Source organism: Pantoea sp. B65 (genome assembly GCF_047308185.1).
Classification (GTDB): Bacteria; Pseudomonadota; Gammaproteobacteria; order Enterobacterales; family Enterobacteriaceae; genus Erwinia.
Genome location: NZ_JAHXPU010000045.1, coordinates 126054 through 183724 on the forward strand (window position 1 = coordinate 126054; position 57671 = coordinate 183724).

Sequence of the window (57671 nt, forward strand, 5' to 3'; positions counted from 1 at the left end):
AAAAAAACCCGCCGTAGCGGGTTTTTTATCATCTTACTCTGCGTTTACTTTTTTACTTTCTTTTCAACTTTTTCTACTTTTTCGATTTTCACTGGCTGGGCTTTAACTGCCTCAGCAATGTTAGCGAAAGGTTCGACATAATCGCGACCGTAGAAGCTATCCAGCATAATCTGTTTCAGTTCAGCAATCAGCGGATAACGTGGGTTAGCACCAGTACACTGGTCGTCGAACGCATCGTCAGCCAGTTTGTCCACTTTGGCGAGGAAGTCTGCTTCCTGAACGCCCGCTTCACGGATAGATTTTGGAATGCCCAGTTCAGCCTTCATCTCTTCCAGCCATGCCAGCAGTCTTTCAATCTTCTGCGCGGTACGGTCGCCTTCAAGGCTTAAGCCTAAGTGGTCAGCAACCTCAGCATAACGACGACGTGCCTGCGGACGGTCATACTGACTGAAAGCGGTCTGTTTGGTTGGGTTGTCATTGGCGTTATAACGAATAACGTTACAAATCATCAGTGAGTTAGCCAGACCATGAGGGATGTGGAACTCAGAACCCAGTTTATGGGCCATTGAGTGACACACACCGAGGAAGGCGTTAGCAAACGCAATACCGGCGATGGTCGCGGCATTGTGCACACGTTCACGGGCAACCGGGTTCTTGGCGCCTTCGTTGTAGCTGGCCGGCAGGTTGTGTTGCAGCAATTTCAGTGCCTGCAGCGCCTGGCCATCAGAATATTCATTCGCCAGTACAGAAACGTAAGCTTCCAGGGCGTGAGTTACCGCATCCAGACCACCAAAGGCGCAGAGTGATTTCGGCATATTCATCACCAGGTTGGCGTCGACAATCGCCATATCAGGTGTTAACGCATAATCTGCCAGCGGATATTTCTGACCGGTAGCATCATCAGTCACGACCGCAAACGGCGTCACTTCAGAACCGGTACCGGAAGTGGTGGTGATGGCGATCATCTTCGCTTTCACGCCCATTTTCGGGAATTTATAGATACGTTTACGGATATCCATAAAGCGCAGCGCCAGCTCTTCAAAATGGGTTTCCGGATGTTCGTACATTACCCACATGATTTTTGCTGCATCCATTGGTGAACCACCACCCAGTGCGATAATCACGTCTGGTTTAAAGGAGTTCATCTGTTCAGCACCCTTACGCACAATACTCAGCGTTGGGTCAGCTTCAACTTCAAAGAATACTTCAGTTTCAACGCCGTTCGCTTTCATCACATTAATGATCTGGTCAGCATAACCATTGTTGAACAGATAACGGTCGGTCACGATAAAGGCGCGTTTTGCACCGTCAGTCGCCACTTCTTGCAGGGCGATAGGTAGTGAACCACGACGGAAGTAAATAGACTTCGGAAGTTTGTGCCACAACATATTCTCTGCTCGCTTAGCCACGGTTTTCTTGTTGATCAGATGTTTAGGTCCGACGTTTTCAGAAATGGAGTTACCACCCCAGGAACCGCAACCGAGCGTCAAAGATGGCGCCAGTTTAAAGTTGTACAGGTCGCCGATACCACCCTGCGAAGCCGGGGTATTGATCAGAATACGGGCGGTTTTCATCTTGTCGCCAAAATAGTTGACGCGTTCGCGCTCGTTATCCTGGTCGGTATACAGACAAGAGGTATGACCGATACCCCCCATGGCAACCAGTTTCTCTGCCTTGCTGACGGCATCTTCAAAATCTTTGGCGCGGTACATAGCAAGAGTAGGAGACAGTTTTTCGTGAGCAAAAGGTTCTGACTCATCAACCAGTTTAACTTCGCCAATCAGAATCTTGGTGTTGGCAGGTACGGTAATGCCGGCGATTTCAGCAATTTTCACTGCCGCCTGACCCACAATGGCGGCGTTCAGCGCGCCGTTTTTCAGCAGAATATCCTGCACTGCTTTCAGCTCTTTGCCCTGCAGCATATAAGCGCCGTGGCTGGCGAAACGTTCGCGTACGGCTTCATAGGCTGAATCCACCACGATAACCGACTGCTCAGAAGCACAGATCACGCCATTATCGAAGGTTTTTGACATCAGAATGGAAGCAACAGCACGTTTAATATCAGCGGTTTCATCAATGACGACCGGAGTATTACCCGCACCAACACCAATTGCCGGTTTACCGGAGCTGTAAGCGGCTTTCACCATGCCCGGACCACCGGTTGCGAGGATCAGGTTGATATCAGGGTGATGCATCAGTTGGTTAGACAGTTCAACCGACGGGACGTCAATCCAGCCGATGATATCTTTTGGCGCACCGGCAGCAATAGCGGCCTGCAGCACAATGTCTGCGGCTTTATTGGTGGCGTCTTTGGCACGTGGGTGTGGAGAGAAGATAATACCGTTACGGGTTTTCAGGCTGATTAATGCTTTAAAGATGGCCGTTGAGGTTGGGTTAGTGGTTGGCACGATACCGCAGATAATACCGGTAGGTTCAGCGATGGTGATGGTGCCGTAAGTTTCATCTGTTTCCAGAATACCACAGGTTTTTTCATCTTTATAAGCGTTGTAGATATACTCAGAAGCAAAGTGGTTTTTGATCACTTTATCTTCGACAATACCCATGCCTGATTCAGCAACAGCCATTTTGGCCAGCGGAATACGGGCATCTGCAGCAGCCAGAGCGGCAGCGCGGAAGATTTTGTCTACTTGTTCTTGAGTGAAGTTGGCGTATTCGCGCTGGGCTTTTTTAACACGTTCAACAAGTGCGTTAAGTTCAGCGATATTCGTAACGGCCATAATACATCTCCTGATAGAAGTTAAACTTTTTTAGTAAACAAACCTGAACTACGGAGTATAGTCAGGGGGCAGCCGCCTGTCGCTGAGAATGCTCACAGCCTGAATAAAATGCCCTTGAAAATCATGTTCGTTTACTAAAAGAGTTTTACGTGATTTGGCGTCTGATGTTACGCTTTACCCGCTTAATTACTTTACTTTCTTAATGTCACTGAGCTTACCCCTACACAGGGGTAAATTTTATGATCTGCATCAAGAATTGTGCAAGCTGACTCCATTCAGCAATGCTGTTTTTTTGATCCAGCGCAAAGAATTAAATATTTCCTCTGCAGGGGTAGATGCGGCAACGCATTGAACTGCTCATGCGCTTGATGTCTGGTGAGTTATGCTGGATTTGCCTTTAAATCAAGACGAGTATGCTAATGTAACCGCTGGCAACCGCCACACTTTTCCATTAAATTAAGCGACTGAAATTGGCTCAGGTGTGGAGCGCTGAGTGAACCCCGCAATTCTTGATTTATCCGGCTATATTAAATTTTTTGTTGGGCTATTTGCACTGGTCAATCCTGTCGGGATTATTCCGGTGTTTATCAGCATGACCAGCTATCAGCCGGTCGCTGAACGCAATAAAACCAACCTCACCGCCAATCTGGCGGTGGCGATTATTTTATGGACCTCGCTGTTTCTTGGCGACGCCATTCTGCATGTATTTGGCATTTCCATCGATTCCTTCCGCATTGCCGGTGGCATCCTGGTCGTGACCATTGCGATGTCGATGATCAGCGGCAAACTGGGTGAGGACAAGCAGAACAAGCAGGAGAAATCTGAGACTGCCATTCGTGAAAGTATTGGCGTGGTCCCGCTGGCATTGCCGTTAATGGCCGGCCCGGGGGCGATCAGTTCGACCATCGTCTGGAGTACCCGTTACCATAACTGGCAGAATCTGCTCGGTTTCAGCCTGGCGATTGCACTGTTTGCCGGTTGCTGCTGGTTGCTGTTTCGTGCGGCGCCATTAATGGTGCGTGTGTTAGGACAAACCGGAATTAACGTTATTACCCGTATCATGGGCCTGCTATTAATGGCGCTGGGAATTGAATTTGTCGTTACCGGGATCAAAGCGCTGTTTCCCGGGCTGGTTAACTAACCCTTTCTCCCGATCTTCCCGCCAATATAAGCGCACATTGTGCGCTTATTTTTTACTCTTAAATGCATTAATGCCCCGCTTTGGTGCGATGTGTCAATATTTCGCACTTTTAAGGTGCAATTATTCATTTCTCTTAACAGGGGGTGGCTGATATTAGAATAATTTCTTTTCCGCCAGCTTCTCCCGCCTCGCCGCCAGCCATCTGTTATTTTTTTCACATAATTGTCTGGCGTCTAAATGATGTTTAACGGTTTTGTTGCCAGTAATTATGCATTTAATGCAGAGCTTTATGCTAAAAAGTGGATATTTCAGAAATATTTGTGCATTTTGTGCGTTCGGAGATTTTTTTGTCAACATTTAGCACATGGTTTTTTAATCTAAGGTGTTGATTTAAGGCATATATATAGTTAATTCAGGTCAATAAATAACACTTTTATGCCGTCCGGGAACATGATAAAAGAGAATTAGTTAACATTTTCGCTATTTTGCTTTGGCACAGATTGCCACCTTCTGTTAGTTTCCGACGCATCGTTAAAAAAAATTGGATCTGTTGGCCAACTGAGAACGAATTTTGCTTATACCTTTCGTAGCTAAAGTATTAGCACGGTTAAGTCACCTGAATTACTGACTTCCGTCAGCTTCCAGGCATCAGTTCTCATGTAGCCTTGCGGTAGTGCCGTTGAGCAGTTGATAGCCGCAAGCCGATCCACTAATAAGGATAAATAAACGTTTCATGAAATTGATCAATGCGTCGCGAAAAGGCTTTGCGCCTCTGGTTATCCTGTCATGGAACCTGATGGGTTCTGCCACTGCCGCAACCGTTCCTGCGGGAACGCAACTGGCGCCACAGCAAGCTATTGTTATTAATAATGGTACCGAAGTGGCCTCGCTGGATCCTCATAAAACGGAAGGCGTGCCGGAAAGTAATATCATCCTCAACTTACTGGAGGGTCTGGTATCCAGCGACAATAATGGTCAGCTGGTACCAGGCGTTGCCGAACACTGGGAAAATAGCGCGGGTAAAGTGTGGACTTTCTGGCTGCGTGCCGATGCTAAATGGAGTAACGGGGAACCGGTCACGGCGCAGGATTTTGTCTATAGCTGGCAGCGGCTGGTTGACCCGAAAACCGCTTCACCTTATGCCAGCTATGTGCAGTATGCCCATATTGAAAACGTCGATGAGATTATCAATGGTAAAAAACCGCCCGGCGCGCTGGGCGTCAAGGCACTGGACGATCACCGCTTACAGGTAACGCTCAGCCAGCCCGTGCCTTATTTGCTGGCGATGCTGGCGCACACCGCAATGAAGCCGGTTAACCGCCACGCCGTTGAAAGCTTTGGCGAACAATGGACCCGGCCGGAACACTATGTCGGCAATGGCGCCTACAGCCTCGATAGCTGGGTGGTAAATGAGAAGATTGTCCTGAAGCGTAATCCGCATTACTGGGATAACAGTAACACGGTGATTGAGCAGGGGACATTTCTTCCGATTGCCTCGGAGAGCAGTGACGTCAACCGTTTCCGCAGCGGTGAGATTGATATCACCAACAGTGCCATTCCGCCGGATCTCTATCCGATGCTGAAAAAAGAACTGGGGCAGCAGATGCATGTCAGCCCTTACCTCTGCACCTTCTATTATGAAATTAATAACCAGCGCGCACCTTTTACCGATGTACGTGTACGCACCGCGCTGAAGTTAACCCTCGACCGCGAGATTATCGCAGACAAAATTATGGGGCAGGGGCAGATCCCGGCTTATGGTCTGACACCGCCTTTTACCGCCGGCGCCCGGCTTACGCCGCCCGAGTGGTTTACCGTGAGTCAGTCAGAGCGCAATGCGCGGGCGAAAGCGCTGCTGGCGGAAGCCGGGTACAGCGACAGTAAACCGCTGAAATTTACCCTGCTGTATAACACTTCCGATCAGAATAAAAAGCAGGCGATTGCCGCCGCCTCAATGTGGAAAAAGAATCTGGCTGCGGATGTTACTCTGCAAAATCAGGAGTGGAAAACGCTGCTGACCACCCGCCACAGCGCGCAATATGATGTGGTGCGCGCCACCTGGTGTTCGGACTATAACGAGCCGTCCACCTTCCTCAATATGTTGTTGAGTGATTCATCGACCAATACCGCTTTTTATAAGAGCAAAGCCTTTGATCAATTAATGATGCAGTCGCTAAACGCGCCTGACGATAACGCGCGGGCGTCGCTATACCAACAGGCCGAAAGCCAGCTGGATCGTGATTCGGCAATTATTCCGGTCTATTACCGGGTTAGCGTGCGTCTGGTGAAGCCATGGGTTGGCGGTTATACCGGTCGCGATCCGCAGGACCAGACCGACTTACATTATTACTACATCACTAAACATTAATTTGCCGCGCACCGGGCGATACAGTCCGGGCGCAGCGAACGATGGTTGATCCCGCAAGGGGTCACAAGAACGCTACTGAGGAGTTTTATTCGTTCCGATCTCCTCAGTGGTTTACCCGGGCAACGGGGGATCGCTGAAAGCTCACTGCATCAGCAATGATAATAACTGGAGTATTTAGAGTATGACCAACATCACGAAGAAAAGCCTAATCGCCCTTGGGGTGATGACTGCGCTGGGCGCCATGGCCGGTAACACCGCGCTGGCGGCAAAAGTACCGGCAGGCGTTGAATTGGCCGCCAAACAAGAGCTGGTAAAAGGCAACGGCGCAGAACTGCAGTCACTTGACCCGCACAAAATTGAAGGCGTGCCGGAATCCAACGTTAGCCGTGATCTGCTGGAAGGCCTGATTATCAGTGATGAGCAAGGACATCCAATCCCTGGCGTGGCTGAAAGCTGGGACAATAAAGACAGCAAGGTGTGGACTTTCCACCTGCGTAAAGATGCCAAATGGTCAAACGGCGAGCCGGTGACGGCGCAGGACTTCGTTTACAGCTGGCAGCGACTGGCCGATCCAGCCACCGCATCCCCTTATGCCAGCTACCTGCAGTATGGTCATCTGGCAAATATCGATGACATTATCGCCGGTAAGAAAAAACCTACCGAACTGGGTGTGAAGGCGATCGATGCCAATACCCTGGAAGTGACCCTGTCCGAACCGGTTCCTTATTTCTATAAACTGCTGATTCACCCATCGATGTCGCCAGTGTATAAACCGGCGATCGATAAATCAGGCGAGAAGTGGACGCAGCCAGAAAACTGGGTGGGTAACGGCGCCTTTAAACTGAAAGAATGGGTAGTTAACGAGCGTATCGTGCTGGAGCGTAACCCTGATTACTGGGATAACGCCCATACTAAGCTGGACAGCGTCACCTTCCTGCCAATTTCTTCGGAAGTCACCGATGTAAACCGCTATCGTAGCGGCGGCAGCGATATGACCTATAACAATATGCCTATCGAGCTATTCCAGAAGCTAAAACAAGAGATCCCGAAAGAGGTGCATGTCGATCCTTACCTCTGCACCTATTACTACGAAATTAACAACCAGAAAGCACCGTTTACCGACCCACGGGTGCGTGCGGCGCTTAAACTGGGTATCGACCGCGATATTATCGTCAACAAAGTGAAAAACCAGGGCGACCTGCCTGCTTACAGCTACACCCCACCGTATACGGATGGCATCAAGCTGACGCCACCGGAGTGGTTTAAGTGGTCACAGGAAAAACGTAACGCCGAAGCGAAGAAACTGCTGGCTGCAGCTGGCTATACCGCCGATAAACCACTGAGCTTTGATCTGCTGTATAACACGTCCGATCTGCATAAAAAACTGGCTATCGCCGTTGCGTCTATCTGGAAGAAAAACCTCGGTGTGGATGTTAAGTTGCAGAACCAGGAGTGGAAAACCTTCCTCGATACCCGTCATCAGGGGAACTTCGATGTGGCGCGTGCTGGCTGGTGTGCGGACTACAACGAACCGACCACCTTCCTGAACACGATGCTGTCTGACAGCAGCAACAACACTTCCCACTATAAGAGCGCGGATTACGACAAAGCCATCGCCGCCGCGTTGCAGGCGCCAAACGAAGCGAAACGTGGGGAACTCTATGCTGAAGCTGAGAAGATCCTCGATAAAGACTCTGTCATCGTACCGGTCTACTATTATGTGAATGCGCGTCTGGTGAAACAGTATGTAGGCGGCTATACCGGCAAAGATCCGCAAGATAACGTTTACGACAAAAATCTGTACATCATTAAACATTAATTGACGGTGGCAGCAATGCCGCCCCGATTTCCTGAGCGATCAGGGTAAGAGCTAATAGTGGCCGGATAACACCGGCCACTGGATTGATACTGTAGTAAGAGCCAGGTAGGTACGGGCAATGTTAAAGTTCATATTACGTCGTTGTCTGGAAGCGATTCCGACGTTGTTTATTCTTATCACTATTTCCTTCTTTATGATGCGTTTAGCGCCGGGCAGTCCTTTTACCGGTGAACGCACTCTTGCGCCGGAAGTGATGGCGAATATTGAAGCTAAATATCATTTAAACGATCCGATCATGACGCAATACTTCAGCTATCTGAAGCAGCTGGCACATGGCGACTTCGGCCCGTCGTTTAAATATAAAGACTATTCAGTAAACGATTTGGTCGCCGGTTCATTCCCGGTATCGGCCAAACTCGGCGCTGCGGCGTTTATTTTTGCCCTGGTTCTTGGCGTCAGCGCCGGGGTGATTGCCGCACTGAAACAAAATACCAAATGGGATTACATGGTAATGGGGGTCGCCATGACCGGGGTGGTGATCCCCAGTTTTGTGGTGGCGCCGCTGCTGGTGATGGTATTCGCCATTATGCTGAAGTGGTTACCGGGCGGCGGCTGGAACGGCGGGGCGTTGAAATTTATGATCCTGCCGATGGTGGCCCTGTCGCTGGCCTATATTGCCAGTATCGCGCGTATTACCCGCGGATCGATGATCGAAGTGCTGCACTCTAACTTTATCCGCACCGCGCGCGCCAAAGGCCTGCCGATGCACCGTATCGTGTTGCGCCATGCACTGAAGCCTGCGCTGCTGCCGGTTCTCTCTTATCTTGGCCCGGCATTTGTCGGTATCATCACCGGTTCTATGGTGATTGAGACCATTTACGGTCTGCCGGGAATTGGCCAGCTGTTTGTTAACGGCGCACTTAACCGTGACTATTCACTGGTATTAAGTCTGACCATTCTGGTCGGTGCGTTAACTATTCTGTTTAATGCGATCGTTGATGTGCTGTATGCCGTTATCGATCCAAAAATTCGTTATTGATCCTGGAGCTCGCCATGTTTTTAAGTAAGAAAAATAGCGTAGCTCTCGATGCATTCAGTGAACAGCTGGAAGTGGAAGGGCGCAGCTTGTGGCAGGATGCGCGTCGTCGTTTTATTCATAACCGTGCCGCCCTGACCAGCCTGTTTGTGCTGTTACTGATTGCACTGTTTGTTATTCTGGCGCCGATGTTGTCACCTTTTACCTATGATGATACCGACTGGGCAATGATGTCGGCGACGCCGGATCTGGCTTCAGGTCACTACTTTGGCACTGACTCATCGGGCCGCGATCTGCTGGTGCGCGTCGCTATTGGCGGACGTATTTCGCTGATGGTTGGTATCGCCGCCGCTCTGGTCGCGGTGCTGGTCGGGACGCTGTATGGCTCGCTGGCCGGTTATCTTGGCGGTAAAACTGACTCGGTAATGATGCGTTTGCTGGAGATCCTCAACTCCTTCCCATTTATGTTCTTCGTCATTCTGCTGGTGACCTTTTTTGGTCAGAATATCCTGCTGATTTTTGTGGCGATCGGGATGGTTTCCTGGCTGGATATGGCGCGTATTGTGCGCGGGCAGACGCTGAGCCTGAAGCGCAAAGAGTTTATCGAAGCGGCACAGGTGGGCGGCGTCTCGACATTTAATATCGTGGTGCGTCATATCGTGCCAAACGTACTGGGCGTGGTGGTGGTTTATGCCTCGCTGCTGGTTCCCAGCATGATTCTGTTTGAATCCTTCCTGAGTTTCCTTGGCCTGGGTACGCAAGAGCCGCTGAGTAGCTGGGGGGCGTTGCTCAGCGACGGCGCCAATTCGATGGAAGTGTCACCCTGGCTGCTGCTCTGGCCGGCGGGTTTTCTGGTTGTCACGCTATTCTGTTTTAACTTTATTGGCGATGGCCTGCGTGATGCCCTCGACCCGAAAGATCGTTAAGGAGTTTCCCGATGAGTATTGTTGAAACACAGCCAGTCATGGCGACGACTGCGGGAAGCGCAGCACTGCTGGATGTTAAGGATCTGCGCGTCACTTTTGCGACGCCGGATGGTGATGTTACAGCGGTAAATGATCTCAACTTTAGCCTTAGCGCCGGTGAAACGCTGGGGATTGTGGGTGAATCAGGCTCCGGCAAGTCGCAGACCGCCTTCGCCCTGATGGGACTGCTGGCCAGTAATGGTCGCATCGGCGGTTCGGCGCTGTTTAATGGCAAAGAGATCCTCAATCTGCCGGAAAATCAGCTGAATAAACTGCGTGCCGAGCAGATTGCGATGATTTTCCAGGACCCGATGACCTCGCTGAATCCCTATATGAAAGTCGGCGAACAGCTGATGGAAGTGTTGCAGCTCCATAAAGGTATGAGTAATAGCCAGGCGTTTGAAGAGTCGGTGCGGATGCTTGACGCAGTAAAAATGCCGGAAGCACGTAAGCGGATGAAGATGTATCCCCATGAGTTTTCCGGCGGTATGCGTCAGCGCGTGATGATTGCCATGGCGTTGTTATGCCGTCCGAAGCTGCTGATTGCTGATGAGCCGACCACCGCGCTGGATGTGACGGTGCAGGCGCAGATTATGACGTTACTGAATGAGCTGAAACGCGAATTTAATACCGCCATTATTATGATCACTCACGATCTGGGCGTAGTCGCCGGTATCTGTAATAAAGTGCTGGTGATGTATGCCGGACGTACCATGGAATATGGCCAGGCGCGCGATGTGTTCTACCAGCCGGCGCATCCGTACTCCATCGGTTTGCTGAATGCCGTCCCACGTCTCGATAGAATTGAAAATGCAACGCTGACCACCATTCCGGGTAATCCGCCGAACCTGCTGCGTTTGCCAGCCGGCTGTCCGTTCCAGCCGCGTTGTCCGCACGCGATGGATATCTGCGCCAGCGCACCGCCGCTGGAAGCCTTTGGTCAGGGGCGCCTGCGCGCCTGCTTTAAGCCGGTGGAGGAGTTGCTATGAATGTGGTAGCTGAGAAAAAAGTACTGTTGGAAATCGCCGATCTTAAAGTGCATTTCGATATTAAAGATGGCAAACAGTGGTTCTGGCAGCCAGCGAAAACCCTGAAAGCGGTCGATGGCGTTAGCCTGCGCTTGTATGAGGGGGAAACCCTTGGGGTGGTGGGTGAGTCTGGCTGTGGCAAATCGACGCTGGCGCGCGCGATTATTGGCCTGGTCAAAGCCACCGAAGGGCGGGTTGCCTGGTTAGGCCGCGACCTGCTGGGACAGAGTGCGGAAGAGTGGCGTAAAGCGCGCAGTGATATTCAGATGATTTTCCAGGATCCGCTGGCTTCGCTGAACCCGCGTATGACCATCGGTGAGATTATTGCTGAGCCGCTGCGCACCTATCATCCGAAAATGCCGCGTCAGGAAGTCAAAGACAAAGTTAAAACCATGATGATGAAGGTGGGCCTGTTGCCTAACCTGATTAACCGCTATCCTCACGAGTTTTCCGGCGGTCAGTGCCAGCGTATCGGTATTGCCCGCGCGCTCATTCTCGAACCCAAACTGATTATCTGTGATGAACCTGTCTCGGCGCTGGATGTCTCGATTCAGGCGCAGGTGGTGAATCTGCTACAGCAGTTGCAGCGTGAGATGGGGCTGTCGCTGATCTTTATCGCCCACGATCTGGCGGTAGTGAAGCATATCTCGGATCGGGTACTGGTTATGTATCTCGGTCATGCCGTTGAGTTGGGCACCTATGACAATGTCTACAGCAACCCACAGCACCCGTACACCAAAGCGCTGATGTCGGCGGTGCCGATCCCCGATCCCGATCTGGAGAAGCATAAGGTCATTCAGCTGCTGGAGGGGGAGTTGCCTTCGCCGATTAATCCGCCGTCAGGCTGCGTGTTCCGTACCCGCTGCCCGATTGCCGGGCCGGAGTGCGCGCAAACGCGTCCACTGCTGGAAGGCAGCTTCCGCCATGCGGTTTCCTGCCTGAAGGTTGATCCGCTGTAATTAATCTAACCGGGGGGCCATAGATGGCCCCCCACCGCGTTGCCGGCGGCTTATTCACGCCACAGAATATGACATAGCTTATGGTCTTTTTCACGGCACAGCAGTACCCGTGCAAACACATCGGTGATCGGCTCGCCATCAGCTTCCCCCAGACCAATGATCACTTCCGAGAAGAAGTCAGGGTTCAGATCGAAATCGACATGCTCAGACCAGTCTTCACCCGGATCATGTAGCTCGGCGCCGCCGCGTTCTTCAAACTGCAGATTGAAGATAAGAATATCGGCTGGATCGAGATTATCGCCTGCCAGCTCCAGAAAAATATCGTAAGCCTGTTCCAGGGTTTCATCTTCGGTAAGACGGTTATTTAAGTCCATGATTGATCCCATTTGCCCTGCGGGCAGATTGCAATTTCGCTCGTTTTACAGCAACGGACTGAAGAAGTAAAACAGTCGTTCAACGATACGTTGCCACCAGGCGCGACGTGACCAGCGTTTGGCATCGACCAGGCGCGAGCGTGCGATATAATCATCCTGCACACAGGCTAAATCGCTGCCGAAACCGTCGTCATCGATCACCAGAGTAATTTCAAAATTAAGCCACAGGCTGCGCATATCCAGATTAACCGTGCCGACCAGACTAAGCTGACCGTCAACCAGTACGCTCTTGGTATGCAGCAGGCCGCCCTCAAACTGATAAATCTTCACCCCGGCTTCCAGCAGCTCGGCGAAGAAAGCACGACTTGCCCAGCCCACCAGCACGGAATCATTGCGGTGCGGAACAATCAGGCTGACATCCACCCCCCGGTGCGCGGCAGTACAGATCGCATGCAGCAAATCATCACTCGGCACAAAGTAAGGCGTGGTCATAATCAGCTGGCTACGCGCCGAGTAGACCGCGGTTAACAGCGCCTGGTGGATCATATCTTCCGGGAAGCCCGGTCCGGAGGCGATTGCCTGGATAGTATGGCCGCTCTCCTGTTCGAAAGGCATGACATTATCATCCGGCGGCGGCGGCAAAATCCGCTTACCGGTCTCAATCTCCCAGTCGCAGGAGTAAATAATGCCCAGCGTGGTGGCCACCGGACCTTCCATTCGCGCCATCAGATCCACCCACTGGCCCACCCCGGCTTCTTGCTTAAAGAAGCGGGGATCCACCAGGTTCATACTGCCGGTATAGGCAATATAGTTATCGATCAGCACCACTTTACGGTGCTGACGCAGATCCATGCGGCGCAGAAACACACGCAGCAGACTGACTTTTAACGCTTCGATGACATCAATGCCGGCATTGCGCATCATTGCCACCCACGGGCTGCGGAAGAAATCAACACTGCCAGCGGAATCCAGCATCAGGCGGCAATGCACCCCGCGCCGCGAGGCGGCCATCAGCGATTCCGCCACTTCGTCAGCCAGGCCGCCGGGCTGCCAGATATAAAACACCATCTCAATATTATGGCGCGCCAGCTGGATATCGCGGATCAGCGCTTTCATGGTGTCTTCAGCGCTGGTTAACAGCTGGAGCTGATTACCTTTAACGCCGGCGATGCCCTGGCGATTCTCACACAGCTGAAACAGTGAGCGCGCGACATCGCTGTTTTCCGTGGCAAAAATATGTTTGCAGACTTTCAGATCGTTCAGCCAGCGTGCCGTTGACGGCCACATGGTGCGCGCGCGCTCCGCACGGCGCTTACCAAGATGCAGTTCGCCAAACGACAGGTAGGCAATAATACCGACCAGCGGCAGAATATAGATAATCAGCAGCCATGCCATTGCCGAAGGCACAGCCCGACGTTTCATCAGAATACGTAGCGTCACACCGGCAATCAGTAACCAATAGCCAAACAACAGTAGCCAACTGATTAAGGTGTAAAAAGTTGTCATTAAGTGGAAGTCCTGTTCACGCTCATGGTTCTGGGAGTGTACGTGCAGATGGCATCCGGCGAAACCCTGTAGCCGATTTTTCAGTGTTTAACACATCGGACCTTGATCGGCAGTACAAAGGACTATAATGCCGCGCGTGTTTTTATTAGCTTGTGAGGGTGAGATGAGACGAAGCAGAAATGAAGTGGCTCGTTGGCGGATGCTGCGCCAGACACAGCGTCGCAGAGCGCGCTGGCTGGAAGGGCAATCACGTCGCTATGGTCGCATGCACTCCATTCGTCATCAGCTGAGCCAGCAGCAACGCCGTTCGCTGCTGTTTATTTCTCAGTATATATAACAGTGGGGGCCAGAAGCTGGCCCCGGCAGAAAGCTGCAGCAGGTTTTTCCCGCCGCTAAGCCGGAAATTATCAGCACGGGAGCCATATATGGCCCCAGGGCTGGTTCAGATAGCCCTGGACCCTTAATGATATTAGCCTGCTGTTTTTAGATGGTTTTAATAACAATTAAAACACCCGTTTGAAGAGTTCAATAAGCCGTAGCGTTCAATTTCCATCCGCATACTTCTGTAACCTTTTATCTTTTCTTATTCAGCCGCTTGCTAATCCTCGCGCCTAAATCCGATCCCTATTGTTACCCTTCGTGTATTCACGACTTAAGGCGAACATTCGCAACGATGATGTCGGAGTTGGGCTGTCCGCCTTATGTCGTAGAAAAGATGCCCGGTCATCAGATGATAGGCGTGATGGCGCACTATAACCTGCACGCTTACATGGATGACCAGAAGCATTGGGTGCAGCTGTGGGAAAACAAACTGTCGGAAGTGATGGGGGAGGCGTTCGGTTAATGGATGGCTATCGCTGGTGCGAAACTGGCGAGCTATTACCACGGGCAGTACGAATCCGAAGGTAAGCGCGCTGATGCAGCTGAAACGGTTGCAAAGCAGCTACAGGAAACTATCACAGACTCGCCAACGCGAGGTCGCTGCGCTTGATGCCAAAAGCCGTAAGGATGAAGGTTTGTCTTTTGGCATATCCCACACACTCAGTTGATAAGCTGATTAGGCTCTGTCATGACTCTTAAGCACACCATTGCCATCGAAGATGAATAATATGTTTTTACCCAGGGCATTCTGGCATATCACCCCGTCAGTATTTATCCTGTCAGTTATACCCTGGCAAGCCATATTGCTAACGTAAGGCCTTATCTGACATTTGAGCGTTTTACCATCCACAATCTTGAGATAACCATTATGGACTTCGCTTGCTGCGGGAGTCGGGCATGTTCCATCGCCCCAGTTAACACCATGATGTTTATCAAAAGCTGAACATCCCTGCAGCAATATTGCGCTGGCTATTAGCGTTACCAAGTGAATCTTCATTTTATTTAACTTCCTGTTATGAAATGTCAGATTATCAATTGTACTTTTGACGATTATTTTAGCTATGCGTTTATCCTCATCATTTAAGACAAATCTGATTTGGCCGGGTGTATAGACTGGAAGGTGTTGTAAACCATATTGCCTGGCGTTAGGGGCAGGTCATGGTGCGAATACCGTGGCGGCAGGGGATGACGCAAGGCTCAGTACACTTAACGGCAAAACGGGCGGGACGAATTATCAGCGATCTGTTGGTGACATCAGGCTTTGGGATGGCTAAGAGAACCTCTACCGAGGATAACTCAGCATACCTAACTAACAACTCAGCATCGGTATAAACTACACGCATTACAGCCGGTATGCTGGCTACGTGCGAACCGGCGTTCGCAGAGGTGGCGGATCTGATGTAGACACTGTACGACATATCGGCCTCATTGCGCAGGATGTTGGCGCTATGTGATGATAATGGCAAAGTTGTTGATACTGCCGCCCATGGAAGGTGTGATCAAGGTGGGATGTGCGTGGTGGCCAGCGCTGATGTTCAAGGCAACGATAGCTATACATTAGCTGCGGCAGGTAGGCATTAAATAGAGTGAACGATGAGAGCAAAAAAATTATGTGTACCTTACTGTGTACTTAAATGATTTTCATGCTCTCTATCGTTAATTCAACCAACTGATATATCTGATAAATTAATTATATCAGAACACTCGTTTGAAAGGTTTCACCGCTACCTGCTTATAGACGCCGGCGGCAATATACGGGTCATCTTCGGCCCATGACTGCGCCGCTTCCAGCGACGGAAATTCGGCAATCACTGTCGACCCGCTGAAACCTGCGACGCCAGGATCATTGCTGTCTACTGCTGGCATAGGACCGGCAACAATCAGGCGACCTTCATCACGAAGCAGTTGCAGACGTGCCAGGTGAGCAGGGCGCACGGCGGTACGTTTTTCCAGAGAGTCAGCATTATCTTCAGCGTAAATTACATAGAGCACGTTCAGAACTCCTGTCGGGTCATTGAGATTCGGCGTTTACGTTAAGTCATCGCCAGCCAGAGTGCAATTGAAAGATAAGCCGGGCAACACTAAACGTTGTCCGGCGGCTCAGGAGGTTGCAGACCCAGCTCTTGCCACGGAAAACGTTCTGTATCTTCATGATACATCGCCAGCAGTTCCGACAGAGCCAGTTGATCCGCCAGCGCCGGCGAGGGCGGTCTTAACCGCATCGCCGGTGATTGCTCCGGCTCGCGGCGTATAAGTTGCGTATGCATAAAGAACGCCTTCATTACCGCATCCCATCCCGGCGCATTATCACCTTCCAGTTCTGCCACTGCTGCATACAGGGTAGCAGCATTCAGCTCATCCGGTCGGTCCCGGCGCCGCAGCAGTTGCAGGATGCGCACCTCTGCGCCGTAATTGCCATTCGCCGGCGCCAGATTTGCGCCGACCCATGCTTTCAGGCCTGCCGTGAGCCTGCCCATCGCCTGGAAAACCGCAAAAGCCACGCTGAGGGTGGATAACTTCGGGGCTTTTCTCACCGGCAACTGCTCCAGCGCCGCATGTAATATGGCCGGGCTGAGGGCGGGTCGTGCTGGTTTACGCAGTAGTTGCAGAGTGTTGGCCACCATTGAGATTTTTCTGTCCCATGGCGCTGAATTATCCCGCACCCAGGCCAGTAGCGCCGGACTGATGGCTTCCGGGGCAGAGAATAGCCGGAAGGCGCTGGTGACGGTCGTTAACCCCGGGGCATGGGGGTGCAGCTTCTGACTCAGGGCCGCCTGCAACAGTGTGGCATTCAGTTTGCGTGGTTTTCCTTCGGTCTTTTTCAGTAGTTCGACCACGTTCTCCACCAGCGACAGGTTCGGATACTGCTGCCAGTTATCACTGACCCATCGATAAACCTGCGGATCGCCACTCAGTTTGGCGCGGCTAAATGCGGCTCTGATGCAGGCCTTACCGTAGCGGCCGCCGCCAGGCTGTTGTTGCAGTGCCAGCTGCAGCGTGGTTTGATTTAGCGCCGCCGGCCGGTCCGGCTTTAGCAGGAGTTCTGTTAGCTGGTCTTCAGGCGTTATGGCCCGGAGTTGCGGCAGATGCCGTGCAAGCCACAGCTGCAACTGCCGGTTGCCGCGCTTGCCCGCCGGCTTCAGTGCGTTACATACCGTAGACAGGGTTGGCGCGCTGTCAGGCCACAATTGCTCCAGCACCGCCTGCAATCGTCTGGCATTTAGCCACTCCGGCCGTTGCGGGTGCTGCCACAGCGTCTGGATTATCGCTTTTTTCGCCAGACTTTTGTCCTGCGGCATATTTTGTTGCACCCATAACACCTGCTCCGGGGTAACACGGGTATTGGCGCGGCGGAGAGCGTTACCGATGGTGGTCTTGCCGGGGACTTTGATGCCAGGGATCTGCCGCAGCGCGGCACTTACGGCCGCCGCATTCAACCCGGCCGGCCTGCCCGGTATTTTCACTAACGCAGCGATTTTATCCTCTATGCTGAGCGCACTGACTTGCGATAAATTTTGCCTAATCCACTCACGTCCGCCATCACTGCTGCCCTGCGGCGGCGACAGCGTGGCCGATGCGCGTGGCGGAAAACAGCGCGCAGTCGAAGAAGCCGGCGTGGCGCGACTGTGGGTAACGCTGAGTAGCTGGCCTGATAACAGCGATGAGGTGGACGGGCCAGGGGGACGCGCTGGCCTTTCTCCACTGGCGCTGCTAATAGCTGGCAACTTTGCCATAAAACTCTCCTTGTTATTTATCCGCTTCCCGCTGAGGCCTGAAGCCAGCGCTTTACTGCCCGGGCCAGATCTCCGGGCTTGCCGGCGGCGGCGTGACTGACCGCGAGCGTTGGCGTTTGCGCTGACGATCGCCACTTGCCGTTCTGACGGTGTCATACACCGGCAAATCTTTGCCATACAGTGCTGCAATTGCCGCATGCATGGTTTTGGGATCGAGCAGCGGGGCAGGTATGTCTGGCTGTTCCATCACTGTGCGGATGGCGATCGCATTAAGCTGCTCTCGCGGGTGAGCGGCCAGTTGGTTATGCAGCCAGTGTAGCCACCGGGCATCCAATACCGGGATGCGGCGGAAAAGATTGATGGCATTTCTGATGGTATCGATCCCCGGCGCTTTGTTTCCCAACTCAAATACCAGTGCCAGGCATAACTTCGATGGCGTCAGCCCGGCGGGTTTACCCGCGGTGATCTGCAACAGTTGCAGTAGCCTGGCTTCTATGGTGCGCGCCGAGGTGAGTTTCCAGTTAACCTTTACCCAATTAGCCAGCTGCGTCCATTCTCCGGGGACTTTCTGCAGTTTCTCAAAATGATATAACAGGCTGAATGCGCCACGCACCGCGTTCATCAGCGGGAGTTGCTGGACATTCAGGGTCTGCAGCAGGCTGAACAAGGTTGGCACGTCCAGCCCGGATGGCTTGCCGGGTTGCAGCAGCAGTATCAGAATATTCAGCTCTGTCAGATGTCCGTCGTATTTGAGGAAATTATCCCTGACCCACTGTTGCTGTTGCTGGCTGGTGGTGACCGGCTTTTGCCGGATAAAGGCGTTATTGACGCTGGTCTCACCGGGCGCACTGTCGCCATATAGCCATACCAGCGCCCCGTATAGCATGGATGCGTTGATAATCAGTGGTTTTCCGGGCATCTGCAGTAGCGCGGCAACTTTGTCAGTGGAAGAGATCCCCGCTGCCTGCGGCCAGTGGCTACTGGCCCACTGCGCCACCTCAGCATTAATGCCAAAGCCAGCCTTATAGAAAGCTTTTCTGATCAGCGAAATGCCTGGTGAGGCAGACCTGGCTATCTGTTGCAGCATTGCTGCCATGATCTTCGGACTGATGCCGGCGGGCAGATCTTCCCGCGCCAGCAGGGCGCTAAGTTTTTCCAGCGGCGTGCCTTTGGCCCGCCGCCAGTGACTGCCGAGCCACTGCTGCATCTCGAGGTTGATGCCGTGCGGCGCGGTGAAAGCATTGCGTAGCGTGGTGATGCCTGGCGCCTCAACACCCAACAACTGCTCCAGCGCCTCGTATAGCGAAACGGCATTCAGTTCGGCCGGCCTGTCTGGCAGCGCCTGAAGTTGCATCACTTTTTTGATCGCACTGACCGAGGGCGAGCGGTTCCAGTGGGTATTTACCCAGTTAATAAAATCGTTGCTGATGGTTACCGGCGCCCGGGCGAACGCCAGCCTGATCACGCTCAGACCGGGCACCCCTTTCGGGAAGCCAAGATTGACCAGCAGACCCTGCTGATGCAACAATTTGAGTGCTGCCGCCAGATTTTCAACATTGATGCCGGGAGGCTGTACTGGCAGCTTCAGCAGCGATCTCAGCCGGTCTTCGGTGGTCGATCCCTTTGCCTGCAGCAGATTATCCTGTACCCACTGCACTAACTGCGGCGTGGCATTGTTACTCAGCGCGGTAAAGGCATTACGGATCGTGCTGAGACTCGGTGGCGTGACCTGCGCGGGCCGTTCGTAAGCCTGCAGGGCGTTAAACAGCCGCCGGATAGAGACCGCTTGCGGTTTATCATCGAGACCAAGGATGATCTTTACCCGCTCCAGTCTTGACCTGGCGGTGATATTCCCCCAGTGCTTACTGACCCAGTTATATACCGTGACGGCATCGCGCTGCTCATCGGACGCCGTGCTGTCGGCATCATCTTCTGGCGGCGATCGGTGGTTCTGCTCTCCGGTATCAGCGGATATTGGCCCAAACGGAATCGCCGCAGCCGGTAACCACACGGCGGCGGTGCTGGTGCCTGGTTGCGGGTCCGGCTGCGGGCGACTCGCCGCAGACAAGAACGGTTGGTCAGTCGTCGGTGGCTGATGACGGGCCAGCATTTGTGAGAAAATCGCTTTCGTCTCCATCGCATCCGGTGCGTCAGTGTTATATACCGCGACCAGCGCCTGCTGTAACGTTTCCCAACTCTGCCGGGAGATTCCGCTAAGGAAATCGGGCTCTGCGTGCGGTTCCGGCGAATACAGTGCGCCATTCCGCCGCTGGGGAGTGTCCGGTGCAGCAGGGATGGTACTGATATGGGTGATTTGGTTATAAAAACCGGGTGGGGCAGCCTGCAGAATTATCTGAGGGGATTGCGGCAGTGGGGCGGTGCTGGCTAACACGAGGGGTAACTTGGGCACGATATCCTTCTCCTTTTTTATCCGCAGCCATCGTCACCGGCAGTATAGTATGGCTAAGCGTTTCAGGAGAAAGAGCTGTCCGGTTTATCCGCCGCTTTTAGCCGCGCGCTCCGGCATAACCGAGCGCCGGATAAAATGCGGGTATTGCTCCTCTGTCGGCGAGCCACTGCGCGGCTTTTTGGCGGCGGGTTCTGTGGCTGGCACAGAGAGATGAGGTGGCGGCAGGGCGAGACGGTTCTGCGGGCGCGAATATTTTTTGCTGCTGAATGCGTTTCTCACCGCACACAGATTCGGCGCCTCTGCGTGCAAATGTTGCTCCAGTGCCGCTTGCAGGATAACGGCATTAACATTGGGCGGCCGATCCGGGTCGTGATACAGCTGCTTGATTTGCTCCGGCGTCGGCCCTTCGCCCGCCGGAATCTTGTTCATTACCCACTGCAACACCTCTGGCCTGACCTCAATATCAGGTTGCGCGCGGATAAATGCTTCATGAACCACACGTAACCCAGGTGCCTGTTGCTGACCCCAGATTTGTACCAGTGCCCGTTGCAGCGTTCCCGGAGTCAGTCCTGTCGGCCGATCTTTTTTTAGCAACTCCACCAGTCTCGGCTCAATGGACCGTCCATCGTTGGCTGGCATCGCGTTGCTGACCCAGGTCACTAAATTATCGGTCAGCACCATTGACGCCCTGAACAGAGCGAAGGCATCAGTAACCGAGGTTTTTCCCGGCGCTTTAGTATCCTGTTGTCGTACCAGCGCAGCATAGAGCGTTGACGCCTTTAGCCCTGAACTCAGTTCCGCAGGCATCATCTGCATCAATATCAACAGTTTCTCCTCTACCCGATATTTTTCCCATTCCACATTTTCCTGAATAGCAGACCAGTTGCTGGCTACCCACGGATCCAGCTGTTTGTCGCCGCCATAGCCCGCCAGAATAAATGCCCGGTTAACAATCGATTGCGAGGGCACACTACTGTCCTGCTGCTTCAGCAGCGCGGAACGCAACATCTTTGGCGTCATCCCCGACGGGCGGTCGCTGCGCGCCAGCAGCGCGCTCAGCCTCTGCAGCGATTTCCCCTGCGTTTCCTGCCAGTGCCATGCCCACTCCGCCACCGGTTGCGGAGCGCTACGGCCAGAGAGGATAAACGCCTTACGGACGATGCTGCCGTCCGGCACGTCGGCATCCAGCCGTAGCAGCATACCTTTAAACAACATGGCCGGTGTCAGCTCCTCAGGGGTATCGCCCTGCTGCAACAATGCCACCAGCTTATCTAATTTACCGTCTCCTCTAAGCTTATCCTTATGCTCGTCAAACCACCGGGTATAGCTGGGGGGAATATCGGTATGAGCCCAGGCTGATGCGCAACTCACCGTGGCCATTCCCGGCGCCCGCGGGCCAAGCAACTGTTGCAGCGCTTTAAATATCCCGCTGCGCTTCAGGTCGTCGGGTTTATCCTGCCGGGTCAGCAGCCAGACGACGATGCTCTCTGCGGATTCCAGCCGGATTTCTGCCAGCCTGGTCTCCACCCATTGCAGCGACGCATTGCTGACTTCCGCATCCCGCTCAATAATCGCGTTTCTGATAATTTGAAATGAGGGTGCCTGTTGGCCCTGCAACTGGTTCAGCGCGGCATAAACATTTTCATCGGTGAGCGCTAGCGGCGCATCGGCAACGTTGACTAATGCGCGGACTTTGTCGATTAACGACGTTTTGCCGATTTGCAGCCAGACGCGGGTGAACCACTCCAGTTGCCGCTGGCTGAAGGTAATTTCCTGCGGGGACGGTGGATTTTGCGATTCATGCGCGGGGCTGTCAGTGGCGCTATCACTGGTTTCTGTGCTGCTGTCGCTTGCCTCTGGATCGCTGGCGGCTGGCGATATATCACTGTCCGCTATTGGGCCAGGATGGATCTGTTGCTCCGCTGGTGGCGGCAATAGCGCATGGATCACATGCAAAGCGGGGGCCTGCCTGCCGTAGCGAAAAATCAGCCGCATATAGAGATCTTCTGCCGTTATTCCTGTCAGTAGGTGAAGCTGCGCGCCGAGTGCCTCATACCAGGCCTGATCCCGCTGTTGCGGGACAGACTCTGCCGCCATTACCGGCGGCGTCAGCAAGCTGCTGATATCCGTCCCTGTTGTTTCAGTTTTATCTTGCATCGCGGTGTGGTGCAAATCCTGCAGGTCCGCATACAGTTCATTCCACGCCTCTTCGGAGATGCCGCAGTGGCCGCTAGGCCCGGCGATCGCCTCTGCCGGGCGGTACGTACTGTGCAGCAGTGGAGCGACACCGGCAGCGGATGTGAGCGTGGCCGGGGATTGGCTGGTATTAATTAACTGGCGGAACAGCGGACGGATACTGCTGGTCACCGTGGACGGCACCGCAGAGGGGGATGTGACCGGTAAAATCATGGGTAACTTCGGCATGGCAGAGATCTCCTTAGTTGCGGTCCACCGCCATCGCGCTGGCCGGTCACCACTCAGCAGTGAGGGCAGTATGGTGCAAAAACTACGCAGCTATTCCTGCCGCTCGGGTGGTTGGGGGAGCTGCGCTATCGCCTGCTTCACCTCTTTTTCGGGATAGCCTGGTGGGGTGCCGGCACGTTTGATATGACGTATCCGCCGGTTAATTTGATGCGATAGCAACTGCCTTGCCTGCTCGGTATAATGGGCGTATGCGCTGCAGACAATGCTCCAGCCGGGCGCAGCACTGCCCTGCAGCCTGTTCAGGGCGGCATAGAGCGTCCGTGCATCCAGGCCTTCGGGTTTTGGCTCCCGCTGCAGTAGCGCCAGTAACATTGCTTTTAACGGCAGGTTAGCCACCCGTGGCAGTTGCATTTCTACCCAGTCGGTTATCTGGCGTGGAACGTCAGCGACAGCGCGGGAAAGGGCGAACGCGTGATGGATAGTACTCAGTCCCGGTGCGCTGTCACCCAGTAGCAGCAGAAGTGCCGCATACAGTAGCCTGGCATTCAGTTTTACCGGTGCGTCCACCTGTTGCAGCAGTGCGACAATCTTCTTCTCTGACGACTCTCCCGGCAGTTGCTGCCAGAGATCACTAACCCATGCATTTATCCCGGCATCGACACCAATACCGGCATGGATTAAGGCATTTAGCGTCGGGATAGCACCGGGCGCATGCTCACCGTCCAGATCTCTGATGGCATCATTAAGCGTCACTTCGCTCAGAACGGCAGGTCTTCCCGGCTGTTGCAGCAGCAACCGGAGTTTCTGCTCCGGCGAACCGTCGAGCTGCCGCCAGTATCTCCCGACCCAGGCCTGCATTTCCGCGTTGATGCGATCACCGGCAGATCTGTAGGCATGGCTGATAAACCTAATCCCCGGCGCCGCTCTCTGTTTCAGCCGCCGCAACGCTTCATACAGCGTTTTAGCGTTCAGTTCATCCGGCCTGTCCGGCCGATCGCGCAGTGCCCTGACGGAGCCGGCGGTGATGCGTCCGCCACTGAGCTGCAGATGAGTATTCACCCACGTCACCAGTTGCGGACTGACGATAATATCGACAGCGGAGAAGGCATTCCTGATGGTGCTAATCCCGGGTGGCTTCTTACCCAGTAGCTGTCGCAGTTGTGGTTGCTGCAGGATGGCACACAACATATTGGTCGTCAGTTCTGACGGTCGTCCCGGCCGGTTAAGCAGTTCGACGATGATCGCCTGTTTGGCGCAGCCTGCGAACCCGAGCAGCACTTCGGTCAGGTTTTCTTCGACCCAGCGGGTAACGTCCGGTCTGGCCTCGGTAGCGGTCTCGATTAAGGCGTTTCCGACGGTATCTACACCCGGCGGCGCGATTCCCGGCTGCAGCCCTAACGCTGCCTGCAGCTCAATAGCCGTCGGCTTAAAAGGTATTCCGGGACGGCTCAGTAGCATCCTGACGCAGGCGGCTGCCGATGGGCCGCGATACCACTCGAGGTTTTGTGCCACCCAGTGAAATAACGCCGGAGGGACATCGACAATACTGCTATTGGCGCTGTTGCTGCTCTGTGGCGTGATATATTGCAGCGGCGCGGGGGGCTGGTGAGAGCGTACGGAAGGGATTACCGCCAGCGGCAGTGATGGATTATTCGCCGCAGGCAGTGCGGCGGTGCTCTGTACTACCCTGGTCACATGGCTGGAGAGTACTGAACAGAAGGCTGTGGATGCCGGCGTGGCGGGCCTGACCGAGCAGGTAACGGGAGGAAGCGCATTATCCATAGGGTATTCTCCTTATTCTCCGCGGTGATTGCCATCAGCGACCGCCGTGACTGGCTGTACGGGTTGCCATCTCCGCGATCGGATCTGATAATATCCTCGCGTCTTTTCTGTGATTTATATTATTCGGCTTTTAGCGGCAGGCGGCGCAATGGTTTGGCGACGATCTCGACATCTGACCGTGATTTGGCACTTTTCTCCGGCTTAAACCGGCATGCTTATTGAAATTGATTGCTATTTGCATTTAATATTGTCGCTTGATTTAAAATAGCTGATTAACTATGACGACGCTAATGACTACCTTACCCCGACCTTCGCCTTTGCCGCTGCTGCTCTCAGTTGTGCTGCATGGCTCGGTGATCGCGGGTTTGCTTTATGCTTCTTTTCACCAGGTTATCGATGTGCCTAAAGCGTCTCAGCCTATTAGCGTGACGATGGTTGCCCCTGAAGTGCAACCCGAACCCACGCCTGCGCCGCAACCTGTCGCTCAGCCGGAACCGGAACCAGAGCCAGAGCCAGAACCGATAGTCGAACCAGTAAAAACGGAGCCGGTGCCCATCCCCAGGCCGGAACCGAAGCCAGAAGCAAAACCGAAACCGAAGCCGGTAAAAAAAGAGGTGGTGAAACCGAAGCAGGTGAAGCCTGAAGTCACGCCACGCCAGGTGGCGCCGATAGAGAAAGAGGCGCCGCAGGTGCCGCCGAAAGCCTCAACCGCGCCGAAACTATCGGAGGCGCCATCAAAAGCGGTGTCTACCGGACCGCGGGCGTTGAATGTTGGCAAACCAGCCTATCCGGCACGTGCTTTTGCGTTGCGTGTTGAGGGGCGGGTTCGGGTACAGTTTGATGTCGACAACAGTGGACAGGTGGATAACATCCGTATTCTCTCTGCGGAACCGCGCAATATGTTTGAACGCGAAGTGAAGCAGGCGATGAAGAAGTGGCGCTATGAAAGTGGTAAACCGGGCAGTGATATTACGATGAATATTATTTTCCGCATTGACGGCGGCGCCAGTCTCGAGTAAACCGCGAGGCCTGCAGCAGGGCGGAAAATTCCGCCCTGGGTATTATTGGTATTATGCTTCGCTGTCGTAGCTGAAATGACTTTTACCCTCAGGCAAAGGACGCGCTTTGCCCTCAGGATCCACCGCAACATAGATAAATACCGCTTCGGTGGCGCGATAGCGTTGGCCGATAGGTTCAGATGAGACCTTTTTCACCCACACCTCGACGTTAATGGTAATCGAGCTGCTGCCGGTGCGCATACAGCGTGCATAACAGCACACCACATCACCTACGGCGACCGGCTTAAGAAATGTCATACCATCAACGCGCACCGTCACCACACGCCCTTCGGCGATCTCTTTCGCCAGAATAGCACCGCCCATGTCCATCTGCGACATCAGCCAGCCACCAAAGATATCGCCATTCGCATTGGTATCTGCGGGCATCGCCAGCGTACGCAGCACCACTTCACCCTGCGGGGAGTTTTGTTTGTCGTCCATTGCTTCGCTTCTTATAAGATGTGGCCGGATGGCCCAAAATCACCCGGCAGAGTCACCGGGCAAATGATGATTATTTTTGTTCCTGTGGCATCAGACGGTAGATATAGATCCCGCTGAACAGAGTAAACAACAGCGTTAATCCGGTTAGTCCGAATACTTTAAAGTTAACCCAAAACGCCTGCGGCAGCCAAAAAGCCACGTAAATATTCGCCAGACCACAGGCGAGAAAGAACAGCGCCCAGGCGACATTCAGTTTACGCCAGGCATATGCCGGTAACTGAATTTCTTTACCCAGCATGCTCTGAATTAATGGCTGGTTCATCCAGAACTGACTGAACAGCAGGGCGATGGCAAACAGGCTATAGATAACGGTGACTTTCCACTTAATAAATTCATCATTGTGAAATACCAGCGTCAGAGTGCCAAATATCGCCACCAGCACAAAGGTAATAATGGTCATCTTCTCCAGCTTGCGCCAGATCACCCAGCTGACCACCAGCGCCAGACCGGTGGCAACAATCAATGCGCCCGATGCGACAAAGATGTCGTAAAGCTTATAGAAGATAAAGAAAACAACCAGCGGGAGAAAATCGAGTAACTGCTTCATAAAGGTTTCCAAATCACTGACGTAACATTATGCACAATCCGGCATGCCCGGGCAGGGCATGCCTTTATCATTAACGTAACAGCATATACAGACGTGATAAATAAATAATCAATATGGCGGATACCAGGTTGCTGATAGCGTTAAACACTACTGAGGCCACATTGGCTGGCAACACGGTAAATGACGCCGCCAGCAGCATCAGTACCACCTTGGCCAGCAGCCATAACACCACCGCCGGAGCCACCAGCTTCATCTGGCTCCACACCAGCCGCAGACTGGTACGCATGGCGGCAAATACGCCAATTTTTTCCGTCGCCAGAATAATCGGCGCCAGCGCCAGCAGGATCGCCAGCATGACTCCCGGCACGACCAGCACCATAAAGCCCAGCTGAACCACCAGCGTCACCATAAAGGTTAACAGCAGCAGGCGTGGCAACAGCGGGGCAGAGGCGCCAATCGCGCGCAGGGCGCTGACGCGTTGCCCGGCGGAAACCATCGGGATCAGGCACAGCATTCCGCCTAACAGCAACACATTCCCCACCAGTGACGCGAAGGTACCGGCGGCGGAAGCGCGAAGTAACACCTGTTGTTGCTCGGGTGTCATGTTTTGCACCATCTCAAACAGGGTGGTGGCGCTGCCGCTGTCACCTTCCCCCAGTATTGATAGCTGATCGGCCCCTGGGGTTAGCGCATGACCGATAATCACCGTAATAAATGAGGTCAACAATGCCATCAGTACAATTGTAATCAGCTGATGGCGCAGAAAATTTCCCGTGTCACGGTATAACGAACCCGCCGTGATAGACATGTACTCTCCTTGGGTAAAAAAACGGCTTTATAGACCCGGAGATTGTACATGGTCTGACAGCAGGCTGGCACCCTGACTTACATAACTTTCGGTTAATGGCGGTAACGCCGGCTGAAAAAGCGGCGGCAGACCATATTTTGCCCGTGCGCGATCGCAGGCATCATTGGGTTGGCCATTTTCACCGGACATCTGAAATTCGCGGCATGGGGATGGCCGGTGCTCATAAATAGCACAGGAGACGCAGCTGCCTACTTCGCCCTGTAACGAGTTGCAATGCGGTGTTTTGCTGTTGGTGCCGGACATGGCGCGCAGAAAAGGGGTGAGTGGTTCGGTGAGCTCTGCCGGGACGCCGCCGCCGCCATCATCAGCTTCAGACCAGTAAAATGAAACGCGAAAATAGGCGCAGCAGGCGCCACAGCTAATACATGGATTAAGGTTATCGTTCATGTGATCGCCCGCCCCTCCGAAGCGTCGAACCAAAATCACATCAGACAAGTGAGCAAAGTATCCCCTTGCCAGATTTTGTTCAATGGCTATTTCACAGCGCCGCGCGCCGGTAATTTTGATCTAAATCAATTCATTGTTTTTTAAGGAGTTTGAAAAAAATGATTCGCATGATCTTTATCTTGTTCGGTGTAAATATGTGTTACGAAGCAGATAACGGGCTACCGCAAAAAAAAGGTGGCAGGCGCGCAAATCAATAACAACAGGAGTGACTATGAAGTTGGCGACAGTAGTTCTGGCTCTGGCGGCAGTGCTGCCAGTGGCGGCAAGTGCTCATCAGGCGGGGGATTTCTTTATGCGTGCCGGTTCCGCGACGGTGCGTCCGACGGAAGGCTCTGATAACGTGCTGGGAATGGGCTCGTTTAGCGTGGATAACAATACCCAGCTTGGTCTGACCTTTACCTATATGGCGACCGATAATATTGGCGTTGAACTCCTGGCGGCAACGCCATTCAGCCATAAGGTTGGTCTTGCGGCAACCGGTAATCTGGCCGAAGTAAAACAGTTACCGCCGACGCTGATGGCGCAGTGGTATTTCTTCGACAGCAATAGCAAAGTACGCCCTTATATTGGCGCCGGTATTAACTACACCACATTTTATGATGCCAAATTTAATCAGACCGGAAGTGATGCCGGCCTTAGCGATCTGAGCGTGAAAGATTCGTGGGGCCTTGCCGGGCAGGTCGGCATGGATTATAAAATCAATGATAGCTGGATGCTGAATATGTCGCTCTGGTATATGGATATTGATACCGAAGTGAAATTTAAAGCCGCGGGCGAAGAGCAGAACATCAATACCCGTATCGATCCGTGGGTGTTTTTCTTTGGCGCGGGTTACCGTTTTTAACCCCTGTTGTGCAACCGCGGCACATAAAAGGCCGGGCAGTGCCCGGCCTTGATATTCAGCGATTAACGCTATTTAATCTGCATATTGTTGACGACAGATTTCACTCCTGGCACGCTACGGGTAACCTGCACCGCGCGATTCGCCATCTGCGGCGAAGAGACAAAGCCACTCAACTGCACGCGGCCTTTAAAGGTTTCCACATTAATTTCATTTGATTTCAGTGATTTATCCCCCAGTAGCTCAGCTTTAACCTTGGTGGTCACCACGGTGTCGTCCAGATAGCCGCCGGTTCCTTCCTGCGTTGATGTCGGCGCACAGGCACTGACTGCCAACGCAAGAACTGCAGCGATAATTGCACCGCTGACGACTTTAAATAACTTCATTGTTTATCTCCCTGTCACCATCAATGGATATTTCCGTCACCGATAACGGAAGCCTTAATTAGTGTGGGTGACAAAAGCCGGATTTACCAATGACAGAACGTAAAAAAGAGAAAGGAAAGAGTGCCTTATCTGATGATAAGGCACTCATGCTGCGCCGGTTTACTCTACCCGCGTCCAGGCATCCTGCCAGTGGGAGCCGGCGCCAGGCTCATAATGATTGGCTGAAGGGGAATAAATCCGGCACCAGCCACTGTAGGGGAAGGGTTTGCAGCGATAAATATGCTGATCGCTGCCGAGAACGCGGGTCCCCTCGACATATTTCTCCTTCTGATCGGGGTAACGATAGTCGTACTGCGGCGGAGTTACCGGCTCTTCAGGCGTCGGCGGTGGCGTTACCGGTTCTTCAGGCGTCGGCGGTGGCGTTACCGGCTCTTCAGGCGTCGGCGGTGGCGTTACCGGTTCTTCAGGCGTTGGCGGTGGCGGTGTGACCTCCGGTTCTTCCGGTGGAGGGGTGACGGGTGGCGCTGCAACAGTTTCCACCGCGACGGTTAACTGCCGCCGCTGCGCCAAAGGCACCCACAGCCGATTACGATAATATGAGCCAACCACTGGCACGATGCTGCCATCGTCTTTCATTTCGCCGGCACGAATCACCAACGGTGCGGTGCTATTGACCACATTCGACAGATGATAAGGCCACATATAGCGCCCGTTATTGCTGCTGGTGATCGGCATGGAGATGCGCGCCAGCTCCTGCTGGCTGGCTTTGTCGCGTAATACCACCTGTTTTTGCGTACCTGGCGTGGCATCTTCCAGTCCCTCAATACTGCCGATGGTGAACCATTTCTCATTATTCTCTTGTGCATAGCTATAGCGGGTAATCTGCAGCTGGCGCTGGCCTGCCAGTGTGTGATAAAGCCAGAGTTTATTTTTATCACCTGACCATTCTGCGACCCTGATATCACCATTACTGTCCATTTCGCCGGCGCGCACCACATTTTCGGGGAAATGGCTGTTAATGGACTCAGCAAGGCGCATTGGCCATTCCAGTTGTCCGGTGCTGGCGACGGAATCAAATGCCGACAGAACCTGGTTACTGGCGCTATCTTTTAACTGCACTTCGAAAAACTGCCGGGCGGGTAAATCTGAATTGGACAGCAATTCACCGACCTGCAGCCAGTGACTGGGCGGCGGATAAAAATTGGCCACGATCTCTTTGCGCTCGTTAAGCAGCCGGGCATTATCATTTTTACTCGCGGTGCCGGCCGGCAGATGCAGGTACTGCTTATTCGGATTAGACCACATATTGATGATGCCGCAGGGCGGCGTACAGGGGTAGGACATAATAGTACGCCAGCGTGGTGTCTGAGCGGTTTGCCGGTAGCCGTAGCCGTAGGGGAAGTAGGTCAGCGTGGTGTTTTCCGGGTTATGAGTGGCACCCAGGTTATGGCCGATCTCATGAGCAAAAGCATGGGAACTGATACAGTTATGAGCGACAACGCTGAAGGCCCAGGATCTATCGCTACCGGCCAGCGTGTAGCCGATGCCACAGCTGGAGGCGGCAGCGGTGGTGCTGCTTTTTAATAACACCACCACATCCGCCAGCTGTTCCTGACGAAATTTATGCACAACCGCGCCTAACTCGGTATCGCTGGTATTACGTAACTGCCCCAGCATATCGAGATTGGCGCCTTTTTCATTGTAATTAACATTGAGGATACCGGCGTTTTCCAGCTCAATCGCAATATCGCTATTTCTGTAGCCGGCATTGGCATCATCAATCGCCTCCTGTACTTTGCCTGCAACATCTTTTAACTGAGCGCGCGTCTGATTGGTGGTGGCGACCATAACGCGAATTTTGGTTAACCCGCTCAGGGTGCCCGGCTGGCCGAAGGGGGGCGCTGACGGCGCTATTTCACTGGCGCCGGGAGGCGCGACCTCATCCTTCTCATCCCACGGTAAACGGTCACTGTCGGTTTTGATAATCGCGTGGTTGCCTTCCCCCAACGGCAGTACCTGATAGAGCTGGCCGTTGTAATTAATACTGCCGGTAATATTGTCGCCATGCCTGACCAGAATCACCTGATTCAGCAATTTGTCGTCAGGAGAGGGGTTTCCGGCGAGGTTTATGGCCCCCTCCCAGCTGGCGATGCCGTCACTATTCAGCGTAAATCCGGTGCGGTAAGCGGCCAGTATCTTACCCGGCTCAACTTCCAGCTGAATATCGGTAGTATCTTCAGCGATTAATTCGGGATGAACCGTCATAATATGAATCGCCTGCGTCGACGGTTGTTGCAGAAAGCTATCGTTGTCAGGGTTTAGCCGGGTTTGCGTGGCGGAAAACAGAGCATTATCTGCAGACCAGACTACGGTGGCAGCAAACAACAGCACGCCTGTGGCAACCCAGCGCATCATCGTTCCAGACCATGAGCTAATCATGATAATACCTCAATAAATAAGGCTGTCGGGGAGGTTGCTTATAAATGTAGGTGTTTTTTTAACCACTACAAGCGCAGCGGGATTTATGCCTCAATTGTCAGCGAGGAATTTAAGCGCTGAGCGAATCGGTAAGCTAATTTTTTATTTTGTATTAATAATCGATAACCGATGATAATGCGAAAAAATAGCCTGAAAAATATCGGTTAATAAGGAATTTTGCCCGAAGAGTACCTTAAAATAATGGGAGTAATCACCGGGCGCAGGCGTATGAGGTGAAAAGAAGAAACAGAATAATGCCTTATCGCACGATAAGGCATGATTAAACGGTGCCCGCTATTGCTGGCTGGTTTTAGCGGTAATTACTCCACTTTTGTCCAGGCGTCCTGCCAGTGACTGCCGACTCCCGGCTGATACTGACTGGCGGCGGGTGAATAGATGCGGCACCAGCCGCTGGCCGGATAGGGTTTACACTGATAAATATGCAGGTCAGGGCCGAGCACCCGGGTGCCCTCCTGATAGTGTTCTATCTGGTCGGGGTAGAGATAATCGTAATTATTTTCCACTGGCGTAATACCGCGTCTGATGGCCGCGGCGGCACTGAGCGTTTCCACCGTAGCCTAGATATTCTGCCGCTGGTCCAGCGGTACCCATACCCGATTACCGTTATGGTCTGCTACGGGTTGTACGCTGCCATCATCCTGCAACTGCCCGGCACGTACCGGCTGCTGGCTGTAAAACAGATTAACCAGCTGCGCCAGTTGTCGCGGCCAGACAGCTGAAGCCTTATTGCTGTCGCTAATAAACAGCGGGAAACGGGCCAGTAGATGGTTACTGTTATCGCGCAGCACTAACTCTTTGGCGGTGCCCGCTACGGCGTCTGCGCTGGCGCTGATATTGCCGATGCTGAACCATTTTTGTTGATTAAATTCTGCATAGGTATAACGGGTAAAATTCAGCTGTTTGCCCCACTGCGCAGCATTAAGCCAGAGTTTGTTGCGATAGTGGGATCCGGGGTAAATATGGATGGAGCCATCGGTGCGGCGTTCGCCGGCGCGCAGTGTGTTGGCCGGAAAGTAATTGTTTATGACTCTGGCAATTTGTTCCGGCCAGCGGTGTTTTTCCGGGTCCACCACCACGATATCCAGTGATGTCTCTATCTGGCCGCTGGCTTGGTCCTGCAACTGCAGCTGAAAGAATTGTCGGGCGGGTAAATCATTGGGTTCATACAGTTCACCAACCTGTTGCCAGTCAAAAGTTTCCACACTGGCGTTTAACTGACGATATTGCGCCAGCGGCACCCACAGCAGATTAAGATAGGAGCTGCCGGGTACCACGCTAATCGAACCATCGGCCTCGCGCTGGCCGGCGCGCATTTTGCTGGTGTGCTCATTGACCAGACCGGCCAGCCAGAAAGGCCAGCGCCACTGATCCTTATTGTTGTCGTTAATCGGCAGCGAAATCCGTGCCAGTACCTCATTACTGCCCGCATCGCGTAGCACGACTTCTTTTTGCGTTCCGGGAGTGGCATCGGCAAACGACTGGATTCTGCCGATATTAAACCATTGCTGATTTAGCGCTTCGGCATAGGTATGACGGCTGAGCTCCAGCTCTTCTTTACCGGTGTAGTTAATCCAGATTTTATTGTTTTCTGCTGAGCCTTCAGCCACTTTAATCTCGCCATTGCTTTGCAGTTCACCGGCCCGTACCACGTTGTTGGGCAAATGCGCGTTAATTGCCTGCGCCGCCTGCGCAGGCCAGAGATTGATATCAACGCTTGCCACCACCCAGTCATAAGCGCTGAGCAACTGGCCGGTAGAAGTATCTTTCAACTGCATCTGGAAAAACTGGCGCGCAGGCAGGTTACTGCTGCTTTTCAGCTCGCCACGCTGCTGCCAGCCAACGGTTTCGACGCTGGCGCTTAAATCACGCCGCCCGGCCAGCGGAACCCAGATAAGATTTCTGTAAGCGCTGCCGACGGTGGCGACCGACCCATCAGCCAGCAGTTCACCGGCGCGCATGCTAACCTGTGAGGCGTTATTAAGCGTATTCGCCAGCCGGAATGGCCACGTCCATTGTCCCTGATTGTCGGCATTCAGCGTCATTGAAATTCGCGCCAGCTCCTGGCCGGTATGGCTATTACGTAGCACCACCTGTTTCTGCGAGCCGGGTATGCCGGCCTCTTTCGCCTCAATTGCGCCAATTGGCAGCCATTTATCATTCAGCATGACGGCATAGGTGCGCCAGGCGGTATCCAGCTGTTGTGCGTCTTTTAAGCGTGAAGCAAACCATAGCGAGTTACGATAGTGAGAGCCGTTGATAAAATGGATATCCCCCGCCTCGTTCATCTCTCCGGCGCGCAGCACGTTACTGGCAAAATGCGCATTAACCGCGCGCGCCACTTGCGAAGGCCAGTCGTTCTGACCGACTTTATCGATAATGACGTCAAGGAAGTCGATTGGCCGTTGGATTGCGCTATTTTTTAAGTCGATCTGATAGAGCTGTCGCGGCGGCAGGTCGCCATCGCCGTAGAGAATACCCAATGGGATCCACGGTGGATCGGGCATAAAATCGGCTACCTGTTGCCGCCGTTGATTGAGCACCAGCGCGTTATTGGCCGCTGCGGTGCCGGTAGGTAAGCCATGATAATTAACCTCAGGGTTAGACCAGTAATTAATCCTCTCGCAGGAATAGAGGCAGTTAGCCGTTAGCAGGGTGCCCCATTGCGGATTAGCACTGTTCTGGATATAGCCCCGGCTGAATCCTGCGCCAATAATCAGGCCGATACGCACACCAAGGCGGTGTACGAAATTTGCGCAACTCCAGTGCGATGGCAGCACCGCAAATGCTTCTTCTTTGCTGGCCCACGAGTAACTGCCGCCACAGCTGCCATTAGCGCTGGCGGTAAGTAAAACAACCACATCAGCCAGCTTCTCCTCACGGAACGCTTTCGCCGCCGCACCAATATTTTGATCGGTGGGATTACTGACTTTTGCCAGCATCTCGATTGCGGTGCCGCTTTCATTAAAATTAGCATTGAGGATGCCGGCGTTCTCCACAATGATATTAACCCTGCTGTTTTTAAAGCCCTGATTGGCATAAGCCACCGCTAATGCTGTCTGGCCGGGAATATCCGCCAGCGTACTGCGTACCTGATTGGTGGTCACTACTGCCACGCGGATCACGGACGTAGTACTCGACAGGTTACGGGATAGCGGCAGTATGCCTGCTGTCTCCTGCTCATCGCCGATAGCCAGTTCATCACCGCCATTTTGCATACTGGCATCCATTTCCGTTAGCGCGTGCTGACCATGACCTAAAGGGACGATGGCAAATAACCGGCCATTGACGCTGATATCGCCGCTAATATTATTGCCGTCGCGCACCAGCAGCACCGCGTTTTCGCTTTCGGCAGCGGGCTCAGCGTTATCAATCTCAGTTACGTTACCTTCCCACAGTTCAGTACCGTCGGGATTATGCTGAAACCGCTGCTGCCGGGCGACCAGCAGCTCTCCGGACGGCAGGTTAAGCGTCAGCTGGTGGGTCTTATCGCTAACCAGTAAGGGGTTAACCGCAACATAATTAATCGATTTGGTTGCCGGATGCGCGAGATAATGTTCACTGCCGCTGGCCGGCTGAGTCCGGGCGGCTGAAAACAGATAATTATCCTGCGACCAGGCGACCGCGGATGCCAGCAGCAATAACAAGATTAGCAGCCTGCGCAGTGCAATATTAAAACGGTGGTCGATCATAATTATACCTCGACACATTAAACAGCGGGATTGTCAGCCTTAATCCGGCGCAACCGATAAAACTTATTTCCCCGCGGCGGTCGGACCTACGGTTTCCATGCGAATATTGACATTGTTGCGCAATGATTGCGGCACCCACAGCGGATGGCGGCTATTTCCCGCCACCGGCTTTATACTGCCATCGGACTGCACTTCACCCGCGCGGATAACATCGCGACTACTGAGCAGATGAGTAAGCTGCGCCATATGCGATGGCCATAAATTCGGCGATTTATTATTGTCGGTAATTAATATCGGGATCCGTGTCAGAATTTGATTGCTACTGTTACTGGTTAACACCAGCTGTTGTAACGTACCGGCGGTGGCATCCTCGCTGGCGCTAATATTGCCGATGCTAAACCATTTGACGTTATTATATTCGGCATAAGTAAGTTGGACGATTTCAATATATTGTGAACCCACCAGGCGGTAGGGCATCCAGAGATCGTTACGGTCGCGCGATCCGGCAACCAGCTCAATATTTCCTGAGCTGGTCAGTTCTCCGGCCCGGAGTAGATTAGCGGCAAAATGGTCATTGACGGCGCGCGCCACCTGTGTCGGCCAGGCGTTTTGATCAACATTATCAATAATGACTTCAACTGCGGAGAGCGGCTGGTGGGTGGTGCTGTCTTTGACGGCGATCTGAAACAGTTGTCGCGGCGCTAAGTTGCCTTCGCCATACAAGGAACCGACCTGTTGCCAGCTGGGGTCGGGCAGAAAATCCGCGACGACGTTACGCCGCTCGTTAAGCACCCGGGCATTGTCGGCCATGGCATTGCCGGCAGGTAAGCCATTATAGGTAATATCAGGACTGGACCAGTAATTGATGCCGGGGCAGGTCGCAGAGCAGGCATCTGCCATAATGGTGCTCCAGTGGGGAGCGACGGTGGTCTGCTGATATCCTTTGCCCCAGGGGAAGGGAATATTATTGCTGTTGTTATGGTTTGCGCCCATGTTATGACCGATGACATGGGCTAATAACCGCTCATCCATACAACTGGCATCCAGGGATAGCACGCTAAAAGCGTTAGCTTTGTTACTACTCTGATAAGCATCCTTGCAACCGCCATTGGCGCTGGCGGTTAGCAGCACCATGACGTCGGCATGGCGCGTTTCGCGGAATGTATTGGCTACTGCGCCAATATCGCGGTCGCCCGGGCTGCGGATTTTGAGCAGCATATCGGTGATATCACCACTTTCATTAAAACTGGCGTTCAGAATACCGGCGTTCTCAAGCAGCATATTCACCCCGCTGTTGCGCAGTCCCTGATTGGCGGTGGCCAGCGCTAGGGCAACCCGGCCGGGGATATCGGTTACGCTGGCGCGAGTCTGATTGGTGGTCACCAGCGCTACGCGGACTCTTGTCGCGGGTTCGGAACTGCTCCGGGACGCAGGCGCGGTCGTGCTATCGGGGGGCTCTTCAATGATATCGTTATTGGCGACCGGAAAGCGGGCGGCATCCAGTTCGATGATCGCGTGCGAGCCATGACCCAGCGGTAATAGCTGATATAACTGGCCATTTACCCGCACCGTGCCGGTAATATTATCGTTATCGCGCACCAGAATAAGCGAATTTTCCCGTCCGCCAGCGGGGGCGGTATTATTAATGCTGGTGACGCTGCCTTGCCACAGCGCGCTGCCGTCGGGGTTGCGGGTAAAAGAGTGCTGCCGGGCGATAATCGTTTCCCCTGACGGTAAATTCAGCGTCAGCGCGCTGCTGTTTCCGGTAATTAATGCGACGTTAACGGTAATTAATTGTATTGATTTTATCGCCGGCTGCTGCAGGTAACTCAAGTCAGTGGCATCGCTTCCGGTCGTTATGGCTGAAAACAGATTCTCTCCCTGCGCCGCGCAGGCAAGGGCAATAGGCAGCAGAAACGCTGCCAGCCCGCGCAGATTTATTTTAAACCATTTGTCAGCCATAATAACACACCGCAGAAATATAAGGTTGTAGTGACAATATAGATAACTGATGGGCTAATACAAGCTGCAGGGAATTAACGGTGGTGTGTTTGCTGGAAATAATAATATTAGAATGGCTGTCTTTTGCTGTTTAAAACGAATTTACTGTTATTCTTCCGGCAATCTAATAAATAGTTTCCGTCACGAGGGTTATTAAGCTTAATAAAAGAATTAAATCTGGCGGCTGCTGGAAATTCTATTAATGCGCCAGTAACAGAGTGACAGAAAAAAGAATGCCTTACCGTTAAGTAAGGCATTTTTTTCTACTATTGGCGTGAGGCCGCTTTCAGACTGCTGACGAAATTTTTTAGTTCGCTCAGCATCGCGTCCGGATTCGCCAGGTTCTTCTCGATGATTTTTACAATCGCCGAACCGGAGATCGCCCCGGCAGCGCCAGAAGCAATCGCTTCTTTCACCTGGGAAGGTTCGGAGATACCAAAGCCCTGCAACGGCGGAGCGGCATGATATTCACGCAGTTTATCGACCAGATGCTGGAGCGGCAAACTGGCGCGTTTTTCGGCGCCGGTGACGCCGGCACGGGACAACAGGTAGGTATAACCGCGACCATGGGAGGCGATTTCACGCAACAGATCGTCATCGGCGTTGGGCGGGCAGATAAAGATCGGCGCGATATTATGGCGCAGCGCCGCCTGACGGAACGGGGCGGACTCTTCAACCGGCACATCGGCAACCAGTACGGAATCGACGCCAGCCGCCGCGCAGCGGGCATAGAAGTTATCAATCCCACCGGAAAACACCAGGTTGGCATACATCAGCAGACCAATCGGCAGCGTCGGATATTTCTGGCGAATGATCGCCAGCATTTCAAAGCACTGCGCAGGGGTTACGCCGGCAGCAAAGGCGCGCAGGTTGGCGCCCTGAATGGTTGGGCCATCAGCCAGCGGATCGGAAAAGGGGATGCCCAGTTCCAGCGCATCGGCGCCGGCGGCCACCAGGGTGTCGATAATTTTTAGCGACAGTTCCGGCGACGGATCGCCAAGGGTCACGAAAGGAACAAATGCGCCTTCTTTTGCCGCGCCCAGACGGTTGAATAATTGCTGATAACGTTCCATCAGATCTCTCCCTTCGCTTTCAGAATGTCGTGGACGGTGAAAATATCTTTGTCACCGCGACCGGAAAGGTTAACGACCAGTAGCTGCTCTTTTTCCGGGTTTTCACGGATCATTTTCAGGGCATAGGCCAGCGCATGTGAAGATTCGAGCGCCGGGATAATCCCCTCGGAACGACACAGCTCTTTAAATGCCGCCATGGCTTCATCATCAGTAATCGAGACGTAATCGGCGCGGCCAATGCTGTTCAGATAAGCATGCTGTGGGCCGACCGACGGGAAGTCGAGACCGGCTGAGATCGAATAGGACTCTTCAATCTGACCATCTTCGGTCTGCATCATCGGCGCTTTCATACCGAAGTAAATACCGACGCGGCCGTGTTTCAGCGGCGCACCGTGCTCGCCGGTTTCAATACCGTGGCCGGCAGGCTCGACGCCAATCAGACCAACCGCGGCGTCATCAATAAAATCGGCAAACATGCCGATGGCATTGGAGCCCCCGCCGACGCAGGCCACCACCGCATCCGGCAGACGACCTTCACGCGCCAGAATCTGCGCTTTGGTCTCTTCGCCGATCATGCGCTGGAACTCACGCACAATGGTCGGATACGGATGCGGACCGGCAGCGGTACCCAGCATATAGTGCGAATTTTCGTAGCTGCCAGACCAGTCACGCAGCGCTTCGTTACAGGCATCTTTCAGCGTTGATGAACCACTGTGTACCGGGATCACTTCCGCTCCCATCAGGCGCATACGGAATACGTTCGGCGACTGACGCTCGATATCTTTCGCGCCCATATAGATGCGGCATTTCAGACCGAGCAGGGCACTGGCCAGCGCTGAGGCCACGCCATGCTGACCGGCGCCGGTTTCGGCGATAATTTCAGTTTTACCCATGCGTTTCGCCAGCAGGGCCTGACCTAATACCTGGTTCGTTTTGTGCGCGCCGCCATGCAGCAGATCTTCGCGCTTCAGATACAGGCGGCTGCGGGTGCCTTTGGTCAGGTTCTGGCACAGGGTCAGCGCCGTCGGGCGACCGGCATAGTTTTTCAGCAGGTCGGTAAACTGCGCCTGGAATTCCGGGTCACTCCGGGCACTGACAAAAGCAGCTTCCAGCTGTTGCAATGCCGGCATCAGGATCTGCGGCACATACATCCCGCCAAATTCGCCAAAGTAGGGATTTAGTAACGTCATATTATGTCTCTTTTCTCGGTGGAGATCAGCAGCCGGGCGCACCCGGCTCCGACAATTAATAAGCTTTCAGTGTCTGGAATACAGCGGCTATTTTCGCGCGGTCTTTCACCCCCGGGGCGCTTTCCACCCCGGAGTTAAAGTCCAGACCGGCACAGCCCAGCTGCGCGGCAACGACAGAGTTATCCGCGCCTAAACCACCCGCCAGTAAAACATTGCCCAGCGGCTGGCCGTTAAGCAAGGACCAGTCGAAATGCTGGCCGCTGCCGCCGTTGCCGTTATCCAGCACATAGCGGTCGACGTGCTGCCAGTCACGTGCCGGCAGGGTCTCTTTCACGCTTAACGCTTTCCAGATACGCACCGCGGCAGGCAACTGAGCGCGTAAGCTGTCGACATACGCCTGATCTTCGTCGCCATGGAGCTGCACCGCATGCAGCGCCAGCGTGGCGGCGGTGGCAACAACCTCACCGATCGCGGCATTACGGAATACGCCAACATATTTGAGCGGTGCGGCGGCAATGATCGCCTGCGCGCGGGCCACGTCGATTTGGCGTGGCGAACCGGCAGCGAAAATCAGACCGCCATAGATGGCGCCGGCATCACTGGCCGCCACGGCATCCTGTTCCCGGGTTAAACCGCAAACCTTGTTATCGCCAAGGATCACCCGGCGCACCGCGGCATCAAGGTTATCTTCCGACATCAGCGCCGAGCCAATCAGGAAGCCATTGGCAAAATTGCTCAGCTCGCGTACCTGCGCATAGTGATTAATGCCGGATTCGCTGATCACCGTAACACCGTGCGTCAGGCGCGGCGCCAGCTGGCGCGTGCGGTTCAGGTCAATCGACAGATCGCGCAGATCGCGGTTGTTGATGCCCACCACTTTCGCTTCCAGCGCGATGGCGCGCTCCAGCTCTTCTTCGTTACTGACCTCGGTCAGCACCCCCATCTGCAGACTGTGCGCCACGGCGGCCAGCTGACGATACTGATCGTCATTCAGCACCGAGAGCATCAGTAAAATCGCATCGCCCTGGTAGTAGCGCGCCAGGTAGATCTGATAGGGATCGATAATAAAGTCTTTGCACAGCACCGGCTGGGTGATGGCGGCACTGACAATCGGCAGAAAATCAAAGCTGCCGTGGAAATATTTCTCATCGGTTAATACCGACACCGCCGAAGCGTAATGCTTATAGACCCCGGCAATGGCGGCCGGGTTGAAATCTGCACGGATCACTCCTTTTGATGGCGAGGCTTTTTTGCACTCAAGGATAAACACCGTGCGGGTTCCCTGCAGTGCATGATAAAAGCTCCGGCTGGCCGGGGTGACCGCGTTCTGGAAACTGGCCAGCGGCTGTTGTGCTTTACGCGCTGCCAGCCAGACGGCCTTATCCTGAACAATTTTATTAAGTACGGTTTCCTGCTGCATAATTATCCTCTGGCTGCCAGTGCGACCACGCGCTCCCAGGCCTGACCACTGCGAATCGCCTGCAGTGCGCGCTGGGCATTTTCACGTAAATCTTCATGTCCGAAGACCTTCAAAAGCATCGCGACGTTTACCGCCACCGCCTCTTCATGGGCGCGCTCGCCATTACCCTGGAGTAATCGCGCCAGAATGTCACGGTTTTCTTCCGGTGTGCCGCCAGCCAGCGCTTCTTGCGGCTGGAAGCCAAAACCAAAGTCTTCCGGCGTCAGCTGATAGCCGGTAATTTCACCATCGCGCAGTTCGGCGACATGGGTTGGGCTGTGCAGCGCCACTTCATCCATCCCGCCGCCATGCACCACTGCCGCGCGCTGATAGCCGAGCACTTTCAGCGTTCGGGCAATCGGCAGCACCAGTTCCGGGCTATAGACGCCAATCACCGCCAGCGGCGGACGCGCCGGGTTAATTAGCGGCCCGAGCACATTAAACAGCGTACGGGTCTTCAGCTGCTGACGTACCGGCATGGCGTGACGAAACCCGGTGTGGTACTGCGGCGCAAACAGAAAGCAGACATTCAGGTCGTCCAGCGCCTGGCGCGCCTGGCTGGCGGGCATATCAAGATTAATGCCAAAGGCCGCCAGCAGGTCGGACGATCCTGACTTACTGGATACGCTGCGGTTGCCATGCTTGGCGACTTTCAGCCCGCAGGTGGCGGCGACAAAAGCGCTGGTGGTAGAGATATTAATGCTGTTACTGCCATCGCCGCCGGTGCCGACGATATCAGCAAAAGCATAGTCCGGACGTGGAAAGGGTTTGGCATCTTCCAGCAGCGCGCAGGCGGCACCGGCAATCTCTTCCGGACGCTCGCCGCGTACTTTCATCGCAATCAGCGCCGCAGCCAGTTGGGTGGGTTCCAGCTGACCGGTAATGATCGCCGAAAACAGCTGATGGCTCTCTGCCTGGCTCAGGGTTTGCGCCTGATAAAGTTTTTCCAGAATCGTGTGCATCTGATTTTCCTTAGCTTACGCCAGCGCCCAGGCAAGGGTCTGTTCAAGCAGATGCGCCCCCTGGGTGGTGAGAATGGATTCCGGATGGAACTGGAAGCCGCAGACGCGATCGGCGTCGTGGCGCACAGCCATCACCATGCCGTTAAAGGTGGCGTTAATCGTCAGTTCATCCGGAATATTGCTGCCGACCAGCGAATGATAGCGCGCCACCGGTAGTGGATTACTTAGCCCGGCAAACATCGCTTTACCGTCATGAGTAATGGCGGAGGCTTTACCGTGCAGGATTTCACCCGCCTGGCCGACATGGCCGCCCCAGGCTTCGACAATCGCCTGATGGCCGAGACAGATACCGATAATCGGCAGTTTGCCGCGCAGGCGCTGCAGCAGTTCCGGCATACAGCCGGCTTCTGACGGGGTGCCGGGACCCGGAGAGAGCATCAGCACCGGATTCTGCATCTCCTGCAGACGCTCAACCAGGGTATCCGCAGGCATATTGTTACGATAAACCACCACGTTATGGCCAAAGGCACGTAACTGGTCGACGAGGTTGTAGGTAAAGGAGTCGATATTGTCGAGCAGCAGGATATCGGCCATCAGAAAATCTCCGTGCAATGATGAGCGGTAGCGATCGCGCGTAATACCGCGCGGGCTTTGTTACGGCTTTCATCGGCTTCCGCCTGCGGATTGGAATCGAGCACCACGCCAGCGCCAGCCTGTACCGTTGCCACGCCGTCTTCCACATAAGCCGAGCGAATCACAATACAGGTATCAAGGTCGCCGCTGGCGGTGAAGTAGCCGACGGCGCCGCCGTAGCTACCGCGCCGGGTGCCTTCCGCGGCGGCGATCAGCTGCATGGCGCGCACTTTCGGCGCGCCGCTCAGGGTGCCCATATTCATACAGGCGCGGTAGGCATGCAGCACGTCGAGATCGCCGCGCAGTTTACCGACCACGCGTGAAACCAGATGCATAACAAATGAGTAGCGGTCAACTTTGGTCAGGTCTGCCACATAGCGGCTGCCGGGTTCGCAGATGCGCGCCAGGTCATTGCGCGCCAGGTCAACCAGCATCAGATGCTCCGCCAGCTCTTTATGATCGGTGCGCATCTCCAGTTCGATACGGCTGTCGAGGTCGCGATCCAGCGAGCCATCGGCGTGGCGACCGCGCGGACGGGTGCCGGCAATCGGGTAAATTTCAATCTGGCGATCGCTGGCATCATATTTCAGCGAACTTTCCGGCGAGGCGCCGAACAGGGCAAAGTCCTGATCCTGCATAAAAAACATATACGGGCTGGGATTGCTGTTTTTCAGCGTGTCATAGGCGGCCAGCGGCGACGGGCAGGGCAGCGAGAAACGGCGCGATGGCACCACCTGGAAGATTTCGCCGACGCGAATCGCTTCCTGCATCTGACGCACTATCGCGCAGTACTCTTCGTCGCTTTGATTGCAGCTCAGCGCCATATTCTCCACGCCCTGCACCGGCAGCGCCGGTGCCGGCTGCAGCATCTGCGCATGCAGCTGTTTGATACGTCCCTGCAGGCGCTGGAATTCAGTGGTGGAGGGGGCAAACAGACTGGCGGTCAGGCGTGAGGTCCGCGTCTGATGGTCGATAACCAGCAGTGTTTCCGCCAGATAGAAGCAGTAATCAGGGCAGCGCTGCTGATTATTCAGCGCTGGCAGCTGTTCAAAACCCGCCACCAGGTCATAAGCAAACAGGCCACCGAGCAGCATCGCTTCACGCTCTTCTGCCGGCGTAGTAATCAGCGTCGGGATCAGACGCAGTGCATCAAATACCGACAGTGACTGCAGACGTGAATCTTCATCCTGCAGCTGATTGATTTCCGGGAACGTCAGCAGACGACCATCAGGGCGGATTTGGTTATTAACGCTGGCAGGCAGCGCTTCATCAAGCAACGGCAGCAACGCGCGGCCATTTTCTGACAATGCCTGAATGGTAACGGTTTTATCCAGCGCGGTAATGCGCAGCGCGCTATCGACAATCAGCAGGCTTTTCAGGTTACGTTTGCTGTCGATATCTGCCGATTCAAGCAGCAGGGTGGCCGGGCGTGCGCCACATAACTGATGGAACACCGCGGCCGGATCTTCGCGGTAGGGCGCATTGCCGGTAATCAACTTCAATGCAGGTTTCGCAAATGGCATGATGTTTTCTCTGTCTGGTAAGTATCGCTCAAAAAAAAAGCCCGCTTGCGGCGGGCTCGGGTATCAGCACTGATTCTGTGAAATGTGCATGACGACGTCGCCCGGTCAGGGAGAAGTGCGCCACCAGCCATGCAGATTCGTATTTAAAGCAGTCATGATTTTGATACCCTGTACGTGAACTTGTGTACTAGTTAACTGGTTCGAAGGAAAAATGTCAATACTCTTTTTCCCCCGCAGGCGAATTGCCGTTATCATATCGCCTTATTTTCTGATTCTACCGGAGCACTTTTGACAGCAGCAACGCCCCTCAGCAACTTCCCTCTTTACGATCTTCACAGCCATACCTGTGCTTCCGATGGACTTTTCACTCCTGAAGCGCTGGTACTGCGAGCCACCGAGAAGCGTGTGGGAGTGCTGGCCATCACCGACCACGATACGGTGGCCGCTATTGAGGCTGCGCGGGCGGCTATTGCGCAGCATCAGCTGGCGCTGCAGCTTATCAGCGGGGTTGAGATCTCAACGCTGTGGGAGAACCATGAAATTCATATTGTCGGGTTGGGCATTGATATTCAGCATCCACGGCTGACGGCATTGTTGCAAGGACAAAGCGATTGCCGCATGGCGCGGGCGCAAATGATGGCGGAACGGCTGGAAAAGGCGCATATTCCCGGCGCGCTGGAAGGCGCCCTGCGTCTGGCTGCCGGTGGGGCGATTACCCGCGGACATTTCGCCCGCTATCTGATTGAGCAGGGTAAGGGCGCGAATATGGCGCAAATCTTTAAAAACTATCTGGCGCGCGGCAAAACCGGTTACGTGCCGCCACAGTGGTGTACAATAGAACAAGCTATTGATGCGATTCATCATTCTGGTGGTCGTGCGGTGCTGGCTCATCCGGGTCGCTACGGCTTATCCGCCAAGTGGCTAAAACGGTTGATGGCTTATTTTGCTGAATCTGGCGGCGACGCGATGGAAGTGGCGCAGTGTCAACAACCACCTCAGGAACGTAGCCAGCTGGCGCAGTATGCGCGGGATTATCAGCTGGCAGCATCGCAAGGCTCCGATTTTCATCAGCCCTGTCCGTGGATCGAATTGGGGAAAAAACTGTGGTTACCCGGTGGCGTTGACGCTATCTGGACACGTTACCCGGATATTGCGCAGTAACATTCCCGGACATCAGGGGCGACAAGAGGTCTGCTATGAGTCAATTTTTCTATATTCATCCGGAAAACCCACAGCCGCGTCTGATTAAGCAGGCGGTGGAAATGCTGAATAAAGGCAGTGTGATCGTTTATCCGACCGATTCTGGTTACGCGCTCGGCTGTAAGCTGGAGGACAAAAACGCCATGGAGCGGATTTGTCGCATTCGTCAGCTGGATGGCAATCACAATTTTACCCTGATGTGTCGTGATCTGTCGGAGCTCTCCACCTACGCGCACGTTGATAATACGGCGTTTCGCCTGATTAAAAATAACACGCCGGGAAATTACACCTTTATCCTGAAGGCGACCAAAGAGGTGCCGCGTCGTTTGATGAACGATAAACGTAAGACCATCGGATTACGAGTGCCTTCGAATCCGATCGCGCTGGCGCTGCTGGAAGCCTTGAATGAGCCGATGATGTCGACATCGCTGATGTTGCCCGGTAATGATTTCACTGAATCGGATCCGGAAGAGATTCAGGACAGTATTGGTAAAGTGGTGGATCTGATTATTCATGGCGGCTTTTTGGGCCAGCAGCCGACCACCGTGGTCGATCTCACCGAGAATGTACCGGAAGTGGTGCGTGAAGGTGTGGGTGACGTAACACCGTTCCTCTAATGCCGCGCGGGCCGCGATAATGTGCGGCCCTGATATTGCGTTCCTTTACAAAGTCGACTGTGTCAGCCACTCCTTAAAGTCGGCATACGGGATATAGAGCGACACATTTTTCAGTATGTCCTTGCCACTGCGCTTATTTTTTATCGAAGCGGCATAGCCGATAATAACGCCGCCGATAGTGTCATCTTTGTTATATACCGCCCCGCCGGACATGCCTTGCACCACGCCGGCATCTGACGCCATCGCCATACAAGGTGCTTTATTCCAGTCGTTGCTGATACCGGTGCGGGCTAAATTTACCCCGGAGGATTCAACCGGCATGGCGGAAATAAAACTGTAGCCATACATTTTGACCGCATCGCCTACGCTGCCGCTACGAAATTTCGGTAACGTTTTGATGTCATTTTTATGATAAATAATCGCCAGGTCACAGTAAGGATGATACGCCTTGACGTGTTGCACGGAATACTTTGCCACGTGCGCGGCGGTCAGACTGTACTCGGGTGTCAGGGGAATACTGCTACCCAGAGTGCCCAGCCCCATAATAGTGGGAATGCCGGTAAAGTTCATATCAACGCGTTTCATGGCCTCACGGCTGTACTCATATTTGCCTACCGAGCAGCCTGACAGCAATAACACGGCCATTGCTGTCACAATAGTGATATTTTTCATGATGTTTCACTTCATTCAGTGCATATCGGGAAATCCCTGGTGAAGATTTGTGATATGCAAGCCTTGCACTAAATAGATTAGTGTTATCAACGCCCGCCTGCTGCCTGGCGCGGTTATTAAATTCTTTACGAAAAAATTACAATACGCTGTATATCAATCTCATTTATTTATTGATGGAATCTATTTATGCTGCTGATTTGCATTCAATAAATAATATAATTAAATACTACACGCTATTTTACGTGAGGAAAACTAATATAAAAACACCGGGGCAAAAAATTATAATAACCGTGAACTAAGCCAATCTTATATTCGCTTATTCTGTTTATTTGATGTTAAATATATTTATTAAATGGCGCATTGTTGTTATCGCGGTACAAAACAATTAAATATGAATTTAATTCAGTACTAACAACCACTTTTTAGCGGGCTTGCCAGATTTCTTTGCTAATGCTTAGGCTTTTTAACAGGTTAAATGCGAAGAATTCGCCAGGCGGGCGCCCGGTCAGCGAGGGGAATTGCGGGTCGGTGCGGTGGCGGCGGGTTGAGCGCCGGCTATAATCGTTAATCATTATCAATGATAATCAACTTAGTGTAGAATGCTGTTCCCCTGAAAGATGTCGAGTGTTAACACGCTGTTTTTATTAAATTTGCGTAAGCCGGATAGCACTCACTCAGGATCGAATTGACTATCATCCATGACGCCTGTGAAGGCGACAGTGAGGCTGCTCTATGAGCGAAAAGTTACAAAAAGTTTTAGCACGTGCCGGACACGGTTCACGTCGTGAAATCGAAACCATGATCTCTGCGGGACGTGTCAGCGTCGAAGGTAAGCTGGCAACACTTGGCGACCGTATCGAGCTCGATAAATCCCTGAAAATCCGTATCGACGGACATATTGTCTCTATCAATGAATCGGCGACCGAAGTTTGCCGCGTGCTGGCGTACTATAAGCCGGAAGGTGAACTCTGTACGCGCAATGACCCGGAAGGGCGTCCAACGGTATTTGATCGTCTGCCAAAGCTGCGCGGCGCGCGCTGGATTGCCGTCGGTCGTCTGGATGTTAACACCTGCGGATTGCTGCTGTTTACCACCGATGGCGAGCTGGCCAATCGGCTGATGCATCCAAGCCAGGAAGTGGAACGCGAATATGCGGTACGCGTATTCGGCCAGATTGATGAAGATAAGATTCGTCAACTGAGTCGTGGCGTGCAGCTGGAAGATGGCCCGGCAGCATTTAAAACCATTAAGTTTGCCGGTGGCGAAGGGATTAACCAGTGGTATAACGTCACCCTGACCGAAGGACGTAACCGCGAAGTGCGCCGTCTGTGGGAAGCGGTGGGCGTGCAGGTCAGTCGTCTGATCCGCGTGCGCTACGGCGATATTCATCTGCCAAAAGGCTTACCGCGCGGCGGCTGGACCGAACTGGATCTGCAACCGACTAACTACTTACGTGAACTGGTTGGTCTGAAGCCGGAAACCGTCACCAAAGTGGCAGTAGAGAAAGACCGCCGCCGTACCAAGGCGAATCAGATCCGTCGTGCAGTGAAGCGTCATACTCAGGTAAGCGGCACCAACAATCGCCGTTCTACGGCGAAAACGGCGAAGCCAACCGGCAGAACCCGTCAGGGTTAAATCTTTTCCGGGCGGCATGCCGCCCGGTAGTCCTTACCAGTCGATCCCTTGCCGGGCCTGAATCCCGGCATCAAACGCATGTTTCACCGGTCGCATCTCGCTAACGGTATCCGCCAGTTCGATAATCTCACGATGACAGCCACGCCCGGTGATAATGACACTCTGATGCGCAGGCCGCTGCCGTAGCGCTTCCAGCAGCTCGCTTAACGGCAGATAGTCGAAACTGATCATATAGGTCAGCTCATCAAAGATCACTAAATCCAGCGTTTCATCCTGCAACATCCGTTTGCCATGCTGCCACACCTGCAGGCAGGCGGCGGTATCGGTTTCCCGGTTCTGGGTATCCCAGGTAAACCCGGTGGCCATTACCTGAAACTCCACGCCGTGCGGTTCCAGCAAATTACGTTCGCCGTTCGGCCATGCACCTTTGATAAACTGGATCACGCCGACCCGTTTCTGATGCCCGATGGCGCGGGTGGCGGTGCCAAATGCCGCGGTGGTCTTACCTTTGCCATTGCCGGTAAACACCATCAGAATGCCGCGTTCGGTAGTGGCTGTCGCAACGCGCGCATCCACCTGTTCTTTCAGCCGCTGCTGGCGCTGTTTATGACGATCGTCGCTGGTCACTATTCCGCCGCTCCCGGTTTGCGCCCGGGTTGCGCATCATAGCTGATACCGCTCTTACGCCGGCTGTCATCACCCATCAGATAGAGGTAGAGCGGCATAATATCCGCCGGGGTTTTCAGCTTACCGGCATCTTCCTGCGGGAAAGCGCTGGCGCGCATTTTGGTACGGGTGCCGCCAGGATTAATACAGTTAACCCGCAGGTTACGGCTGTCATATTCATCCGCCAGGACCTGCATCATACCCTCAGTGGCGAATTTGGACACCGCGTAAGCCCCCCAGCCCGCCCGGCCGCTGCGACCAACGCTGGAACTGGTAAATACCAGCGAAGCGCTATCCGATTTCAACAGCAGTGGCAGCAGTGCCTGGGTGAGAAAAAAGGTGGCATCGACATTCACCCGCATCACCTGCTGCCAGACCGCCGGTTGCAACTGTTCCAGCGGCACAATATCTCCGAGGATCCCGGCATTGTGTAGTACCCCGTCCAGACGCGGATAGTGCTGGCTCAGCACAGCGGCCAGCTGCTGGCAATTTTCCGGCGTCGCCTGGTCAAAATCCAGCGTAAACCAGCGCGCCGGACTTTTGCCCAGCGCATTAATTTCGTCGCTAACCTGCTGCAGTTTTTGCCCGTTGCGGCCCAGCAGAACCACTTCAGCGCCATAACGCGCATAGGTCAGTGCCGCTTCGCGGCCAATGCCGTCGCTGGCGCCAGTGACCAGAATGATTCGATGATTAAGCAGATCGCTTTTTGGTTGATAGTGCACGGCGTATTCCTCTGGCGATAATAGTGGCGCGCGGCTATTAGTTGAGCGGGCGCGCACTGAATAAAGTGCTTTATGCCTGAAAAAAGCAGTGAGTTCAATGTTAGCAGGGGGCAATTCGGGCTGTCGGCATGCGAATCAGGCGACGAAGTGCATTGAGTCAGCTAAACTAGAGGCTGGCCCCTAATGCTATGTTAAATAAGGCGGATTGAGTGGAATTACTCTCTTATTATGGATTGTTTTTAGCCAAAACAGTGACGGTAGTGGTCGCCATTGCGGCCCTTGCGATTGTTATCGTCAATCTGGCGCAGCGCAAACGCGCACAAAATGGTCAGCTGAAAGTCACCCATCTTGGCGATCAATACCGCGAGATGAAAGAAGACATGTTGCTGGCGAAGATGAAACATCATGACCAGAAATTATGGCATAAGTCACGCAGGAAACAGGATAAGCAGGAAGCCAAAGTCGCTAAGCAGCGTGCGAAGCAGGGGCTGAAAAGCGAGAGCGGCAAGTCCACGCTCTGGGTACTCGATTTTAAAGGCAGCATGGATGCCGGAGAAGTGGCGTCACTACGCGAGGAGATCTCTGCGGTGATGGCGGTTGCCAGCGCCGGTGATGAAGTCCTGTTACGTCTGGAAAGTCCGGGCGGGGTGGTGCATGGTTATGGCCTCGCCTCATCGCAACTGCAGCGTTTGCGCCAGAAAGGTATCCGCCTGACGGTGGCGGTAGATAAAGTGGCGGCCAGCGGGGGGTATATGATGGCCTGCGTGGCGGATCGTATTGTCGCGGCGCCGTTTTCGATTATCGGTTCGATTGGCGTAGTGGCGCAAATTCCGAACTTTAATCGCCTGCTAAAACGTAATGATATCGATGTGGAGCTGCATACCGCGGGTGAATACAAACGCACGCTGACGCTGTTTGGCGAAAACACCGAGCAGGGGCGGGAAAAATTCCGCGAAGATCTCAATGAAACCCATCTGTTGTTTAAGCAGTTTGTGCATGAGATGCGTCCGTCACTGGATATCGATCGGGTCGCCACCGGGGAGCACTGGTTTGGCACCCAGGCACTGGAAAATGGGCTGATCGACGGTATTGGCACCAGCGATGATCTAATCATTGCCGAGATGGATAAGTTTGAGGTGATCGCGGTGCGTTATGCCCGACGTAAACGCATGATGGACCGCTTTACCAGCAGCGCCGCGGCCAGCGCCGAGCGCCTGCTGTTAAAGATCTGGCAGCGCGGTGAGAAGCCGCTGCTCTGATGGCTGGAGCCCGGTACGCCGGGCTTTACTGCTTCAGGTGGTACTGCGCCGACAACTGCAGCGCAAGAAATTTAAACACGTTAAATACCGTGGTACTTTTGCTGGTGGGCAGACCTTGTTCATCGAGAAAATAGTTGCCACGAAACACCAGAATATTCCCGTTTTGCCCGACTTCGGTCGCTTCCAGACCAACAAAATAATCCTCATGTTCGGCAATCATTGCGTTAGCTTTTTCCAGTAATGCCTCAGCTTCAATTGGCTGTGTTTCACCGTACATATTTTAATCTCCTTTTTACAAATCGTGATTTCCTTCTATATTACTTGCCTGCAAAGCCAATCCGCAAACCCTGTGTCAGATTTTCATGTCGGGCAAAATGGGGGCGCGACTGGCATAAAATTGCCTGAGATGCTAATTAAGTTGCGTATCAGATTTTATCAGGTACAGTGTGGGCGTTTCTGGTTCCGAGCGTAAAACCGGGTTTATTGTTGAATCAGCAGGTGCGATAGTTTGACTAAAAGATGTCGCTAATCAGCAGGTTGGAGTTACGCAATGACGGTAATCCGCAGTCTGACCTGGCAGGGTTGAAATGACCGGTGCTCGCTGCAATATCATTATCGCGCTGTACGTTGTCGTCGATAAGCGCCGCCACTACATTCGGAAGTTTTCATTAGGTAAAGGTAAATATGGGTAAAGCTCTCGTAATAGTTGAGTCCCCGGCAAAGGCCAAAACAATCAATAAATATCTCGGTAATGACTACGTGGTTAAATCCAGCGTTGGTCATATACGCGATTTGCCGACCAGTGGTTCAACAGTTAAAAAGAGCGCTGACTCTACAACCAGTAAAACCGCCGTGAAAAAGGTTAAAAAAGACGAGAAATCGGCATTAGTGAGCCGTATGGGCGTCGATCCTTATCATGGCTGGGAAGCCGATTATCAGATTTTACCCGGCAAAGAAAAAGTGGTCGCCGAGCTGAAATCGTTAGCAGAAAATGCTGACCACATCTATCTCGCAACTGACCTTGACCGCGAAGGGGAAGCCATTGCCTGGCACCTGCGGGAAGTAATTGGTGGCGATGAATCACGCTACAGCCGCGTGGTATTTAACGAAATTACCAAAAATGCGATACGCCAGGCGTTTGACAAGCCGGGCGAGCTGAATATCGATCGCGTTAACGCCCAGCAGGCTCGCCGGTTTATGGACCGCGTAGTGGGCTATATGGTCTCGCCGCTGCTGTGGAAGAAGATCGCCCGCGGACTTTCCGCTGGCCGCGTGCAGTCGGTCGCCGTACGTCTGGTGGTCGAGCGTGAGCGCGAAATCAAAGCCTTCGTTCCGGAAGAGTACTGGGAACTGGATGCCGATCTGACCACGCCAAAAGGCAGCGACCTGCCGATGCAGGTGACCCATCAGGGTGACAAGCCTTTCCGGCCGGTCAACGGTGAGCAGACGCAGGCGGCAGTCAGCCTGCTGGAAAAAGCGCGCTATCTGGTCTCCGACCGCGAAGACAAGCCTACCAGTAGTAAGCCGGGCGCTCCGTTTATCACTTCGACGCTGCAACAGGCGGCGAGCACCCGTCTGGGCTTCGGCGTGAAGAAAACCATGATGATGGCGCAGCGCCTGTATGAAGCGGGCCACATCACCTACATGCGTACCGATTCCACTAACCTGAGTCAGGATGCAGTGGAGATGGTGCGTGGCTATGTGCAAGAGAGTTTCGGTGCTAAGTATCTGCCGAAAGAGGCCATCACTTACGCCAGCAAAGACAATTCACAGGAAGCGCACGAAGCGATCCGTCCTTCTGATGTCAATGTGCAGTCGGAACAGCTGAAAGATATGGAAGCTGACGCGCAGAAACTGTATCAGCTGATCTGGCGTCAGTTTGTCGCCTGCCAGATGATGCCGGCGCAGTATGACTCTACCACGCTGACGGTGAGCGCCGGTGATTTTAAACTGAAGGCGAAAGGACGCACGCTGCGTTTCGATGGCTGGACCAGAGTGATGCCGGCACTGCGTAAGGGCGATGAAGATCGCACCTTACCGCCGGTGAATGTCGGTGAAGAGCTCAGTCTGCAGCAGTTGAAACCCAGCCAGCACTTTACCAAACCCCCGGCGCGTTTCAGCGAAGCCTCGCTGGTGCGTGAGCTGGAAAAACGCGGTATTGGCCGTCCGTCGACCTATGCGTCGATTATCTCCACCATCCAGGATCGTGGTTATGTGCGCGTTGAAAGCCGCCGTTTCTACGCCGAAAAAATGGGTGAGATTGTTACCGACCGTTTAGAAGCTAACTTCCGTGAGCTGATGAATTACGACTTCACCGCGCATATGGAAAGCAGCCTCGACGAAGTGGCCAACAATCAGGCGCAGTGGAAAGACGTACTGGATAAGTTCTTTGGTGAATTCAGCGAGCAACTCGAACAGGCGGAAAAAGAGCCTGAAGAGGGCGGGATGCAGCCGAACCAGATGATACTCACCACTATCGACTGCCCAGCCTGCAGCCGCAAAATGGGGATTCGTACCGCCAGTACCGGCGTCTTCCTCGGCTGTTCCGGCTACGCCTTACCGCCGAAAGAGCGTTGCAAGCAGACCATTAACCTGATTCCGGAAAATGAAGTGCTGAATATTCTGGAAGGGGATGATGCGGAAACCAACGCGCTGCGCGCCCGTCATCGCTGCCAGAAGTGCGGCACGGCGATGGACAGTTACCTGATCGATAATCAGCGTAAGCTGCACGTTTGTGGTAACAACCCTGGCTGTGACGGTTATGAGATTGAGCAGGGTGAATTCCGTATTAAAGGTTATGACGGCCCGATTGTGGAGTGTGAAAAATGTGGTTCTGAAATGCACCTGAAAATGGGGCGCTTCGGTAAATACATGGCCTGCACCAACGATGAATGTAAAAACACCCGTAAGATCCTGCGCAATGGCGATGTTGCGCCGCCGAAAGAAGATCCGGTGCCGTTGCCTGAACTGCAGTGTGACAAGTCCGACGCTTACTTTGTGCTGCGTGATGGCGCGGCTGGCGTGTTCCTCGCGGCAAATACTTTCCCGAAATCGCGCGAGACCCGTGCGCCACTGGTTGAAGAGCTGAAACGCTTTAAAGATCGGTTGCCGGAGAAGCTGCGTTATCTGGCCGATGCGCCGGAAGCGGACGATGAGGGGAATGCGACGGTGGTACGCTTTAGCCGTAAAACTAAGCAGCAGTATGTCAGCTCCGAGAAAGAGGGCAAAGCGACCGGCTGGTCAGCCTTCTTTGTCGATGGTAAATGGCAGGTCACTAAAAAGTAACGGCTTTAATCCGGCAGCCATTACTGGCTGCCGGATTAATCGCCGGCAGCGATGGACCCCTCCCGCCTTATAGCGAAATGCTATACATATTGCATAAAAATGATATAGTCGTTATAGAAACAGATATCTTGCCACGCTAACCACATTTAAACGTCAACCTCAGCGATATCCTCCGCGTAAATAAACAGTGCTGCGGTCATCGCAGGTATTCGGCGTGTTGCTTAACCCTGGATGGAATCGAACAATGAAATTGCAGCAGCTGCGTTATATCGTTGAAGTGGTTAACCATAACCTGAATGTTTCTTCAACGGCTGAAGGGCTCTATACCTCCCAACCCGGCATCAGTAAGCAGGTGCGTATGCTGGAAGATGAGCTGGGCATCCAGATTTTTGCGCGTAGCGGTAAGCATCTGACGCAGGTGACGCCAGCGGGTGAGGAAATTATCCGCATTGCGCGCGAAGTGTTATCCAAGGTTGATGCAATTAAAGCCGTGGCGGGTGAGCATACCTGGCCGGATAAAGGTTCGCTGTATGTCGCCACTACCCATACTCAGGCGCGCTATGCCTTGCCTGGGGTGATCAAAGGTTTTATCGAGCGTTACCCGCGGGTATCACTGCATATGCATCAGGGCTCGCCGACCCAGATTGCCGAAGCGGTATCGAAAGGCAATGCTGACTTTGCCATCGCCACTGAAGCGCTGCATCTGTACGACGATCTGATTATGCTGCCGTGTTACCACTGGAACCGCGCGATCGTTGTGACACCCGATCATCCATTAGCCGGTAAAACGAAAGTTTCCATTGAGGAACTTGCCGAATACCCGTTAGTCACCTACACGTTTGGCTTTACCGGGCGTTCAGAGCTGGATACCGCCTTTAACCGCGCGGGGTTGACGCCGCGTATCGTGTTTACCGCAACCGATGCGGATGTGATCAAAACGTATGTGCGTTTAGGGCTTGGCGTCGGGGTGATTGCCAGTATGGCGGTTGATCCGGTGTCAGATCCTGACCTGGTGCGGATTGAGGCGACCGATATCTTCACTTATAGCACCACCAAGATCGGCTTTCGCCGCAGTACGTTTTTACGTAGCTATATGTATGATTTTATTCAACGTTTCGCTCCCCATCTGACCCGCGACGTGGTGGATGCGGCGGTGGCGTTACGCTCAAATGAAGATATTGAAGCGATGTTCAAAGACATCAAGCTGCCGGCGAAATAGCGCCCTCCGTCTGTTCAATCCGTCGAATAGGCCGCTAAGCGGCCTTTTTTTATAACCATTGGTACGGCGCAAAGCCAGTAAGATAAACAGCAGTTACTATTTTGCTGTAAATGAAACATGTATCACATGTTTTTCTATTGTTTCTTTCTAAATGCGAAACAGTACACACTTTTCACTGGCAGCCTTTGCGTGCTGCCAGGATAATTCCCATACTCCAGTTATAGAGATAATACAGAGCATATCCGGAAAGGGGGTAACTTAAAAACTCTATTAAAATATGGAACTAAAACGGAGTTATCAGAAAATTATTTGCCTTAAGGTTATATTAATCTTTATAACGTAACTTTAATTTTACTTACTGCCTGGATTTGTTTTGATAAATAGTGTTAATCGATGCAGGCTGCAAAAATAACTGGATTTTGCGAAATAAACTGTTTAGGATTCGTCCTAAATCTTGATTGGTGCTAACAATCGTTTCAATGAGAGTGATTATCAAAAACTATGGCTACTAGATTAACTGTACAGCCCGTGATTCGGGAGAAAGCGACCCAGCATGAACGTCGTAGTCTTACTCGCCGTCTTGCCTGGTTGACGGTATTTGCTGCATCAGCGCTGTTTTGGGTTGTTGTTGCATGGATGATTTGGAGCTAGTGAGGGTTAAATCATGTTTGAACAGACACTGATACACAAGCCTCAACCAGTACGCGATATGAAGTCTGATTATTGCAAAAGCAGTTACCAGGCTGATGAAGACGTGACTATTCCAGCCTCCTGGAGTCTGAACACGATGCAACGCAGCTTTATTGAATCGATGATTGACGATAAAAAAGTAAACAGTAACTGATAAGCAGATATCAGCATCACCCCGCGTGGCTGAACGAAACAATTCAACTAGTCTTATCCACTTTTGAGCCTTTCTCATCGGCTCGGGCGTCTTATGGCCCTTTGAAGTTCAAACGGTGAAATCAATTACTCATGATAGTAATTTGATTTAAGTTGTACACCTGACTGACCGGCCACCGGTCTGAGAGAGCTAATAATGAACATCGCACCTATTTCCTGGCTTACTACTTTCGCGTTTTCACTGGCAATTTGGGCCAGCGTCGCGTGGGTAATAATGCAATAAGATTGCATTAAATGTTAGACCGGCGCCTCAATGATTAATGTCATTGGGGCGTTTTAGTTTTAAAAGATGTTACCTCTGTTATCATTTTGTGTTGTTATCAAAACGTTACCTCATACTTATACTATCTTTAACATTATCCCGGTATTCATTCGGGTTGCTGTTGAAAATAAAATAATAAGGAGGAGCTATGTCGTTAACTCTACGCGAAATCAGCCAGGACACACTGGATGTGGACGGGCAACACTACCATTTTTTTAGTCTCCCGCGCGCCGCGCAACAGCTCGGCGACCTCTCCCGTTTACCTAAATCAATGAAAGTGTTACTGGAAAACTTACTGCGCTGGCAGGATGGCGATTCCGTTAGCGCTGAAGATATCCATGCCCTGGCCGGCTGGCTGCAACATGCCCATGCCGACCGCGAAATTGCCTACCGTCCGGCGCGCGTGCTGATGCAGGATTTTACCGGCGTCCCGGCGGTGGTGGATCTGGCCGCGATGCGCGAAGCGGTAAAACGCCTCGGCGGTAATGTGGCTAAAGTTAATCCGTTGTCGCCAGTGGATCTGGTCATCGACCATTCGGTTACCGTTGACCGCTTTGGTGATGATGATGCGTTTGAAGAGAACGTACGGCTGGAGATGGAACGCAACCATGAGCGCTACGTTTTTCTGCGCTGGGGGCAAAAAGCGTTTAATAAATTCAGCGTGGTGCCGCCAGGGACCGGTATCTGCCACCAGGTCAACCTTGAATACCTCGGCAAAGCTATCTGGCATGAGCAACTGGATGGCAAACAGGTCGCTTACCCTGACACCCTGGTAGGCACCGACTCGCATACCACGATGATTAATGCCCTCGGGGTGCTCGGCTGGGGCGTCGGCGGGATCGAGGCGGAAGCAGCAATGCTTGGGCAGCCGGTATCGATGCTGATCCCG

The 57671-nt window shown here is 53.3% G+C and carries 46 protein-coding genes, 1 pseudogene and 1 other annotated feature (1 of these 48 only partly in view); of the genes and pseudogenes, 20 read left to right on the plus strand and 27 right to left on the minus strand.

Annotated features, from left to right (window positions below):
* Positions 1–44: 44 nt before the first annotated feature.
* Complete coding sequence (gene adhE / locus JWF83_RS24780) at positions 45–2738, minus strand: bifunctional acetaldehyde-CoA/alcohol dehydrogenase (RefSeq protein ID WP_413653158.1); 2694 nt, start codon at positions 2736–2738, stop codon at positions 45–47.
* A 493-nt stretch (positions 2739–3231) separates the two neighbouring features.
* Here adhE and JWF83_RS24785 point away from each other — a divergent pair, with 493 nt between their 5' ends.
* From JWF83_RS24785 to oppF, 7 genes are all read left to right on the plus strand, one after another.
* Positions 3232–3879 carry a YchE family NAAT transporter gene (locus JWF83_RS24785; RefSeq protein ID WP_413653159.1) on the plus strand — a complete coding sequence of 216 codons (648 nt, stop codon included), beginning with the start codon at positions 3232–3234 and terminating at the stop codon, positions 3877–3879.
* A 796-nt stretch (positions 3880–4675) separates the two neighbouring features.
* Positions 4676–6247 (plus strand): ABC transporter substrate-binding protein, encoded by a 1572-nt coding sequence (locus tag JWF83_RS24790; protein ID WP_413653537.1) that lies wholly within the window; start codon positions 4676–4678, stop codon positions 6245–6247.
* 181 nt (positions 6248–6428) lie between these two features.
* Positions 6429–8066, plus strand: a complete 1638-nt coding sequence (oppA, locus tag JWF83_RS24795) for an oligopeptide ABC transporter substrate-binding protein OppA (RefSeq protein ID WP_413653160.1) — start codon at positions 6429–6431, stop codon at positions 8064–8066.
* 118 nt (positions 8067–8184) lie between these two features.
* The gene (oppB, locus tag JWF83_RS24800) at positions 8185–9105 is read left to right on the plus strand and encodes an oligopeptide ABC transporter permease OppB (RefSeq protein WP_413653161.1); all 921 of its coding nucleotides are present in this window, start codon (positions 8185–8187) and stop codon (positions 9103–9105) included.
* 14 nt (positions 9106–9119) lie between these two features.
* Positions 9120–10028 (plus strand): oligopeptide ABC transporter permease OppC, encoded by a 909-nt coding sequence (oppC, locus tag JWF83_RS24805; protein WP_413653162.1) that lies wholly within the window; start codon positions 9120–9122, stop codon positions 10026–10028.
* 11 nt (positions 10029–10039) lie between these two features.
* On the plus strand, positions 10040–11056 hold the full coding sequence (locus JWF83_RS24810) for an ABC transporter ATP-binding protein (protein ID WP_413653163.1): 1017 nt from the start codon (positions 10040–10042) through the stop codon (positions 11054–11056).
* Positions 11053–12054, plus strand: coding sequence for a murein tripeptide/oligopeptide ABC transporter ATP binding protein OppF (gene oppF, locus JWF83_RS24815; protein WP_413653164.1), 1002 nt, complete (start codon positions 11053–11055; stop codon positions 12052–12054). Before JWF83_RS24810 ends, oppF begins: the two co-directional genes overlap by 4 nt.
* A 50-nt stretch (positions 12055–12104) precedes the next feature.
* On the opposite strand, the gene JWF83_RS24820 is transcribed toward oppF, so the two are convergent.
* Positions 12105–12428, minus strand: coding sequence for an HI1450 family dsDNA-mimic protein (locus JWF83_RS24820; protein ID WP_413653165.1), 324 nt, complete (start codon positions 12426–12428; stop codon positions 12105–12107).
* Between the two features lie 45 nt (positions 12429–12473).
* Positions 12474–13934, minus strand: a complete 1461-nt coding sequence (gene cls / locus JWF83_RS24825) for a cardiolipin synthase (RefSeq protein WP_413653166.1) — start codon at positions 13932–13934, stop codon at positions 12474–12476.
* A 163-nt stretch (positions 13935–14097) separates the two neighbouring features.
* Between cls and JWF83_RS24830 the strand changes: the two genes are divergently transcribed.
* Both JWF83_RS24830 and JWF83_RS24835 read left to right on the plus strand, forming a co-directional pair.
* Positions 14098–14271, plus strand: coding sequence for a YciY family protein (locus tag JWF83_RS24830; RefSeq protein WP_413653167.1), 174 nt, complete (start codon positions 14098–14100; stop codon positions 14269–14271).
* A 258-nt stretch (positions 14272–14529) separates the two neighbouring features.
* The gene (locus JWF83_RS24835) at positions 14530–14778 is read left to right on the plus strand and encodes a tyrosine-type recombinase/integrase (protein ID WP_413653168.1); all 249 of its coding nucleotides are present in this window, start codon (positions 14530–14532) and stop codon (positions 14776–14778) included.
* Positions 14779–14991: 213 nt separating this feature from the next.
* Here JWF83_RS24835 and JWF83_RS24840 read toward each other — a convergent pair whose 3' ends face one another.
* From JWF83_RS24840 to JWF83_RS24865, 6 genes are all read right to left on the minus strand, one after another.
* Positions 14992–15312 carry a hypothetical protein gene (locus JWF83_RS24840; RefSeq protein WP_413653169.1) on the minus strand — a complete coding sequence of 107 codons (321 nt, stop codon included), beginning with the start codon at positions 15310–15312 and terminating at the stop codon, positions 14992–14994.
* Between the two features lie 698 nt (positions 15313–16010).
* A complete protein-coding gene (locus tag JWF83_RS24845) occupies positions 16011–16307 on the minus strand; it encodes a YciI family protein (RefSeq protein ID WP_267144953.1) in 297 nt (98 codons plus the stop codon).
* Positions 16308–16396: 89 nt separating this feature from the next.
* Positions 16397–18049, minus strand: a complete 1653-nt coding sequence (locus JWF83_RS24850) for a hypothetical protein (protein ID WP_413653170.1) — start codon at positions 18047–18049, stop codon at positions 16397–16399.
* A gap of 52 nt (positions 18050–18101) precedes the next feature.
* Entirely contained in the window at positions 18102–20459 is a 2358-nt protein-coding gene (locus tag JWF83_RS24855) for a hypothetical protein (protein ID WP_413653171.1), read from the minus strand.
* Between the two features lie 84 nt (positions 20460–20543).
* Positions 20544–22883 (minus strand): hypothetical protein, encoded by a 2340-nt coding sequence (locus JWF83_RS24860; RefSeq protein WP_413653172.1) that lies wholly within the window; start codon positions 22881–22883, stop codon positions 20544–20546.
* Between the two features lie 90 nt (positions 22884–22973).
* Entirely contained in the window at positions 22974–24665 is a 1692-nt protein-coding gene (locus JWF83_RS24865) for a hypothetical protein (RefSeq protein WP_413653173.1), read from the minus strand.
* A 278-nt stretch (positions 24666–24943) separates the two neighbouring features.
* Here JWF83_RS24865 and tonB point away from each other — a divergent pair, with 278 nt between their 5' ends.
* Entirely contained in the window at positions 24944–25684 is a 741-nt protein-coding gene (gene tonB / locus JWF83_RS24870) for a TonB system transport protein TonB (protein WP_413653174.1), read from the plus strand.
* Between the two features lie 51 nt (positions 25685–25735).
* Here tonB and yciA read toward each other — a convergent pair whose 3' ends face one another.
* From yciA to JWF83_RS24890, 4 genes are all read right to left on the minus strand, one after another.
* A complete protein-coding gene (gene yciA / locus JWF83_RS24875; protein WP_413653175.1) occupies positions 25736–26164 on the minus strand; it encodes an acyl-CoA thioester hydrolase YciA in 429 nt (142 codons plus the stop codon).
* 70 nt (positions 26165–26234) lie between these two features.
* Positions 26235–26771 carry a septation protein A gene (locus JWF83_RS24880; RefSeq protein ID WP_413653176.1) on the minus strand — a complete coding sequence of 179 codons (537 nt, stop codon included), beginning with the start codon at positions 26769–26771 and terminating at the stop codon, positions 26235–26237.
* Positions 26772–26841: 70 nt separating this feature from the next.
* Entirely contained in the window at positions 26842–27579 is a 738-nt protein-coding gene (locus JWF83_RS24885; RefSeq protein ID WP_413653177.1) for a YciC family protein, read from the minus strand.
* Between the two features lie 27 nt (positions 27580–27606).
* On the minus strand, positions 27607–28026 hold the full coding sequence (locus JWF83_RS24890; protein ID WP_413653178.1) for a YkgJ family cysteine cluster protein: 420 nt from the start codon (positions 28024–28026) through the stop codon (positions 27607–27609).
* A 271-nt stretch (positions 28027–28297) separates the two neighbouring features.
* Here JWF83_RS24890 and ompW point away from each other — a divergent pair, with 271 nt between their 5' ends.
* Positions 28298–28930, plus strand: a complete 633-nt coding sequence (gene ompW / locus JWF83_RS24895) for an outer membrane protein OmpW (RefSeq protein WP_413653179.1) — start codon at positions 28298–28300, stop codon at positions 28928–28930.
* Between the two features lie 68 nt (positions 28931–28998).
* On the opposite strand, the gene JWF83_RS24900 is transcribed toward ompW, so the two are convergent.
* From JWF83_RS24900 to JWF83_RS24945, 10 genes and pseudogenes are all read right to left on the minus strand, one after another.
* Entirely contained in the window at positions 28999–29313 is a 315-nt protein-coding gene (locus JWF83_RS24900; protein ID WP_413653180.1) for a BON domain-containing protein, read from the minus strand.
* A gap of 159 nt (positions 29314–29472) precedes the next feature.
* Entirely contained in the window at positions 29473–31752 is a 2280-nt protein-coding gene (locus JWF83_RS24905) for a M12 family metallo-peptidase (protein WP_413653181.1), read from the minus strand.
* 359 nt (positions 31753–32111) lie between these two features.
* Positions 32112–32363 (minus strand): hypothetical protein, encoded by a 252-nt coding sequence (locus tag JWF83_RS24910; protein WP_413653182.1) that lies wholly within the window; start codon positions 32361–32363, stop codon positions 32112–32114.
* A 6-nt stretch (positions 32364–32369) separates the two neighbouring features.
* Entirely contained in the window at positions 32370–35501 is a 3132-nt protein-coding gene (locus JWF83_RS24915) for a hypothetical protein (RefSeq protein WP_413653183.1), read from the minus strand.
* A gap of 63 nt (positions 35502–35564) precedes the next feature.
* Complete coding sequence (locus tag JWF83_RS24920) at positions 35565–37463, minus strand: M12 family metallo-peptidase (protein ID WP_413653184.1); 1899 nt, start codon at positions 37461–37463, stop codon at positions 35565–35567.
* 305 nt (positions 37464–37768) lie between these two features.
* Positions 37769–38575, minus strand: a complete 807-nt coding sequence (trpA, locus tag JWF83_RS24925) for a tryptophan synthase subunit alpha (protein ID WP_413653185.1) — start codon at positions 38573–38575, stop codon at positions 37769–37771.
* The gene (gene trpB / locus JWF83_RS24930) at positions 38575–39765 is read right to left on the minus strand and encodes a tryptophan synthase subunit beta (protein ID WP_413653186.1); all 1191 of its coding nucleotides are present in this window, start codon (positions 39763–39765) and stop codon (positions 38575–38577) included. Before trpB ends, trpA begins: the two co-directional genes overlap by 1 nt.
* A 55-nt stretch (positions 39766–39820) precedes the next feature.
* On the minus strand, positions 39821–41185 hold the full coding sequence (trpCF, locus tag JWF83_RS24935; RefSeq protein WP_413653187.1) for a bifunctional indole-3-glycerol-phosphate synthase TrpC/phosphoribosylanthranilate isomerase TrpF: 1365 nt from the start codon (positions 41183–41185) through the stop codon (positions 39821–39823).
* A 2-nt stretch (positions 41186–41187) separates the two neighbouring features.
* A pseudogene (gene trpD / locus JWF83_RS24940) lies at positions 41188–42780 on the minus strand (bifunctional anthranilate synthase glutamate amidotransferase component TrpG/anthranilate phosphoribosyltransferase TrpD).
* Positions 42780–44342 (minus strand): anthranilate synthase component 1, encoded by a 1563-nt coding sequence (locus tag JWF83_RS24945; protein ID WP_413653188.1) that lies wholly within the window; start codon positions 44340–44342, stop codon positions 42780–42782. Before JWF83_RS24945 ends, trpD begins: the two are co-directional and overlap by 1 nt.
* Before the next feature lie 31 nt (positions 44343–44373).
* Positions 44374–44474, minus strand: a sequence feature (Trp leader region).
* A gap of 156 nt (positions 44475–44630) precedes the next feature.
* Between JWF83_RS24945 and rnm the strand changes: the two genes are divergently transcribed.
* On the plus strand, positions 44631–45503 hold the full coding sequence (gene rnm, locus JWF83_RS24950) for an RNase RNM (RefSeq protein ID WP_413653189.1): 873 nt from the start codon (positions 44631–44633) through the stop codon (positions 45501–45503).
* Between the two features lie 35 nt (positions 45504–45538).
* Positions 45539–46159: an L-threonylcarbamoyladenylate synthase gene (locus tag JWF83_RS24955; protein ID WP_413653190.1), complete on the plus strand. Its 621-nt coding sequence runs from the start codon at positions 45539–45541 to the stop codon at positions 46157–46159.
* Positions 46160–46204: 45 nt separating this feature from the next.
* Here JWF83_RS24955 and JWF83_RS24960 read toward each other — a convergent pair whose 3' ends face one another.
* Positions 46205–46831, minus strand: a complete 627-nt coding sequence (locus tag JWF83_RS24960; RefSeq protein WP_413653191.1) for a serine protease — start codon at positions 46829–46831, stop codon at positions 46205–46207.
* A 732-nt stretch (positions 46832–47563) separates the two neighbouring features.
* Here JWF83_RS24960 and rluB point away from each other — a divergent pair.
* Positions 47564–48466: a 23S rRNA pseudouridine(2605) synthase RluB gene (gene rluB / locus JWF83_RS24965; protein ID WP_413653192.1), complete on the plus strand. Its 903-nt coding sequence runs from the start codon at positions 47564–47566 to the stop codon at positions 48464–48466.
* Between the two features lie 33 nt (positions 48467–48499).
* Here rluB and cobO read toward each other — a convergent pair whose 3' ends face one another.
* Both cobO and JWF83_RS24975 read right to left on the minus strand, forming a co-directional pair.
* Positions 48500–49093: a cob(I)yrinic acid a,c-diamide adenosyltransferase gene (gene cobO / locus JWF83_RS24970; protein ID WP_413653193.1), complete on the minus strand. Its 594-nt coding sequence runs from the start codon at positions 49091–49093 to the stop codon at positions 48500–48502.
* Positions 49093–49854 carry a YciK family oxidoreductase gene (locus JWF83_RS24975; RefSeq protein ID WP_413653194.1) on the minus strand — a complete coding sequence of 254 codons (762 nt, stop codon included), beginning with the start codon at positions 49852–49854 and terminating at the stop codon, positions 49093–49095. The genes cobO and JWF83_RS24975 overlap by 1 nt, the downstream gene beginning before the upstream one ends.
* Before the next feature lie 209 nt (positions 49855–50063).
* Here JWF83_RS24975 and sohB point away from each other — a divergent pair, with 209 nt between their 5' ends.
* Positions 50064–51113, plus strand: coding sequence for a protease SohB (gene sohB, locus JWF83_RS24980; RefSeq protein ID WP_413653195.1), 1050 nt, complete (start codon positions 50064–50066; stop codon positions 51111–51113).
* A 25-nt stretch (positions 51114–51138) separates the two neighbouring features.
* Here the strand turns inward: sohB and JWF83_RS24985 are convergent, their stop codons facing one another.
* Positions 51139–51390 carry a DUF2498 family protein gene (locus tag JWF83_RS24985; RefSeq protein ID WP_413653196.1) on the minus strand — a complete coding sequence of 84 codons (252 nt, stop codon included), beginning with the start codon at positions 51388–51390 and terminating at the stop codon, positions 51139–51141.
* Between the two features lie 407 nt (positions 51391–51797).
* Between JWF83_RS24985 and topA the strand changes: the two genes are divergently transcribed.
* The 5 genes from topA to acnA form a co-directional block, all read left to right on the plus strand.
* Entirely contained in the window at positions 51798–54398 is a 2601-nt protein-coding gene (topA, locus tag JWF83_RS24990) for a type I DNA topoisomerase (protein WP_413653197.1), read from the plus strand.
* Positions 54399–54642: 244 nt separating this feature from the next.
* Positions 54643–55617 (plus strand): HTH-type transcriptional regulator CysB, encoded by a 975-nt coding sequence (cysB, locus tag JWF83_RS24995; protein WP_413653198.1) that lies wholly within the window; start codon positions 54643–54645, stop codon positions 55615–55617.
* A gap of 501 nt (positions 55618–56118) precedes the next feature.
* Positions 56119–56268, plus strand: a complete 150-nt coding sequence (locus JWF83_RS25000; protein ID WP_413653199.1) for a YmiA family putative membrane protein — start codon at positions 56119–56121, stop codon at positions 56266–56268.
* Positions 56269–56281: 13 nt separating this feature from the next.
* Positions 56282–56461: a hypothetical protein gene (locus JWF83_RS25005; protein ID WP_413653200.1), complete on the plus strand. Its 180-nt coding sequence runs from the start codon at positions 56282–56284 to the stop codon at positions 56459–56461.
* A gap of 469 nt (positions 56462–56930) precedes the next feature.
* Positions 56931–57671: the start of an aconitate hydratase AcnA gene (gene acnA, locus JWF83_RS25010; RefSeq protein ID WP_413653201.1), read on the plus strand. Its footprint extends 1938 nt past the window's final position; the window shows 741 of its 2679 coding nt (coding positions 1–741); the start codon lies at positions 56931–56933; its stop codon lies beyond the right edge, outside the window.

What these genes read in the sequence shown, in the direction of transcription:
- JWF83_RS24915 (WP_413653183.1), bottom strand. Translation starts at nt 35,501, where the DNA reads ATGATCGACCACCGTTTTAATATTGCACTGCGCAGGCTGCTAATCTTG.
- JWF83_RS24850 (WP_413653170.1), bottom strand. Translation starts at nt 18,049, where the DNA reads ATGGCAAAGTTGCCAGCTATTAGCAGCGCCAGTGGAGAAAGGCCAGCG.
- JWF83_RS24865 (WP_413653173.1), bottom strand. Translation starts at nt 24,665, where the DNA reads ATGGATAATGCGCTTCCTCCCGTTACCTGCTCGGTCAGGCCCGCCACG.
- adhE (WP_413653158.1), bottom strand. Translation starts at nt 2,738, where the DNA reads ATGGCCGTTACGAATATCGCTGAACTTAACGCACTTGTTGAACGTGTT.
- tonB (WP_413653174.1), top strand. Translation starts at nt 24,944, where the DNA reads ATGACGACGCTAATGACTACCTTACCCCGACCTTCGCCTTTGCCGCTG.
- JWF83_RS24955 (WP_413653190.1), top strand. Translation starts at nt 45,539, where the DNA reads ATGAGTCAATTTTTCTATATTCATCCGGAAAACCCACAGCCGCGTCTG.
- oppB (WP_413653161.1), top strand. Translation starts at nt 8,185, where the DNA reads ATGTTAAAGTTCATATTACGTCGTTGTCTGGAAGCGATTCCGACGTTG.
- JWF83_RS24890 (WP_413653178.1), bottom strand. Translation starts at nt 28,026, where the DNA reads ATGAACGATAACCTTAATCCATGTATTAGCTGTGGCGCCTGCTGCGCC.
- JWF83_RS24830 (WP_413653167.1), top strand. Translation starts at nt 14,098, where the DNA reads ATGAGACGAAGCAGAAATGAAGTGGCTCGTTGGCGGATGCTGCGCCAG.
- cysB (WP_413653198.1), top strand. Translation starts at nt 54,643, where the DNA reads ATGAAATTGCAGCAGCTGCGTTATATCGTTGAAGTGGTTAACCATAAC.
- JWF83_RS24900 (WP_413653180.1), bottom strand. Translation starts at nt 29,313, where the DNA reads ATGAAGTTATTTAAAGTCGTCAGCGGTGCAATTATCGCTGCAGTTCTT.
- JWF83_RS24840 (WP_413653169.1), bottom strand. Translation starts at nt 15,312, where the DNA reads ATGAAGATTCACTTGGTAACGCTAATAGCCAGCGCAATATTGCTGCAG.
- trpCF (WP_413653187.1), bottom strand. Translation starts at nt 41,185, where the DNA reads ATGCAGCAGGAAACCGTACTTAATAAAATTGTTCAGGATAAGGCCGTC.
- topA (WP_413653197.1), top strand. Translation starts at nt 51,798, where the DNA reads ATGGGTAAAGCTCTCGTAATAGTTGAGTCCCCGGCAAAGGCCAAAACA.
- JWF83_RS24905 (WP_413653181.1), bottom strand. Translation starts at nt 31,752, where the DNA reads ATGATTAGCTCATGGTCTGGAACGATGATGCGCTGGGTTGCCACAGGC.
- JWF83_RS24885 (WP_413653177.1), bottom strand. Translation starts at nt 27,579, where the DNA reads ATGTCTATCACGGCGGGTTCGTTATACCGTGACACGGGAAATTTTCTG.
- JWF83_RS24880 (WP_413653176.1), bottom strand. Translation starts at nt 26,771, where the DNA reads ATGAAGCAGTTACTCGATTTTCTCCCGCTGGTTGTTTTCTTTATCTTC.
- JWF83_RS24945 (WP_413653188.1), bottom strand. Translation starts at nt 44,342, where the DNA reads ATGCCATTTGCGAAACCTGCATTGAAGTTGATTACCGGCAATGCGCCC.
- oppC (WP_413653162.1), top strand. Translation starts at nt 9,120, where the DNA reads ATGTTTTTAAGTAAGAAAAATAGCGTAGCTCTCGATGCATTCAGTGAA.
- trpB (WP_413653186.1), bottom strand. Translation starts at nt 39,765, where the DNA reads ATGACGTTACTAAATCCCTACTTTGGCGAATTTGGCGGGATGTATGTG.
- JWF83_RS24820 (WP_413653165.1), bottom strand. Translation starts at nt 12,428, where the DNA reads ATGGACTTAAATAACCGTCTTACCGAAGATGAAACCCTGGAACAGGCT.
- cls (WP_413653166.1), bottom strand. Translation starts at nt 13,934, where the DNA reads ATGACAACTTTTTACACCTTAATCAGTTGGCTACTGTTGTTTGGCTAT.
- ompW (WP_413653179.1), top strand. Translation starts at nt 28,298, where the DNA reads ATGAAGTTGGCGACAGTAGTTCTGGCTCTGGCGGCAGTGCTGCCAGTG.
- yciA (WP_413653175.1), bottom strand. Translation starts at nt 26,164, where the DNA reads ATGGACGACAAACAAAACTCCCCGCAGGGTGAAGTGGTGCTGCGTACG.
- rluB (WP_413653192.1), top strand. Translation starts at nt 47,564, where the DNA reads ATGAGCGAAAAGTTACAAAAAGTTTTAGCACGTGCCGGACACGGTTCA.
- JWF83_RS25005 (WP_413653200.1), top strand. Translation starts at nt 56,282, where the DNA reads ATGTTTGAACAGACACTGATACACAAGCCTCAACCAGTACGCGATATG.
- JWF83_RS24920 (WP_413653184.1), bottom strand. Translation starts at nt 37,463, where the DNA reads ATGGCTGACAAATGGTTTAAAATAAATCTGCGCGGGCTGGCAGCGTTT.
- JWF83_RS24960 (WP_413653191.1), bottom strand. Translation starts at nt 46,831, where the DNA reads ATGAAAAATATCACTATTGTGACAGCAATGGCCGTGTTATTGCTGTCA.
- JWF83_RS24860 (WP_413653172.1), bottom strand. Translation starts at nt 22,883, where the DNA reads ATGCCGAAGTTACCCATGATTTTACCGGTCACATCCCCCTCTGCGGTG.
- trpA (WP_413653185.1), bottom strand. Translation starts at nt 38,575, where the DNA reads ATGGAACGTTATCAGCAATTATTCAACCGTCTGGGCGCGGCAAAAGAA.
- JWF83_RS25000 (WP_413653199.1), top strand. Translation starts at nt 56,119, where the DNA reads ATGGCTACTAGATTAACTGTACAGCCCGTGATTCGGGAGAAAGCGACC.
- oppA (WP_413653160.1), top strand. Translation starts at nt 6,429, where the DNA reads ATGACCAACATCACGAAGAAAAGCCTAATCGCCCTTGGGGTGATGACT.
- JWF83_RS24810 (WP_413653163.1), top strand. Translation starts at nt 10,040, where the DNA reads ATGAGTATTGTTGAAACACAGCCAGTCATGGCGACGACTGCGGGAAGC.
- JWF83_RS24790 (WP_413653537.1), top strand. Translation starts at nt 4,676, where the DNA reads ATGGGTTCTGCCACTGCCGCAACCGTTCCTGCGGGAACGCAACTGGCG.
- JWF83_RS24985 (WP_413653196.1), bottom strand. Translation starts at nt 51,390, where the DNA reads ATGTACGGTGAAACACAGCCAATTGAAGCTGAGGCATTACTGGAAAAA.
- oppF (WP_413653164.1), top strand. Translation starts at nt 11,053, where the DNA reads ATGAATGTGGTAGCTGAGAAAAAAGTACTGTTGGAAATCGCCGATCTT.